Annotated in this window: 45 protein-coding genes (1 of these 45 running past the window's edge); 26 read left to right on the top strand and 19 right to left on the bottom strand. The window is 59.0% G+C overall.

Annotation, left to right across the window (positions count from 1 at the left end; genetic code table 11):
* Positions 1-489: the 3' portion of a TatD family hydrolase gene (locus ACYAR8_RS20180; RefSeq protein ID WP_074886507.1), read on the top strand. It extends 291 nt beyond the left edge of the window; 489 of the gene's 780 nt are visible here — the last part of the coding sequence; its start codon lies off the left edge, out of view; it ends in the stop codon at positions 487-489.
* Positions 490-582: 93 nt separating this feature from the next.
* Positions 583-1,011, top strand: a complete 429-nt coding sequence (locus ACYAR8_RS20175) for a low affinity iron permease family protein (protein WP_463580863.1) — start codon at positions 583-585, stop codon at positions 1,009-1,011.
* 439 nt (positions 1,012-1,450) lie between these two features.
* Here the strand turns inward: ACYAR8_RS20175 and garD are convergent, their stop codons facing one another.
* The 3 genes from garD to kdgD all read right to left on the bottom strand — a co-directional run bounded on the left by garD (position 1,451) and on the right by kdgD (position 5,473).
* Positions 1,451-3,004, bottom strand: a complete 1,554-nt coding sequence (gene garD, locus ACYAR8_RS20170; protein ID WP_108120831.1) for a galactarate dehydratase — start codon at positions 3,002-3,004, stop codon at positions 1,451-1,453.
* A 12-nt stretch (positions 3,005-3,016) separates the two neighbouring features.
* Positions 3,017-4,387 (bottom strand): MFS transporter, encoded by a 1,371-nt coding sequence (locus ACYAR8_RS20165; protein WP_074886513.1) that lies wholly within the window; start codon positions 4,385-4,387, stop codon positions 3,017-3,019.
* A gap of 174 nt (positions 4,388-4,561) precedes the next feature.
* The gene (gene kdgD / locus ACYAR8_RS20160; protein ID WP_074886516.1) at positions 4,562-5,473 is read right to left on the bottom strand and encodes a 5-dehydro-4-deoxyglucarate dehydratase; all 912 of its coding nucleotides are present in this window, start codon (positions 5,471-5,473) and stop codon (positions 4,562-4,564) included.
* 675 nt (positions 5,474-6,148) lie between these two features.
* Here kdgD and ACYAR8_RS20155 point away from each other — a divergent pair.
* From ACYAR8_RS20155 to ACYAR8_RS20145, 3 genes are read left to right on the top strand one after another with little or no spacing between them, the layout of a single operon-like run.
* Complete coding sequence (locus ACYAR8_RS20155; protein ID WP_065990148.1) at positions 6,149-6,649, top strand: Hcp family type VI secretion system effector; 501 nt, start codon at positions 6,149-6,151, stop codon at positions 6,647-6,649.
* A 26-nt stretch (positions 6,650-6,675) separates the two neighbouring features.
* The gene (locus ACYAR8_RS20150; RefSeq protein ID WP_463580862.1) at positions 6,676-7,206 is read left to right on the top strand and encodes a DUF2778 domain-containing protein; all 531 of its coding nucleotides are present in this window, start codon (positions 6,676-6,678) and stop codon (positions 7,204-7,206) included.
* Positions 7,203-7,502 carry a hypothetical protein gene (locus ACYAR8_RS20145; RefSeq protein WP_074886525.1) on the top strand — a complete coding sequence of 100 codons (300 nt, stop codon included), beginning with the start codon at positions 7,203-7,205 and terminating at the stop codon, positions 7,500-7,502. The genes ACYAR8_RS20150 and ACYAR8_RS20145 overlap by 4 nt, the downstream gene beginning before the upstream one ends.
* Positions 7,503-7,567: 65 nt before the next feature.
* Here ACYAR8_RS20145 and ACYAR8_RS20140 read toward each other — a convergent pair whose 3' ends face one another.
* From ACYAR8_RS20140 to ACYAR8_RS20125, 4 genes are all read right to left on the bottom strand, one after another.
* Positions 7,568-8,317 carry a FadR/GntR family transcriptional regulator gene (locus tag ACYAR8_RS20140; RefSeq protein WP_463580950.1) on the bottom strand — a complete coding sequence of 250 codons (750 nt, stop codon included), beginning with the start codon at positions 8,315-8,317 and terminating at the stop codon, positions 7,568-7,570.
* Positions 8,318-8,422: 105 nt separating this feature from the next.
* Entirely contained in the window at positions 8,423-10,159 is a 1,737-nt protein-coding gene (locus ACYAR8_RS20135) for an ABC transporter ATP-binding protein/permease (RefSeq protein ID WP_463580861.1), read from the bottom strand.
* 101 nt (positions 10,160-10,260) lie between these two features.
* Positions 10,261-10,821 carry a response regulator transcription factor gene (locus ACYAR8_RS20130; RefSeq protein ID WP_463580860.1) on the bottom strand — a complete coding sequence of 187 codons (561 nt, stop codon included), beginning with the start codon at positions 10,819-10,821 and terminating at the stop codon, positions 10,261-10,263.
* Positions 10,818-12,074, bottom strand: coding sequence for an ATP-binding protein (locus tag ACYAR8_RS20125; protein ID WP_463580859.1), 1,257 nt, complete (start codon positions 12,072-12,074; stop codon positions 10,818-10,820). Before ACYAR8_RS20125 ends, ACYAR8_RS20130 begins: the two co-directional genes overlap by 4 nt.
* A gap of 207 nt (positions 12,075-12,281) precedes the next feature.
* On the opposite strand from ACYAR8_RS20125, the gene ACYAR8_RS20120 reads away from it, so the two are divergent.
* The 11 genes from ACYAR8_RS20120 (at position 12,282) to ACYAR8_RS20070 (ending at position 28,200) form a co-directional block, all read left to right on the top strand.
* Positions 12,282-12,998: an SIMPL domain-containing protein gene (locus ACYAR8_RS20120; protein ID WP_074886537.1), complete on the top strand. Its 717-nt coding sequence runs from the start codon at positions 12,282-12,284 to the stop codon at positions 12,996-12,998.
* A gap of 250 nt (positions 12,999-13,248) precedes the next feature.
* Positions 13,249-15,426 carry an HET-C-related protein gene (locus tag ACYAR8_RS20115; protein WP_463580858.1) on the top strand — a complete coding sequence of 726 codons (2,178 nt, stop codon included), beginning with the start codon at positions 13,249-13,251 and terminating at the stop codon, positions 15,424-15,426.
* Between the two features lie 112 nt (positions 15,427-15,538).
* Positions 15,539-17,137, top strand: coding sequence for an ABC transporter substrate-binding protein (locus ACYAR8_RS20110; RefSeq protein ID WP_074886653.1), 1,599 nt, complete (start codon positions 15,539-15,541; stop codon positions 17,135-17,137).
* 283 nt (positions 17,138-17,420) lie between these two features.
* Entirely contained in the window at positions 17,421-19,049 is a 1,629-nt protein-coding gene (locus tag ACYAR8_RS20105; RefSeq protein ID WP_265387077.1) for an ABC transporter substrate-binding protein, read from the top strand.
* 351 nt (positions 19,050-19,400) lie between these two features.
* Complete coding sequence (locus ACYAR8_RS20100) at positions 19,401-21,002, top strand: ABC transporter substrate-binding protein (protein WP_108120825.1); 1,602 nt, start codon at positions 19,401-19,403, stop codon at positions 21,000-21,002.
* Between the two features lie 158 nt (positions 21,003-21,160).
* Entirely contained in the window at positions 21,161-22,546 is a 1,386-nt protein-coding gene (locus tag ACYAR8_RS20095) for an OprD family porin (protein ID WP_463580857.1), read from the top strand.
* Between the two features lie 95 nt (positions 22,547-22,641).
* Positions 22,642-24,249 (top strand): ABC transporter substrate-binding protein, encoded by a 1,608-nt coding sequence (locus ACYAR8_RS20090; protein ID WP_074886551.1) that lies wholly within the window; start codon positions 22,642-22,644, stop codon positions 24,247-24,249.
* 64 nt (positions 24,250-24,313) lie between these two features.
* Positions 24,314-25,324, top strand: a complete 1,011-nt coding sequence (locus ACYAR8_RS20085) for an ABC transporter permease subunit (RefSeq protein WP_065990182.1) — start codon at positions 24,314-24,316, stop codon at positions 25,322-25,324.
* 11 nt (positions 25,325-25,335) lie between these two features.
* Positions 25,336-26,247 carry an ABC transporter permease subunit gene (locus tag ACYAR8_RS20080; RefSeq protein ID WP_074886554.1) on the top strand — a complete coding sequence of 304 codons (912 nt, stop codon included), beginning with the start codon at positions 25,336-25,338 and terminating at the stop codon, positions 26,245-26,247.
* Positions 26,248-26,257: 10 nt separating this feature from the next.
* The gene (locus tag ACYAR8_RS20075) at positions 26,258-27,226 is read left to right on the top strand and encodes an ABC transporter ATP-binding protein (protein ID WP_065990186.1); all 969 of its coding nucleotides are present in this window, start codon (positions 26,258-26,260) and stop codon (positions 27,224-27,226) included.
* Complete coding sequence (locus ACYAR8_RS20070) at positions 27,226-28,200, top strand: peptide ABC transporter ATP-binding protein (RefSeq protein WP_065990188.1); 975 nt, start codon at positions 27,226-27,228, stop codon at positions 28,198-28,200. The genes ACYAR8_RS20075 and ACYAR8_RS20070 overlap by 1 nt, the downstream gene beginning before the upstream one ends.
* 235 nt (positions 28,201-28,435) lie before the next feature.
* Here ACYAR8_RS20070 and ACYAR8_RS20065 read toward each other — a convergent pair whose 3' ends face one another.
* Positions 28,436-30,988: a PepSY domain-containing protein gene (locus tag ACYAR8_RS20065; protein WP_463580949.1), complete on the bottom strand. Its 2,553-nt coding sequence runs from the start codon at positions 30,986-30,988 to the stop codon at positions 28,436-28,438.
* A 488-nt stretch (positions 30,989-31,476) separates the two neighbouring features.
* Complete coding sequence (locus tag ACYAR8_RS20060; RefSeq protein WP_463580856.1) at positions 31,477-33,726, bottom strand: TonB-dependent receptor; 2,250 nt, start codon at positions 33,724-33,726, stop codon at positions 31,477-31,479.
* 195 nt (positions 33,727-33,921) lie between these two features.
* On the opposite strand from ACYAR8_RS20060, the gene ACYAR8_RS20055 reads away from it, so the two are divergent.
* From ACYAR8_RS20055 to ACYAR8_RS20030, 6 genes are all read left to right on the top strand, one after another.
* Positions 33,922-34,602 carry a Fe2+-dependent dioxygenase gene (locus ACYAR8_RS20055; RefSeq protein ID WP_463580855.1) on the top strand — a complete coding sequence of 227 codons (681 nt, stop codon included), beginning with the start codon at positions 33,922-33,924 and terminating at the stop codon, positions 34,600-34,602.
* Between the two features lie 3 nt (positions 34,603-34,605).
* A complete protein-coding gene (locus ACYAR8_RS20050; protein WP_463580854.1) occupies positions 34,606-35,400 on the top strand; it encodes a tetratricopeptide repeat protein in 795 nt (264 codons plus the stop codon).
* A gap of 256 nt (positions 35,401-35,656) precedes the next feature.
* Positions 35,657-36,844, top strand: coding sequence for an alpha-xenorhabdolysin family binary toxin subunit A (locus ACYAR8_RS20045; RefSeq protein ID WP_463580853.1), 1,188 nt, complete (start codon positions 35,657-35,659; stop codon positions 36,842-36,844).
* 1 nt (position 36,845) lies between these two features.
* The gene (locus tag ACYAR8_RS20040; protein ID WP_074886569.1) at positions 36,846-37,844 is read left to right on the top strand and encodes an alpha-xenorhabdolysin family binary toxin subunit B; all 999 of its coding nucleotides are present in this window, start codon (positions 36,846-36,848) and stop codon (positions 37,842-37,844) included.
* Between the two features lie 129 nt (positions 37,845-37,973).
* Complete coding sequence (locus ACYAR8_RS20035) at positions 37,974-38,921, top strand: alpha-xenorhabdolysin family binary toxin subunit A (RefSeq protein WP_463580852.1); 948 nt, start codon at positions 37,974-37,976, stop codon at positions 38,919-38,921.
* 295 nt (positions 38,922-39,216) lie between these two features.
* Positions 39,217-39,993 (top strand): hypothetical protein, encoded by a 777-nt coding sequence (locus ACYAR8_RS20030; protein WP_265387088.1) that lies wholly within the window; start codon positions 39,217-39,219, stop codon positions 39,991-39,993.
* Positions 39,994-40,048: 55 nt separating this feature from the next.
* Here the strand turns inward: ACYAR8_RS20030 and ACYAR8_RS20025 are convergent, their stop codons facing one another.
* From ACYAR8_RS20025 to ACYAR8_RS20005, 5 genes are all read right to left on the bottom strand, one after another.
* Complete coding sequence (locus tag ACYAR8_RS20025) at positions 40,049-41,212, bottom strand: type III PLP-dependent enzyme (protein ID WP_108120815.1); 1,164 nt, start codon at positions 41,210-41,212, stop codon at positions 40,049-40,051.
* Positions 41,213-41,692: 480 nt separating this feature from the next.
* Entirely contained in the window at positions 41,693-42,862 is a 1,170-nt protein-coding gene (locus ACYAR8_RS20020) for an osmoprotectant ABC transporter ATP-binding protein OsmV (RefSeq protein WP_463580948.1), read from the bottom strand.
* Between the two features lie 11 nt (positions 42,863-42,873).
* On the bottom strand, positions 42,874-43,527 hold the full coding sequence (locus ACYAR8_RS20015; RefSeq protein WP_108120811.1) for an ABC transporter permease: 654 nt from the start codon (positions 43,525-43,527) through the stop codon (positions 42,874-42,876).
* Complete coding sequence (locus ACYAR8_RS20010) at positions 43,524-44,492, bottom strand: glycine betaine ABC transporter substrate-binding protein (protein WP_083398737.1); 969 nt, start codon at positions 44,490-44,492, stop codon at positions 43,524-43,526. The genes ACYAR8_RS20015 and ACYAR8_RS20010 overlap by 4 nt, the downstream gene beginning before the upstream one ends.
* 28 nt (positions 44,493-44,520) lie before the next feature.
* Positions 44,521-45,234: an ABC transporter permease gene (locus ACYAR8_RS20005; protein WP_074886589.1), complete on the bottom strand. Its 714-nt coding sequence runs from the start codon at positions 45,232-45,234 to the stop codon at positions 44,521-44,523.
* 334 nt (positions 45,235-45,568) lie between these two features.
* Between ACYAR8_RS20005 and ACYAR8_RS20000 the strand changes: the two genes are divergently transcribed.
* On the top strand, positions 45,569-47,152 hold the full coding sequence (locus ACYAR8_RS20000; protein ID WP_074886592.1) for a peptide chain release factor 3: 1,584 nt from the start codon (positions 45,569-45,571) through the stop codon (positions 47,150-47,152).
* 143 nt (positions 47,153-47,295) lie between these two features.
* Here ACYAR8_RS20000 and ggt read toward each other — a convergent pair whose 3' ends face one another.
* On the bottom strand, positions 47,296-48,963 hold the full coding sequence (ggt, locus tag ACYAR8_RS19995; protein WP_463580851.1) for a gamma-glutamyltransferase: 1,668 nt from the start codon (positions 48,961-48,963) through the stop codon (positions 47,296-47,298).
* Between the two features lie 354 nt (positions 48,964-49,317).
* Here ggt and ACYAR8_RS19990 point away from each other — a divergent pair, with 354 nt between their 5' ends.
* Positions 49,318-50,631 (top strand): M12 family metallo-peptidase, encoded by a 1,314-nt coding sequence (locus ACYAR8_RS19990; RefSeq protein WP_463580850.1) that lies wholly within the window; start codon positions 49,318-49,320, stop codon positions 50,629-50,631.
* Positions 50,632-50,678: 47 nt separating this feature from the next.
* Here the strand turns inward: ACYAR8_RS19990 and ACYAR8_RS19985 are convergent, their stop codons facing one another.
* A complete protein-coding gene (locus tag ACYAR8_RS19985; RefSeq protein ID WP_463580947.1) occupies positions 50,679-51,581 on the bottom strand; it encodes a DMT family transporter in 903 nt (300 codons plus the stop codon).
* Between the two features lie 155 nt (positions 51,582-51,736).
* Between ACYAR8_RS19985 and ACYAR8_RS19980 the strand changes: the two genes are divergently transcribed.
* Positions 51,737-52,615, top strand: coding sequence for a LysR family transcriptional regulator (locus tag ACYAR8_RS19980; RefSeq protein WP_463580849.1), 879 nt, complete (start codon positions 51,737-51,739; stop codon positions 52,613-52,615).
* A gap of 258 nt (positions 52,616-52,873) precedes the next feature.
* On the opposite strand, the gene ACYAR8_RS19975 is transcribed toward ACYAR8_RS19980, so the two are convergent.
* From ACYAR8_RS19975 to ACYAR8_RS19965, 3 genes are all read right to left on the bottom strand, one after another.
* Positions 52,874-53,770, bottom strand: a complete 897-nt coding sequence (locus tag ACYAR8_RS19975; RefSeq protein ID WP_463580848.1) for a LysR substrate-binding domain-containing protein — start codon at positions 53,768-53,770, stop codon at positions 52,874-52,876.
* A gap of 185 nt (positions 53,771-53,955) precedes the next feature.
* On the bottom strand, positions 53,956-54,540 hold the full coding sequence (mdaB, locus tag ACYAR8_RS19970; RefSeq protein WP_463580847.1) for an NADPH:quinone oxidoreductase MdaB: 585 nt from the start codon (positions 54,538-54,540) through the stop codon (positions 53,956-53,958).
* Between the two features lie 213 nt (positions 54,541-54,753).
* Complete coding sequence (locus tag ACYAR8_RS19965; protein ID WP_463580846.1) at positions 54,754-55,518, bottom strand: sulfite exporter TauE/SafE family protein; 765 nt, start codon at positions 55,516-55,518, stop codon at positions 54,754-54,756.
* A gap of 259 nt (positions 55,519-55,777) precedes the next feature.
* Between ACYAR8_RS19965 and argH the strand changes: the two genes are divergently transcribed.
* Entirely contained in the window at positions 55,778-57,205 is a 1,428-nt protein-coding gene (gene argH, locus ACYAR8_RS19960) for an argininosuccinate lyase (protein ID WP_463580845.1), read from the top strand.
* Positions 57,206-57,671: the final 466 nt, after the last annotated feature.

The raw sequence follows: 57,671 nt of genomic DNA, 5'->3' as shown, positions 1-57,671 counted from the left end.
ATCGGCCTGGATTACTACATCGAATCCCTCGACCGCCCGCAACAACAGACCTTGCTCGACCAACAACTGCAAATGGCCGCCGACTTCAACCTCCCGGTCCTGCTCCACGTGCGCCGCAGCCACGCCGACACCATCGCTGCGCTCAAGCGTTTCAGGCTCAAGCGCTGTGGCATCGTTCACGCCTTCGCCGGCAGCCGCGAGGAAGCGCGCGAGTACATCAAGCTGGGTTACAAGCTGGGGCTGGGGGGTGCAGCGACGTGGCCGCAGGCTTTGCGCATGCATCGGGTGATCGCCGACCTGCCGCTGGAGAGCGTGGTGCTGGAAACCGATGCACCGGACATGGCGCCAGCGATGTTTCCAGGCATGCGCAACAGCCCAGAGCATCTTCCCGATATCTGCGCGGCCATCGCCGAACTCATGAACATACCTGCCGACACGCTGGCCGCGGCGAGCACCAGCAACGCGCGGGATGTGTTCGGCTGGGACTGAAACCTGTCGCCAATTTCATGTTGTAAGAAGAAATTTCAAAGACTTAGCGTGGTCCCTTGGGTATCTCTCTTGGTCAACGAAGGAAACCCGTTAATGAAATTCTCGAAGTTCGCGCAGGCTCTGTCGCAGTGGTCCGGCAGCCCACGAACCTTCCTCGTGGCGATTGCGCTGATCTGTGTGTGGGCTGTGACCGGGCCGTTATTCCACTACAACGACACTTGGCAGCTGATCATCAACACGTCCACGACCATCATCACCTTTTTGATGGTTTTTCTGATTCAGAACACCCAGAACCGCGACACCGATCAGATGCATATCAAGATCGACGAAATGCTGCGCGTGACTAAAGACGCGCAGAACGCCGTGCTGAGCCTCGATAACCTCAACCAGCGGGAATTGCACGCGCTTCGCAAGAAGTACATGGCAATGGGCGAAGGCGTGGAGTTTGATCACACCGAGGCGTTTCCGGAGCCGGAGCCTGAGGCGGGTGAGGAGAAGGGAGAGTTGGTGACGAGCCGCTGATGCGCCAGGGCTCACATACTGTGGGAGCCGCTTGCTCGCGAATGGGTTGGTCAACAATATTTGCGTTGTATGGTTTGACGCGTTCGCCAGCAAGCCGGTGGGTCAGCGATGGCAGTGTTGCCTGAGCCTGCGCATTCGCGGGAAAGCGCGCTATTACAGTGGATCGGCATCAAACCTGGAGTCTGAGTTGTATGAAGATCCGTAGGAGCCGGCTTGCTGGCGAAGGCGGTGGGTCAGCGATGGCAGTGTTGCCTGAGCCTGCGCATTCGCGGGCAAGCGCGCTCCTACAGTGGGTCGGCATCAAACCTGGCGTCTGAGTTGTATGAAGATCCGTAGGAGCCGGCTTGCTGGCGAAGGCCGTGGGTCAGCAACGAAAGTGTCGTCTGACCCTATGCGTTCGCCAGCACGCCGGTTCCCTCGGCGTTGTAGCGCGGATTGCTTAGGTAATCGGCGCCGGGTTGAACAGGGTGATGTCGTTGTGCAGACGGTAGTGCTCGGTCCAGGTCTTTTTCTTGCCGCTGGCCACGTCCAGATAGAAGTGGAACAGCTCCCATCCCAAGTCCTCGATGCTTGCGCGCCCGGTCGCAATGCGCCCGGCATCGATGTCGATCAGGTCGGGCCAGCGCTGGGCCAGCTCGGTGCGGGTCGACACTTTCACCACAGGTGACATCGCCAGACCATACGGCGTACCGCGTCCAGTGGTGAACACGTGCAGGTTCATCCCGGCCGCCAGCTGCAACGTCCCGCAGACAAAATCGCTCGCCGGCGTTGCGCAGAAGATCAGGCCTTTGCGGGTCACCCGTTCGCCAGGGCCAAGTACCCCGTTGATCGCGCTGCTGCCGGACTTGACGATCGACCCAAGGGACTTCTCCACAATGTTCGACAACCCGCCCTTCTTGTTCCCCGGCGTGGTGTTGGCGCTGCGGTCCGCTTCGCCCTTGGCCAGGTAACGGTCGTACCAGTCCATTTCGCGAACCAGGCCCTCAGCCACTTCCATGTTTTCGGCACGTGAAGTCAGCAGGTAGATGGCGTCACGCACCTCGGTTACTTCCGAGAACATCACGGTCGCGCCCGCGCGCAGCAGCAAGTCCGAGGCATAACCCAATGCGGGGTTGGCGGTGATGCCGGAAAACGCATCGCTGCCGCCGCACTGCATGCCCAGAATCAATTCCGACGCCGGCACGGTTTCGCGACGGCGCTGGTCGAGCTTCTTCAGGCGCGTCTCGGCCAATTCCATGATCTGCTCGATCATTTCGTTGAAGCCGTGCTTGGAATCCTGCAAGCGATACAGCCAGGGTTCGCTCAGATCGACCGAGGCGTCGTCGCTGTGCATGACCTGATCGGCCTGCAACTTCTCGCAGCCCAGGCTGATCACCAGCGCCTCGCCACCCAGGTTCGGGTTGCGCGCCAGATTACGCACGGTGCGGATCGGGATGTACGCGTCCTTGGCAGTGATGGCGACGCCACAGCCGTAGCTGTGGGTCAGCGCCACCACGTCATCGACGTTCGGGTATTTGGGCAGCAGCTCTTCGCGGATACGCTTGACGGCGAAATCCAGAACCCCGGTGACGCACTGTACGGTCGTGGTAATGCCCAGGATGTTGCGCGTGCCGACGGTGCCGTCGGCGTTGCGGTAACCCTCGAAGGTGAAGCCTTCCAGCGGCTCACCCCTGACCGGCACAGCATCGGACATCGGCAGGCTGTCCAGCGCCGGCGCCGATGGCATGCGCAGCTGATCTTCCTTGACCCAACTGCCCTTCGGGATCGGCTGCAGCGCATAGCCGATGGTGTGGCCGTAACGAATGATCGGCTCCCCTTCGGCGATGTCCACGGTGTTCACCTTGTGGCTCTGCGGCACGTTGTCGACGGTCACCAGACCGTTATCGAATTCAGTCCCCGCGGGAACGCCCTGGTCATTGACCACGACGACGACGTTATCAAGCGCATGCAGGCGGATGTAACGCGGCGAGTCGGCATGCTGGATCAAGTTCATCACGGTTTTTCCTCAGAGTTTCGCTTGAGAAAGCTCGGCTTCACTGGCCGGCAAGGCACCCTTCTTTGGGGTTTCCTTGAGTTCTACACGTTTGATTTCACCGACGATGAAGATGTAGCTGATCACCGCCACCAGCGCGTTGGCGCCGACGAACACCAGGGCCCATTTGAACGAACCGGTGGTGCTGATGATGTAGCCGATGACGATCGGGGTGGTGATGGAAGCGATGTTACCGAACATGTTGAACAGACCGCCGCTCAAACCGGCGATTTGTTTCGGCGATGCGTCGGACATGACCGCCCAGCCCAGTGCGCCCACGCCCTTGCCGAAGAAGGCCAGTGCCATGAAGCCCACCACGACCCATTCGATGTCGACGTAGTTGCAGGTCACGATCGAGGTCGACAGCAGCAAGCCACCAATGATCGGTGCCTTGCGTGCGAAGGTCAGCGAGTGGCCCTTGCGCAGCAGGTAATCGGAGATGATCCCGCCCAGCACGCCGCCGATGAACCCGCAGATGGCCGGCAGCGAGGCGATGAAACCCGCCTTGAGGATGGTCATGCCGCGTTCTTGAACCAGGTAAACCGGGAACCAGGTCAGGAAGAAGTAGGTGATACCGTTGATGCAGTATTGAGCCAGATAGATGCCGAGCATCATGCGGTTGGTCAGCAACTGACGCACGTAGTCCCATTTCGGACCGCTGGCGGAGCCTTTGCCCTTGTCCTGATCCATGTCGACCATGCCGCCGTTGTTGGCAATGTGATCGAACTCTTCCTTGTTGATTTTCGGGTGGTTGCGCGGGCTGTGGATAACTTTCAGCCAGATCAGCGAGAACAGGATGCCGATGCTGCCCATCACGATGAACACGTGCTGCCAGCCGAAGGTGTAAACGATCCAGCCCATGATCGGGGCGAACAGCACGGTGGCGAAGTACTGCGCCGAGTTGAAGATCGCCGAGGCCGTGCCGCGTTCAGACGTCGGGAACCAGGCCGCCACGATACGGGCGTTGCCGGGGAACGACGGTGCTTCGGCGAGGCCGACCATGAAGCGCAGGGCGAACAACAGGAAGATGGCGGTCGAGAGACCGAACTCACCGACGTAGCCTTGCAGCACGGTGAACAGTGACCAGGTGAAGATGCTCAGTGCATAGACTTTCTTTGAACCGTAGCGGTCCAGAAGCCAGCCGCCGGGGATCTGGCCAGCGACGTACGCCCAACCAAATGCGGAGAAGATAAAACCGAGGGTAACGGCGTCGATGCCGAGGCTTTTTTGCAGGCTGGAGCCCGCAATGGCGATGGTTGCACGGTCGGCGTAGTTGATCGTGGTCACCAGAAACAGCATGAGCAAGATCAAATAGCGGACGTGCGTCGGCTTGGTTTTCTGCATGTTCGAAACTCCCACTAATTATTTTTTTGTGCGGGTAAACGATCTTATGTGTGTGCTGCTCGCCCCTGCCCCTAAAACAGATGCGATTTGAAGCGGTGCTGCCAGGTATCCGTTAGCGAAACCCCGAGGGCAAAAAACCGCTGATCACTCAGCGGTTTTGCGGCGACTGGGCGGTTACTGCTTGCCCTGCTTGTCCATCAGTGCAGCCAGCATGTCCACTTCGTCCGACGTCAGATCAGTCAGCGGAGCGCGGACCGGACCTGCGTCGTAACCGGCAAGCTTGGCGCCGGCCTTGACGATGCTCACGGCATAGCCGTGTTTGCGGTTACGGATGTCGAGGTACGGCAGGAAGAAATCGTCGATCAGCTTGCCGACGGTCTCGTGATCGTCTTTGGCGATGGCGCGGTAGAAGTCCATCGCCATCTTCGGCAGGAAGTTGAACACCGCCGAGGAGTAGACCGGCACGCCCAGCGCCTTGTAGGCGGCGGCGTAGACTTCTGCGGTGGGCAGACCACCCAGGTACGAGAAGCGGTCGCCGAGACGACGGCGGATCGAAACCATCAGTTCGATATCACCCAGGCCGTCTTTGTAGCCGATCAGGTTAGGGCAACGCTCGGCCAGTTGCTCCAGCAGCGAAGGCGTAAGGCGGCAGACGTTACGGTTGTAGACGACGACGCCGATCTTGACCGATTTGCAGACCGCTTCAACGTGGAGGGCAACGCCGTCCTGGCTGGCTTCAGTCAGGTAATGAGGCAACAGCAGCAGGCCCTTGGCACCCAGACGCTCGGCTTCTTGAGCCATCTGAATGGCCTGGCGAGTCGGGCCACCGACGCCCGCCAGGATTGGCACGCTGGTTTCGCAGGTGTCGACGGCAGTCTTGATGATTTCGGAGTATTCGTCGCCGGTCAGGGAGAAGAACTCACCTGTGCCGCCCGCGGCGAAGAGAGCGGAGGCGCCGTAAGGAGCGAGCCATTCCAGACGCTTGATGTAGCCAGCGCGGTGGAAGTCGCCCTGGGCATTGAAATCGGTAACCGGAAAGGACAGCAGACCGTGAGAGAGGATGGACTTCAGTTCTTGTGGATTCATTATTCGAACACCCTGGGGAGCTATTTTTGTGGATGAAGCACCAGTCCTGTGCTGATGTCGTAAGTCATCGTACAACTGGTAGGGAGATCACTCAATAGCGTTTTGAAATATTTATGACGGGCGAGGATGAGTGGTGCCTGGCTGATGTGGCCATGGGCAGCGGCGCCTGCTTATCACATGCCGCATTCGCCCCAAGGGCTGCGCTAAATGGCGCTATTTGCAGGAGTGAGCTTGCTCGCGAACGCATTTCTCCAGACACCGCTGCGCTGAATGACACGCCGCATTCGCGGGCAAGCGCGCTCCTGCATTTGATCAGCGTCGCCTGAGGATCCGCGACTCGTCGCAGGTTGTAGGAGTGAGCTTGCTCGCGATCTGGCGCGAAGCGGCAGCATCCTTGTGAATGCGGCATGTCGGAAAGAACCGCAGCTTCAGCTTTACGACTGCTGCGCAGCCGATCGCGAGCGAGCTCACTCCTACGGCATATGGCCAAAATCAAACGCTTTCACCGCCCTCTCGGATTATTCCGTAGTCCAGTGATCCAGACGTTGTAGTCCTTCTCTGAAACTGCTCGCGCACCTGCCTGGAAAACCTTCTGCAGGGCACAGCACGTCGATAAAGTCGTTGCGGTTCAAATTCAAATTCTTAATCACCGCGAACCGCAAGGAACGAAACGAAATGGCAATTGATGCATTTTTGAAAATGGCTGACATCCCGGGTGAGTCACTGGATGCCCAGTTCAAAGACTGGATTGAGATGGAAGACTTTGATGTCGGCGCCAGCCAGTCAGCCTCCGCAACCACGACGAGCTCGGGCGGGGCCAGCAGTGGCCGCGCGAAAATGAGTGATTTGTACTTCCGAAAAGCTGTCGATAAAGCAACACCTAAGCTGCACGAAGCCTGCTGCAGTGGCAGGCACTTCAAAGAAGTGACCATCGCGTTAAATCGGGCGGGCAACGACAAGATCAAGTACTTGGAAATAAAGCTTGAGGAAGTGATTGTTTCGTCAGTCTCGCTGAATGGCAACGGCAGCAAAGAAACCGGTTTCCCCACTGAAACAGTCCGTTTGAATTACGCACGGATCAAGATGACCTACATACAGCAGAAGCGCTCCGATGGATCAGGCGGCGGCCAGATAGTCGGGGGCTGGGATGGTGTTGCGAACAAGGTATACGCGTAACGCCGACCCGTTGGAGGATAGCTGACATGGCTGGTAAAAATGAGCGGAACCCGAATATTGCTTACTGCACCTATGTACTCAACGGCGAGCCGTTGAGTGAGTTGACGTGTGAGGGAAGAAGTTACGAAGCGTTTTCCGGAGATGTTGCGACGTACGTTAATAATGCACGCTATCAGGATGTAGTTAAGGAGGGGCCTTTGCCCCTCGGCAGGTATTACATATTAGACCGAGAATCTGGTGGCATGCTGGGCTGGATCAGACAACCAGTTAAAGACGTATTTGCAGGAAGTGACAGGAGCGAGTGGTTCAGCCTTTACCGAGACGACGGCGAAGTGGACGACCAGACGGCTATCAACAACATTCAGCGAAGCGCGTTCCGGATTCATCCGGTTGGACCACAGGGAATTAGCCAGGGCTGCGTGACCATGACATCGAAGTTGGCATTCGATGAGCTACGTCGATCCTTGAGAAATCTGCCAGGGGAAATCTTGCCTAGCACAGGAATCAAATACTTCGGAGTGTTGGATGTGCTGGAAAACTCTCAGGGGGCCAAATGATTAGAATGCTGGCGATATTCCTGCAAATCATCTTCACACTTACGCTTTCGATATTCCTCGAACGCTGGGTGATGATTGGCGGACCGATGAAATGGATACTTCACACTGAAACCGGGATGAATGCTTATGTATGGCTACTAACGCTCTTCAATTTGGAGGGTCTGGAAGACGGCGAAGACATGCTCATTCTCTTGACGCTCAGCGTGACGCTTATCGCTTCAACGCTGACATGCGTAGCGCTCACCAAGGCCCTGCGAAAATGGAGACGCGCACCGATCGATCCAAACGTCGAATAACCCAGCCATAAGCTTGTTCGATCAAGGGCACCGCAGCAATGCGATCCCCTATCAATCAATCCACCTCAAGCCCGCTGCGATTCAGCCTCTTCATGGGCATGGCGCAGGCGTTCGCGGCTGTTGGTCAGGTGCAGGCGCATGGCGGCGCGGGCGGCATCGGAGTCCTGGCGCGCGATGGCGTCGTAGATTTCCTCGTGCTCGCGGCTCAGGCGGCTCATGTAGTGCTGGTTGTCGTCGTGGGCCAGGCGCGCTGAGTTCAGACGGGTGCGGGGAATGATGCTGGTGCCCAGGTGATTCATGATGTCGGTGAAGTAGCGGTTGCCGGTCGACAGGGCGATTGCCATGTGGAACTGGAAATCAGCACCCACGGCATCGCTGGCATGGGCCGCGCTTTCGTTGAGCGCATCGAGGGCGGCGCGCATGTCGGCCAGTTGTTCGGAGGATCGGCGCTGAGCGGCAAGGCCGGCCGACTCGACTTCCAGGCTGATGCGCAGCTCAAGAATCGCCAGAACATCACGCAGTGTCACGATGGTCGCGGGATCGATACGGAAACCGCTCGGGCTGGGCGTGTCGAGGACGAAGGTACCGATACCGTGCCGGGTTTCCACCAGCCCGGACGCCTGCAGACGCGAGATGGCTTCGCGTACGACGGTACGGCTGACGCCCTGCTCTTCCATGATGGCAGACTCGGTGGGCAACTTATCGCCGCGCTTGAGTCCGCCACTACGGATGCGCTCGGAGAGTTCGGTGACCAATTCCTGCGCAAGACTGCGGTGCTTTCGGCGGGCGCGAGGCGGAGCGCTCTGATTTTCCATATCCAACATGCATCTCTAAATACGCTGAACGCTGATGATAGCTCACCGGGTTGTGTGATCACACAACAACCCCGATGAGGCGCCGGGTTTTACGGCACTTTACGCTTAAAGTGCCGTTTCAGTCAGCGGCTGCTCATGCAGCTGACCGCCGTCGATGCGCAGGTGCCGACGATGGAAGCGCTTGAGGCTGCTGCGATGGCCGATACTGAGCAAGGTCACACCCGGCAACTCGTCCAGCAACGCCTGATACAGCGCGGCTTCATCTTCTTCATCCATCGCTGAAGTCGCTTCATCCAGGTACAGCCAGTCCGGCGCGAACAGCAGGGCGCGGGAGAACGCGACGCGTTGTTGCTCACCCGGTGACAGCATGCGCTGCCAATGTTCGCTCTCGTCCAGTCGAGGGATCAAATGACCGAGGCGGCAAGTTTCCAGCACTTGCGCAAAGCGTTCGGCAGGATAGACTTCGGGCGCCTGGGGATAACTCAGCGCCTCGCGCAGCGTGCCAATGGGCAGATACGGTTTTTGCGGCAGGAAGAACGCACGCCTGGACGGTAATTTCACCGCACCGTGGCCTTCTTTCCACAACCCGCCCATCGCCCGCAGCAGCGTACTTTTGCCACTGCCGGAGCGGCCGCTGAGCATGACCTTCTCGCCTGCTGCAATGCTGATGTTGGCGTTTTGCAGCAACTGGCGACCGCCTGCAAGGGACAGCGCCAGGCCTTGGAGCTGCAAGGCGTCGCTGTCATGACTGACCTTGATGGCCGGTACGCGCGCTTCGTTTTCGTCCATGGCCTGACGGAAGCTGAGCAAACGATCACAGGTGGCGCGCCACGACGCCAGCTGGGTGTACGCGTCGATGAACCAGCTGAAATTCTCCTGCACGTTGCCGAACGCCGAGTTGATCTGCATCAGCTCGCCCAGTTCGATCTTGCCGGCAAAATAACGCGGCGCGGCCACGACGAAGGCGAAGACGATTGCGATCTGCGAGTAACCGGCGGTAAAGAACGTCAGGCGCTTCTGCACCTTCATGATCGTCCGGAAGTTGCTCCAGACCATGCCGAAGCGCGCGCTCAGGCGCTGATTTTCGTTGGCCTCGCCGTCGGACAGGGCGATGCTTTCGGCGTTTTCGCGAACGCGCACCAGCGAGAAACGCATGTCGGCTTCGTAACGCTGTTGCTGGTTGCTCAGGACGATCAGGCGTTTGCCGATCAGGTGGGTCAGCAAGCTGCCGACCGCTGCATAAATAAGCGCGGCCCAGAACATGTAGCCGGGAATGGTGATGCCAAACAGCTCGATGCTGCCGGACACGCCCCACAGAATCACCGAGAACGACACCAGACTGACGACCGTACGCAGCAGGCCCAGGCTCAGGCTGAGGGTGTCGGACGTGAAGTTGTTGAGGTCTTCGGACAGACGCTGGTCAGGGTTATCGGTGTAACCGCCCTGCTCCAAGCGGTAGTAGTTCTTGTGCGCGAGCCATTTGGCGAAATGCTGCTCGGTCAACCAGCGACGCCAGCGGATGGTCAGCATCTGGGTCAGATAGAGGCGATACACCGCGCCGAGAATGGCGATGGCGGCAATGCCGCAGAAGTACAGGATCAGGTGCGTGAAGGCCCCAAGATCCTTGTTCTGCAGCGCGTTGTAGAAGTCGCGGTACCAGCTGTTGACGAGTACCGAGATGAACACGCTGAACAGCGAGAGCACGATCACTGCGATCAGCAGCACCCAGGCCATGCCTTTTTCTTCGCTGCGCCAGTAGGGCGTCACCAGCTTCCAGACCCGGGAAAAGAAATTCCCGTTTACAGCGTCATTGACCCTGGATTCGTCTACATCAAAATTCATGGCAAAAAGCTCGGCAGCGGGCAGTTATAGGCGTTTGGCGCCAATGTGCCAGACGCCACAGACGATCTTCCATGAATAAATCTTTAAGAAGCAGTCCCTGCTTAACGACGGACCGGGCGCTTCTGCAACTTGCGCTGCAACGTGCGCCGATGCATGCCCAAGGCACGCGCCGTGGCGGAGATATTGCCCTCGTGCTCGGTCAGCACGCGCTGAATGTGCTCCCACTGCAAGCGGTCCACCGACATCGGGTTTTCCGGCACCAGTGTGTCCAGGTCGGCATGCTCGGAGAGCAGCGCTGCCAGCACGTCATCGGCATCGGCGGGTTTGCACAGGTAGTTGCAGGCGCCACGCTTGATCGCTTCGACCGCCGTGGCGATGCTCGAATAACCGGTCAGGATCAGCACGCGTATTTCCGGGTCCAGTTCCAGCAACTTGGGCAACAGCACCAGCCCTGAGTCGCCTTCCATTTTCAGATCGACGGCGGCGTAGTCCGGAATGTCCTGCTGCGCGAGGGCCAGGCCCTCGTCGGCGGAACCGGCGGTGCTCACGCGAAAGCCACGGCGCGCCATGGCCCGTGCCATCACGCGGGTAAAAGTGGCGTCGTCGTCCACCAGCAGCAGGTGCGGCAATTCTTCGCCTTCAACCTGGATTTCGTCAGTCATGCTTCATCTCCTCGTGCGTCACGGGGCAGGCGCAGCTCGGTAAGCGTGCCGCCTTCCTCGTGAGGATAGAGTTTCACCGAGCCGCCCGCGCGGGTCACGCTGGCCTTACTCAAGAACAGGCCAAGGCCGAAGCCTTTGCCCTTGGTGGTAAAAAAGGGTTTGCCGATCTGCTCGGCAATGGCCAACGGGACGCCGGCGCCATGATCGCGGATGCTGAGGCGAATCTCGGTGGCGGTCCAGTCCAGATTCACCTCGAGCCCTTCGGCGCAGGCATCGGCGGCGTTATTGAGCAGGTTCAGCAGTGCCTGGGTCAGGTCCGGCGGCGGCGCCAGCTTAGGCACATCGCCTTGCCCCAGACGCTGAAAGCGGTAAGTAGCTTCCGGGCGCATCAGGTGCCAGCGATTGAGCGCCTGATCGAGCCAGTGTGTGACGGTCTGTTCCTGGACCGAAAGCCGACGATTCGCTTCGGCGGCACGCACTAGTTGCTGCAACGTCTCTTTGCACAGCTTGACCTGATCCTGCAGCACCGAGAGGTCTTCCTGCAACGCAGGGTCCTTGTGGTCCTGCTGCATTTCCTTGAGCAGCACGCTCATGGTCGCCAGCGGCGTGCCAAGTTCATGGGCGGCGCCGGCGGCTTCGGTCGCCACCGCCAGCAATTGCTGATCGCGGGCGCCTTCTTCGCGGCGCAAGGCACGCATGTGTTCCTGACGGCGCAGCTCTTCGGCCATGCGCGCAGCAAAAAAAGTGATGACCCCGGCCGCCAGCGCGAAGCTAAGCCACATGCCGTAGATCTGCATGTTCTCGCGGGCCACGAAGGCATTCAGCGGAAAGAACTTGGCCAGCATCAGGGTATACAAGGCCAGCGCGATGCCCGACAGGATCAGCGAGTAACGCCAAGGCAGCGTCACGGCGGCGATGGTCAGCGGCACCAGGTAATAGGAAACGAACGGGTTGGTCGAGCCGCCGGAGAAGTACAGCAGCGCGCTGTGGATAAAAAGGTCGAACGCCAGTTGCACCGCGTATTCGAGCTCGGTCACCGGCCACGAGGTGCGCAATCGAATGGCCGTCAGCAGGCAGACGATCGCCGAGAAACCCAATGTGATGTCCAGCTGCAGCCAGGGCAGCGGCAGCAGATCGAACAGATAGGCGAAGCCTACCGAGCCGGCCTGGGCACCCAGCACCAGAATGCGGATGAACGTCAGGCGCCAGAGGTTCTGACGGGTAGCGGAAAGCAGTTGCAAGGGGGCGAGCATGAGCTCTCCTGATGAGCGCTCCAGGCGAATCGGAGCGAGTATAACCAATGGGACAACAGTTGCCGTCAAAGTGCGTCAAAGCGCCACATCCATTTGAGGTCCGCAGGCGTATTCAGGAACAAGCCTCCGGGTTCACAGTCTCATGGGCATCCGTCGGCCAAGGGATTGCAATACGCCCCGCGACGGTTCGCCAAACAAGGAGTTTTTATGTTCAGCCTTCGCCCTACTGCCACATTGTTCACCCTCGGCGCACTCGCGCTGGCCAGCACCCCCGCCCTCGCCGACGACGTTCACTACAACCAGGTTTCGGTCCGCGCCGAGGTCAGCCAGGAGGTGCAGCGCGACCTGATGACCGTCACCCTCTACACCGAAGCGCAGAACACCGACCCCGCCAAACTGGCGGCCGGCGTTACTGAAACCCTGAACAAGGCCCTGGGCGAAGCGCGTCAGGTCAAGGACATCAACATTCGTCAGGGCAGCCGCAACAGCTACCCGATCTACGACGACAAGGGCCAGAAGATCACCGGCTGGCGTGAGCATGCCGAAATCCGCCTGGAAAGCGCCGACTTTGCTGCACTGTCGAAGCTGACCGGTGACCTGCTGGGTGGCGACATGAAGATGGGCGGCATGGACTTCTCCATTTCCAACCCTGCGCGCAAGACCAGCGAGGACACGCTGCTCAAGGATGCCGTCACCGCGTTCCGCGCCCGCGCGAAACTGGTCACCGACGCCTTGGGTGGCACTGGCTACAAATTGGTCAACCTGAACCTCAACACCTCAGGCTTCCCGCAGCCTTACCTGCGAGCGCCGGTCATGATGATGAAGGCCGAGCGTGCCGACGCCGCGCCGACTCCGGATGTCGAGGCTGGCACCAGTCAGGTCAGCGTGGCAGCCGACGGCGTCATCGAAGTCGCTATCCCTTGATGTACACGGCGGCAGCCGATGGCTGCCGCTCTCTCCCTCCCCTCCCCCCGCTTTTTTCCGGCGATCCCGTCGCCCCTTCCCCATCAGCGCGGCACCCTTCTCCTACGGCTCAGGGCGATTCGCCCGATTTTCACGCTGGCCGGAATAAATAGAATTGTCTCCGGAAACACACACTTAACGCGCACTCAAGGCCGCCTGTACTTTAAGTGCACGGCCGTGCGCAGCTAATGATTCAAGGAAGAATCCAATCATGCCTTTTCAAGCACAACCCGTAATGCCGGTCGATATGACCGCCCGCACCCTATGCAGTACCTTCGCGCTGGACCTGCTGACCCAAGTGGCCGAAAACCTTGCCCCAGACGCTTTTGCCCTGGAAATGAGCAACGTCTTCGGCAACGACATCCCACCTCACCTCTACCTGAAACTGCAGGACAAGCTGCAGGCCGGTGAAGTGGTCAACCCTGAGGTACTGCTGGCATGGGAGCTGGGCTTCGAAGCCGACTATGACAACCGCGAGCGGGTCATCCGCGTCGATTGGGCATTTTTCGCACGCATGACCGTCGATCCGCAGCACTACTGGTGGTTGGCGACCGCGCTGGTCCACGAGTTCGGCCACCACATCGATAATGTCCTGCGTCGAGAACTGAGCAAAGAGCAACCGTCCGCCGCAACCGACGCGCCCTTCGAAGAAGGCCACCTGTTCACCTTGTGGCTCACCGAAGCTGCCCGCCCGAGCCAGGACGATCTGACCTTCGCGACCTATTCCGAAGTGACCTCTACAGGCCCGGTCAATGATTACGCGATTTCCTGGCAGCAAGCCTGCCAAGCCATTCGCGATTATCTGGCCTCGACCGATCTGCGCTTCGAGCCATCCCACAGCCATTGCGATCGTGAAGCCTTCGAAGCCGGCAACGCAGAGGCAAAGGGCAGCACTCACCAGACGATTGAATGGGTCCTTCGGGATTTCAACTTCAGTCAGAACGAGATAGACGCGGTTTACTTCGGCAACTGGCTGCGGGACTACTCCCAGGTCGTCGATCCCAAGATCACCCGCGCAGCGGACATGCCAAAAGAATTTCCCGCGACCCTGTCCCGCGAGAGCTGGACCGACCTCGTCGATGTGCTGGCCGCTAAAAAATTCTTCGACCTGCGGATGCGCTATCCGAACGAAATGAAGGTCACGCCGCACAAGCTTGGTGTTTATCGTCCGGCGGAGCACATCGACAATCCGTTGGCCATCGACCCGCCTTTCCCGGACCCGAAAGTGCGCGACCCGGACTTCGAAGCCTGGGTGCTTCCCGGCGACCCATCCCTGGGTGCGGACCGAGACACGTCGATGAAGCGTTACATCGGCAACGCAGTGGGCTACATGGAAAAGGAGCTGCGTCTTGCCATGAAGCAGGGCCGTTCCCTTGACGGACTGCGCAGCTTCGGCGCCGCGCTGCATGTGCTCGAAGACCTGTTCGCCCATTCAAACTTTGCAGAGCTGAGCCTGATAAAAGCCGGGCATGTCAGGGTTCTGCCCTGGACAACGCCTACACACGTCAAATGGAATCTGCCGCTGGTCACGGGCACGTTCGGGGCCACCGACGTGATCGCCAGTCTGGCGGGACCGCTGGGCAAAATCCTCTTTTCCACCCGGGAGCTGGAGTTCGAGCTCACTCAGCCAGGCTATCGTTCGGACCGGGATAAAGTAATGCTGGTGTTACTCAGCGAACATCCTGATCAGGATTACTTCACTGCGTTCAACGCGCTGCTGACGGCCAGGGACGGCCTGGTGACGCTTGCGAAGAAAATGGGCGTAGACACCCTCAAGTTCTATCGCTGGCTGATCAATACCCCGGCGGGCATTCTGCTGAACGCCTACAACAGTGCGGCGCAAGGTGTTCTGACCTGGATCGGCAACAGTGTCGACGACGCGCAAACGCTGCTGGGCAGTGACCCGAACGTCGATGCGGACCTTGAACCGAGCCATTCGCAACTTTCCAAAGATCACGCCGAACACCCGCTTCACGATCTGGCGGCGCTGCTCGCTACCGAGGCCGTGCGCAAGGTTGCCCAGTCCACGGTCGATTACTGGGCTGGCAAACCCGGGGCCGATCCGGTGGCCGTCGCGTCGGCATTCTTCTGCCATCCCGCCGACAGCGAATGGCAGTACCCGATCGTCACGGCATGGGCGGACAGCAATCCGGCGGAAATCGCCCGCAGTGAATCGAAGAGCGAGCTGGACAAGACCCAGCAGGAGGCGATCGACGAACTTCGCGCCATCCAGACCACACTCTTCAAGGACAGTCAGCGTTATCTGGACTACGTTTTTAACAGCAAGGATCCGCAGCCGTCAGACTTTCAGGGCTATCTTGAGCAAGCATTCATTAAGCTGGTTGCCAACACACCCTGGTGGAAAGAGCTGCAAACGCTCATCAAGTAATAAGCTTATGAATTTCCGTGGCTTGTTGCCCAAGTGAGCTGTGCGGCATTCTTGGCGGTCTATCATCCCGACGATGAATTCAGGCATGAGTGCCGCACTTTATGAGGTTCACATGGACACAACCTTCAAACCCCTGCTCCTGGCGGCCGCAATGGCGCTGTGCGTTCCCTCGGTGCAGGCGGCCAGCACCCTTGTCTACTGCTCGGAAGCCAGCCCTGCCGGTTTCGATCCCAGCCAGTACACCAGCGGCACCGAGTTCGATGCGTCAGCAGAGACCGTCTTCAATCGCCTGACTCAGTTCAAGCGCGGCGGCACGGACGTCGAGCCCGGCCTTGCAACCAAATGGGACGTGTCCGACGACGGTTTGACCTACACCTTTCACTTGCGGCCAGGCGTGAAATTCCACACCACGGACTATTTCAAACCGACCCGCGACTTCAACGCCGATGACGTGCTGTTCACCTTCAACCGCCTGCTGAACCCGGACGACCCGTTCCGCCAGGCGTACCCGTCGGAGTCGCCGTACTTCACCGACATGGGCATGAACACCACCATCAAGCAGGTCGAAAAGGTCGACGATCAGACCGTCCGCTTCAAGCTGAACAACATCGATGCCGCGTTCATCCAGAATCTGGCGATGAGCTTCGCCTCGATTCAATCGGCTGAATACGCCGCGCAACTGATCAAGCAGGGCAAGGCCGGCGACATCAACCTGAAGCCGATCGGTACCGGGCCCTTCGTGTTCAAGCGCTATCAGAAAGACGCGCAGATTCGTTACGTCGGCAACACGCAATACTGGAAGCCGGAGGACGTGAAGCTCGACAACCTGATCTTCTCGATCAACACCGACGCCGCCACCCGCCTGCAGAAGCTCAAGACCGGCGAATGCCAGATCAGCGGATACCCGCGCCCGCAGGACATCGAAGAAGCGCAGAAGGACCCGAACCTCAAGGTGCTGAGCCAGGCCGGTTTCAACCTGGGGTTTCTCGCTTACAACGTGACCCATCCACCCCTCGATCAGTTGAAGGTGCGTCAGGCGCTGGACATGGCCATCGACAAGCCGGCCATCATCAAGGCGGTTTATCAGGGCGCCGGGCAGCTGGCACAAAACGCTCTGCCACCGGCGCAATGGAGCTTTGATCCGAACATCAAGGACGCGCCCCACGATCCAGCGAAGGCAAAGCAGCTGCTCAAGGAAGCGGGCGTTGCACCAGGTACTCAGATCAACCTCTGGGCGATGACCGTGCAGCGAGCCTCCAACCCGAATGCGCGCATGTCGGCGCAGATGATCCAGGCGGACTGGGCGAAGATCGGCATCAAGGCGAACATCGTCAGCTATGAATGGGGCGAGTACATCAAGCGCGCCAAGGCCGGCGAGCATGACGTGATGATCTACGGCTGGACCGGTGACAATGGCGACCCCGACAACTGGCTCGGCGTGCTGTACAGCTGTGGGGCGGTGAAGGGCAGCAACTACGCGAAGTGGTGTAACCCGGCCTACGACAAGCTGGTGACCCAGGCCAAGCTGACCAGCAACCGCGATGAGCGCATCAAGCTGTACAAGCAGGCGCAAAACATTCTGAAAAACGACGTGCCGATCACCCCGATCGCCAATTCCAAAGTGTTTCAGCCGATGCGCAAAGAGGTTCAGGATTTCAAACTCAGCCCGTTTGGCCTGACCCCCTTCTACGGCGTGAGCCTTTCCAAATAATCAGCTCAAACCAACAGCGAAGTAACACTTGTTGACCGAAGCGGGTGCAATCGTCACGTTGCGATGCACCCTTTTGGTGCTGCAAAGATATCGATATGCGACACGCAAACGTTCAACAGCGTCAGAAATTACACTTATGCGACATTCGTGTACGTTCGTGCCACTGTTTGTCGCCTTGCTGGCGCCAACATCTTGCTTTGGGTATGGCGCCTGCATAAGTATCCGTGGGACAGGCCCAAAAGGCCGTACCCTCAATCAAAAAATGACAACAACTGAGGCCACCATGCTCAAAAAAGCGGTCATTCCGTTTCTACTCGGCGCAGGTTTGATCGCCAGCGCTCCCTTCGCCCATGCAGCATCGAATCTGGTGTTCTGCTCCGAAGGCAGCCCTGCTGGTTTCGATCCAGGTCAATACACCACCGGTACCGACTTCGATGCTTCGGCCGAGACCGTTTTCAACCGTTTGAGCCAGTTCGAACGTGGCGGCACTGCTGTCATTCCAGGCCTTGCCACCAGCTGGGACGTTGCTCCGGATGGCCTGACCTACACCTTCCACCTGCGTGAAGGTGTGAAATTCCACACCACCCCTTACTTCAAGCCGACGCGTACCTTCAATGCCGATGACGTGCTGTTCACGTTCAACCGCATGATCAACAAGGACGACCCGTTCCGTAAGGCGTACCCGACCGAATTCCCGTACTTCACCGACATGGCGATGGACACCAACATCACCAAGATCGAGAAGGTCGACGATCACACCGTCAAGATGACCCTCGGCACCGTTGATGCTGCGTTCATCCAGAACCTGGCGATGAGCTTCGCGTCCATTCAGTCCGCTGAATACGCTGCGCAGTTGCTCAAAGAAGGCAAGCCGGAAGACATCAACCAGAAGCCGATCGGCACTGGCCCGTTCGTGTTCAAGAGCTACCAGAAAGACTCCAACATCCGCTTCACCGGGAACAAGGACTACTGGAAGCCTGAAGACGTCAAAGTCGACAACCTGATTTTCGCCATCACCACTGACGCCTCGGTTCGAGTGCAGAAGCTGAAGAAGGGCGAATGCCAGATCACTGCTTATCCGCGTCCGGCTGACCTCGCTACGCTGAAAGCCGACCCTGCGTTGAAAATGCCTGATCAGGCCGGCTTCAACCTGGGTTACATCGCCTACAACGTGATGCCGAAGATCAAGGGTGAAGACAAGCCGAACCCACTGGCTGACCTGAAAGTACGTCAGGCGCTGGACATGGCTGTCGACAAGAAAGCCATCATCGACGCCGTGTACCAGGGCGCAGGCCAACTGGCAGTCAATGCCATGCCTCCGACCCAATGGTCTTATGACACCACGATCAAAGATGCACCGTTCGACATCACCAAGGCCAAGGAGCTGCTCAAACAGGCAGGCGTGAAGGAAGGCACCGAGATCACCCTGTGGGCGATGCCGGTTCAGCGTCCTTACAACCCGAACGCCAAGCTGATGGCCGAGATGCTCCAGAACGACTGGAAGAAGATCGGCATCAACGCCAAGATCGTTTCCTACGAGTGGGGGGAGTACATCAAGCGCGCCAAGGCCGGCGAAAACGGCGCAATGCTGATTGGCTGGAGCGGCGACAACGGTGACCCGGACAACTGGCTGGGTACTCTGTTTGGCTGCGACGCCCTCAACGGCAACAACTTCGCCAAATGGTGTGACAAGCCGTTCGATACCTTGATCCACCAGGCTAAGGAAACCACCGATCAGGCCAAGCGCACCGAGCTGTACAAGCAGGCCCAACACCTGCTCAAAGATGCCGTGCCTATGACTCCAATTGCCCACTCGACTGTTTATCAGCCGATGCGCAAGGAAGTTCAGGACTTCAAGATCAGCCCGTTCGGTCTGAACTCGTTCTACGGCGTCAGCGTCAGCGGCAAGTAATACTTCCAGATGAACATTCGGTCGCGTTGCCCAAGGGCGACGCGATCGCGTTGTCATGTGCTCGATCGTTAAATGAAATTGACTATCGTTAGATGCGTAGCGACTGGCCGTTAGCGCCCGTCTGAAAGTCTCTGCCTACTAACGATAAGCACTTTTCCTACAAACTTTGAAGCACGCGTAACTATGGACTGTGCGGCGCCAGAGACATTCCTTCTGACAAGCCACAAATACAGTCCGTTGTTTATCTTGAACAGTGAGATGTATCAGGCGTTGACTCTCCATTTGCGCAAACGATTGCCATGGATTGCGCAGGCAGTCGCATTTAATGCGCTTCTCACGATAAGGAATATCATGCGTTCGAATATCGTTGTGCCATCGCTTATCGCCGTCAGCCTTCTGGCGATGACGCCCGTTGTTCAGGCCGACAGTAAAAGTCTGGTCTTTTGTTCAGAAGGCAGCCCGGCCGGGTTTGATATCGGTCAGTACACCTCCGGCACTGACAACGATGCCGCCGAGCCGATCTACAACCGTCTCGCCGAGTTCGCACGGGGTGAGACCAGCGTGGTGCCTGCTCTCGCAACGAGCTGGGACATCTCCCCTGACAACCTGACGTACACGTTCCATCTGCGCGAAGGCGTCAAATTCCACAGCAACAAGCTCTTCACGCCCACGCGCGATTTCAATGCCGACGACGTGCTGTTCACGTTCAATCGCATGCTGCACAAGGACCACCCTTTCCGCGTTGCTTATCCGACGGAGTTTCCGTTCTTCACCAGCATGGGTCTGGACAAGAACATCAAGTCGGTGGAAAAAACCGACCCGATGACCGTGGTGTTCACCCTCAACAACGTTGATGCGGCGTTCATCCAGAATGTTTCCATGAACTTCGCGTCCATCCTGTCCGCTGAATACGCTGACAAACTGATGGCCTCGGGCGACGTGCGCGATATTAATCAGGCGCCCATCGGCACCGGCCCGTTCGTCTTTCAGCGTTATCAAAAAGACTCGCAAATTCGCTACGTAAAAAACAAACAGTTCTGGGACCCGAGTCGGGTCAAGATTGATCAGTTGATCTTTGCGATCAATACAGACGCGTCGGTGCGCGTTCAAAAACTCAAAAAGAATGAGTGTCAGGTCACCTTGAATCCGCGCCCTGCGGACGTTGAGTCGATCAAGGCGGACAAAAACCTGCGGGTCATCGAGAAGCCCGGTTTCAACCTCGGTTATATCAGTTACAACGTACGCCACGCCCCGCTGGACAACTTGCAGGTTCGCCAGGCGCTGGACATGGCGGTGGATAAAAAAGCGATCATCGCCGCGGTGTATCAAGGCGCCGGGCAACTGGCCCAGAACTCCATGCCGCCCACGCAGTGGTCCTATGACGACACGGTCAAGGACGCACCCTACAACCCGGAAAAAGCCCGCGAGTTGCTGCGCGCCGCCGGCGTCAAGGAAGGCACCGAGCTGACCCTCTGGGCCATGCCGGTCCAGCGCCCCTACAATCCCAACGCCAAGCTGATGGCCCAGATGCTTCAGGCCGACTGGGCCAAAGTGGGCATCAAGGCGACCATCGTCAGCTATGAATGGGGCGAGTACCTCAAACGCAGCAAGAATGGCGAACATGACATTTCGCTGATCGGCTGGACCGGTGACAACGGCGATCCGGACAACTGGATGGGCACGCTGTACAGCTGCGCTTCCATCGGCGGCAATAACTACTCGATGTGGTGCGACGAAAAATACGACGCACTGGTCAAGGCCGCCGTCTCGAACACCAACAAGGACCAGCGCATTGCGCTGTACAAACAAGCTCAGCATTACCTGAAAGAACAGGTACCCATTACGCCGATTGCCCACTCGACGGTGATCCAGCCGATGCGTAAGGAAGTGCAAGGTTTTCTTGTGAGTCCGTTCAACCGCAACAACTTCTCGGGCGTCAGCATCGCCGACTGATTCAAAAACATGCCTGGGGGCGCAACCACGCCCTTTGGCATTGCTTTATCCGCGTTTCGCCGGATAGGCAAGAAACTGGCCCATGGGGCCGCACCACCGAGCGGGCTACACCATAAAAAGCCCGCCTCTAAAAAAGCAGCAATCGGGAGCTTCAAAACGTGAAAAAAGCCAGCACCGCTGTATTCGCCTTATCCGTCCTCGCCATCAGCGTCGCGGCCCAGGCAGAGCCGACCAGTCAGGAATTCGTTCCGACCACACTGGCCACCACCAACCTTCAGGGCGAAGCCAAGGGCTTTCTGGAAGACTCGAAACTGACCGGTTCGACCAAGAACTGGTACGCCAACGAACTGTTGCGTCGTGGCGGCGAGTTCACCCGCAAAGAGAACGGCGTCGTGGTCGACAGCGACCCGCGCCGGATCAACTGGGTTCAGGGCACCATCGTTGACTACAGCTCGGGCTTCACCCAGGGCACTGTCGGTTTTGCCACGCAAATGGCGGTCTACAACGCCGTTGCGCTGGACCGTGACAAAGACGACCTGATGGGCGGCGCCAACCGTACGCTGACCGAGAACAACGGCGACCCTGTCGGGCAGTGGAGCAAGATGGGCCTGGCCAACATCAAGGCGCGCGTTTCCAACACGACCTTGACCGCCGGCCGCCAGTCGATGAACACCCCGGTGCTGGCTTACATCGGCAACCGTGCGCTGCCTTCGAGCTTCGAAGGTGTGAGCATTCTGAGCGAAGAGTTCAACAACATCTCTTTCCAGGCCGGCAGCTTTGATCGCGTGTCGCCACGTACCGAGCAGAGCCTGACCAAGTTCCGCTCCGAGTACACCAACAACACCGCCACCGCTGACCGCGTTGACATCGCAGGTGTGGATTACAAACCGTTCAAAAGCCTGACCACCAGCTTCTACGGCTCCAATGTCCAGGACTTCTGGCATCAGTACTACTTCTCGGCTTTGCACGAAATAGGCGATACCGACGTACTGGGCCTGAGCACCAACCTGAACTACTACAAGACCAAGGATTCCGGTCAGGCCAAAATGGGCAAGATCGACAACGACACGTACAGTCTGTCGCTGACCGCAACGCACAAAGCCCACAGCTTCAGCGTGGCGTACCAGCAAGTCTTCGGCGACACGTATTTCGATTACCTGCACGACACCAACGCCATCTTCCTGTCCAACTCCCTTCTGTCGGACTTCAACGGACCTAACGAGAAGTCGGTGCAATTGGGCTACCTGTTGAACATGGCGGACTACGGCGTGCCGGGCCTGAAATTCAACATCTATCAGGCCCGCGGTTTTGGTATCGACGGTTCGGGTTACAAAGGCACTGCCTACAACGAAACCGGTCTGGACGGCACTGTTGCCCACTATGAATACGGCATAGGTACGTCTTACACCCTGCAGTCCGGCCCGCTGAAGGCCTCGACCATGCGTGCGACCTACACCACTCACCGCGCAAACTCTGACGCGCAAATTGACGGCAACATCAACGAGTTCCGCGTGGTCACTACCATTCCATTCAACATTATGTAATCAGCACGATCGATCGGGCCTCAACGTGCGGTTTACCGAACTTCGTGGCCCGATACCGACTCATTAATGGCTTCATCTCTTGCGGAGTGCGTTACTTGAAATCGACATTCAAACTCGCAACATTGCGCAGCGCGATCGCACTGGCGGTATTCAGCGTTGCGGTCGGCGTATCGGCCAAGCCTCTGGTGGTCTGCACCGAAGCCAGCCCGGAAGGTTTCGACACGGCGCTCTACACCACCGCCGTGACCGCCGATGCGTCGGCGGAAACCATTTACAACCGTCTGGTGGATTTCAAGCCGGGCACCACAGACATCGTTCCGGCGCTGGCTGAGACGTGGGAGATCAGCGATGACGGACTGACCTACACGTTCCATCTGCGCAAAGGCGTAAAGTTTCACACCACCGAATACTTCAAACCGACCCGTGACATGAATGCCGATGACGTGGTCTGGAGCTTCCAGCGTCAACTGGACCCCAACCACCCTTGGCACAAACAATCGATGGTCGGCTATCCGTACTTCGAGAGCATGGGTTTCAAAGAGCTGCTCAAGAACGTCGAGAAAGTCGACGACAGCACCGTCAAGTTCACCCTGACTCGCCGCGAAGCGCCATTCCTGGCGGACGTCGCCATGGCTTTCGCCTCGGTGTACTCGGCGGAATACGCCGATCAGTTGCTCAAGGCCAACAAGACCGACAACCTCAACAGCCAGCCCATCGGCACTGGTCCGTTCGTCTTCCAGCGCTATGCCAAGGACGCTCAGGTTCGCTTCAAGGCCAACCCGGATTATTTCCGTGGCAAGCCGCCGGCTGACACCCTGATCTTCGCAATCGCCACGGACAACAACGTGCGCCTGCAGAAGCTAAAGGCCAACGAGTGTCAGATCGCCCTGTATCCAAAGCCGGACGACATCCCGAGCATCAAGAAAGACACCAACCTCAAGGTTGATGAGCTGAACGCGATGACCACCGCGTACATCGCCATGAACACCACGCACAAATACATGAGCGACGTGCGGGTGCGTAAGGCGATCGAGATCGCGTTTGACAAAGAAGCCTACGTCAACGCGCTATTCGGCAAAGGCAACGCCACCGTCGCGGTGAACCCGTACCCGGACACCCTGCTGGGTTACAACAAAGACCTGAAAAACCCTGCCCATGATCTGGACAAGGCCCGCGCCTTGCTCAAGGAAGCCGGCGTTCCGGAAGGCACCGTGCTGACGCTGTTCACACGCAACGGCGGCGGTCCGACCAACCCGAACCCGATGCTCGGCGCACAAATGATGCAGGCCGACCTGGCCAAAGTCGGCATTAAGTTAGATATACGCGTCATGGAATGGGGCGAAATGCTCAAACGTGCCAAAAACGGCGAACACGACATGGTGTCGGCCGGCTGGGCAGGTGACAATGGCGACCCTGATAACTTCCTGACCCCGAACCTCAGTTGCGAGGCCGCCAAAAACGGCGAAAACTACGCGCGCTGGTGTAATCAGAAGTTCCAGACGTTGATCGATCAGGCTCGGGAAAAAACCGACCCGGCCGAACGCGCGTCGCTCTACGAGCAGGCTCAAGTGATCTTCAATCAGGACCTGCCGTGGATCAGCATGGCCCATACCAAGATGTTCACCGCAATGCGCAACAACGTGGAGGGTTACCACATCAGCCCTCTCACCACTAATAACTTCGCTACCACCCAAGTGAAGTAGAAGAAGAATCCGGCGGGCTCTGCTACCCAGAGACCCGCCGGTACCTGATGAGGTACACGAGAAGATGTTTAGTTTTATCGCTCGCCGAGTGGGGTTGCTCATACCCACCTTCTTCGGCATCACCTTGCTGACCTTCGCCCTGATTCGCCTGATTCCTGGCGACCCTGTCGAAGTCATGATGGGTGAACGCCGGGTCGATCCGGAAATGCACGCCCAAGCCATGGAACGTCTTGGCCTGAACAAACCCCTTTATGCGCAATACATCGATTACGTCGGCAAGCTCGCCCATGGCGACCTGGGCGAATCGCTGCGTACGCGCACGAGCGTGTGGTCCGAATTCACTTCGCTGTTCCCGGCAACCCTGGAACTGTCGATTGCGGCGCTGATCTTCGCAGGCATCCTCGGGCTGCTGGCCGGTGTCATCGCGGCATTGAAGCGAGGGTCCCTGTTCGACCATGGGGTCATGGGTATCTCCCTTGCGGGGTACTCGATGCCGATCTTCTGGTGGGGCCTGATCCTGATCATGTTCTTCTCGGTATCGCTGGGCTGGACCCCGGTATCGGGTCGTATCGATCTGCTCTACGACATTCCCCCCAAAACCGGTTTCATGCTCATCGACACGCTGCTCAGCGATGAAGAAGGTTCGTTCATGGACGCTCTGCGTCACCTGATTCTGCCGGCCATCGTGCTGGGCACCATCCCGCTGGCGGTCATCGCCCGGATGACCCGCTCCTCGATGCTCGAAGTCCTGCGTGAAGACTACGTGCGCACCGCCCGTGCCAAAGGCCTGTCGCCGGCTCGCGTGGTGTTCGTTCACGGCCTGCGCAACGCGCTGATCCCGGTACTGACGGTGTTTGGTCTGCAAGTGGGCACGCTGCTGGCCGGTGCGGTTCTGACCGAAACGATCTTCTCCTGGCCGGGCATCGGCAAGTGGCTGATCGAAGCCATCGGCGCCCGTGACTACCCTGTCGTGCAGAACGGCATCCTGCTAATCGCCTGCCTGGTGATTCTGGTCAACTTCGTGGTGGACATCCTCTACGGCTTTGCCAACCCACGCATTCGTCATCAGCGCTGAGATCCCTTTTTATGAGCACACCTACTCCCGTAGTAGCAGTCGATCCAAGCCTGCTCTACCCGTCCGTTTACAAAGAGTTCTGGCAGCACTTCGCCAAGAACAAAGGCGCCGTCGCAGGCCTGGCCTTCATGCTGGTGATCGTGTTCTGCGCCCTGTTCGCGCCGTGGGTAGCCCCCCATGACCCGAGCGAGCAATACCGCGATTTCCTGCTGACCCCGCCGGTCTGGCTTGAAGGCGGTCAATGGCAGTTCCTGCTCGGCACCGATGAACTGGGCCGCGACCTGCTGTCGCGTCTGATCCAGGGTTCGCGCCTGTCGCTGCTGATCGGTTTGTCGTCCGTAGTGATGTCGCTGATTCCGGGGATCCTCATGGGTCTGCTGGCCGGTTTCTTCCCGAAAATCCTCGGCCCGACCATCATGCGTCTGATGGACATCATGCTGGCGCTGCCGTCGCTGCTGCTGGCTGTTGCCATCGTCGCGATCCTCGGCCCTGGCCTGATCAACACCGTCATCGCCATCGCCATCGTTTCCCTGCCGTCGTATGTGCGTCTGACCCGTGCAGCGGTCATGGGCGAACTGAACCGTGACTACGTGACCGCCGCGCGTCTGGCCGGCGCAACGCTGCCGCGCCTGATGTTCATCACCGTGCTGCCCAACTGCATGGCGCCGCTGATCGTTCAGGCCACCTTGAGTTTCTCCTCGGCGATCCTCGATGCTGCGGCGTTGGGCTTCCTGGGTTTGGGTGTACAACCGCCGACGCCTGAGTGGGGCACCATGCTCGCTTCGGCCCGCGACTACATCGAACGCGCCTGGTGGGTGGTGAGCCTCCCGGGTCTGACCATTTTGCTCAGCGTGCTGGCAATCAACCTGATGGGCGACGGTCTGCGCGATGCGCTGGACCCGAAACTCAAGAACGCCGCCTGAGGACGTCCGAATGTCTCTGTTAAACATCAAGAACCTCAACGTGCGCTTTGGCGACGCCACGGCCACCCCAGTGGTAGACGGCCTGGATCTGGCCGTCGACAAGGGCGAAGTCCTGGCCATCGTGGGAGAATCGGGGTCGGGTAAATCCGTGACCATGATGGCGCTCATGGGCCTGATCGAGCACCCCGGCATCGTCACCGCCGACGCCCTGGTCTTCGACGGCAAGGACATGCTGACGCTCAATGCGCGCCAGCGTCGCAAGATCGTCGGCAAAGACATGTCGATGGTCTTCCAGGACCCGATGACCGCGCTGAACCCGAGCTACACCGTGGGCTTCCAGATCAAGGAAGTGCTCAAGCAGCACTTGGGCCTGTCCGGCCGTGCTGCCCATCAGCGCGCACTGGAGCTGTTGCAGAAGGTGGAGATTCCGGGCGCTGCACAGCGTCTGGACGCCTACCCGCATCAGCTCTCGGGCGGCATGAGCCAGCGTGTTGCGATCGCCATGGCCATCGCCGGCGAGCCGAAGCTGCTGATCGCTGACGAACCGACCACTGCGCTGGACGTGACCATTCAGGCGCAGATCATGGATCTGCTGCTGGCCCTGCAAAAAGAGCAGGACATGGCGCTGGTGCTCATTACTCACGACCTTGCGGTGGTGGCTGAAACCGCCCAGCGCGTCTGCGTGATGTACGCCGGCCAAGCCGTGGAAGTGGGTCAGGTGCCGGGGCTGTTCGACGTCCCGGCGCACCCGTACAGCGAAGCACTGCTGGCGGCGATTCCCGAGCACAGCATGGGCGCCGCGCGCCTGTCGACGCTGCCGGGCATCGTTCCGGGTCGCTACGACCGCCCAAGTGGTTGCCTGCTGTCGCCGCGCTGCCCTTACGTCCAGGACAAATGCCGCCAGCAACGCCCAGGCCTCGACCCGAAAGCCCATAGTCTGGCGCGTTGCTTCTTTCCGCTGAATCAGGAGGTGGCGTGATGAGCGAAATCGTACTGACCGCTCGTGACCTTACTCGTCACTACGATGTGTCCCGTGGGCTATTCAAGCCCCATGCAACCGTGCGCGCGCTCAATGGCGTGTCGTTCGAACTCGAAGCTGGCAAAACGCTGGCGGTGGTCGGTGAGTCCGGCTGCGGCAAGTCGACGCTGGCCCGCGCGCTGACGCTGATCGAAGAGCCTTCTTCGGGATCGCTGAAAATCGCCGGTCAGGAAGTCACCGGCGCGACCAAAGCGCAACGCAAGCAGCTGCGCAAAGACGTGCAGATGGTGTTTCAGAGCCCGTATGCGTCGCTCAATCCACGGCAGAAAGTCGGCGATCAACTGGGCGAGCCCCTGCTGATCAACACCAGCCTCTCCGCCGCCGAACGTCGCGAGAAAGTGCAGGCGATGATGGCTCAGGTCGGTCTGCGTCCCGAGCACTATCAGCGCTACCCGCACATGTTCTCCGGCGGTCAGCGTCAACGTATCGCGCTGGCCCGGGCGATGATGCTGCAGCCTAAAGTGCTGGTGGCGGACGAACCGACTTCTGCCCTCGACGTGTCGATTCAGGCTCAGGTACTGAACCTGTTCATGGATTTGCAGCAAGAGTTCAACACCGGTTACGTGTTCATCTCCCACAACCTGGCGGTGGTGCGTCACGTCGCCGACACGGTGTTGGTGATGTACCTCGGTCGCCCGGCCGAAATGGGTCCCAAGGACGAGATCTACAACCGCCCGCTGCACCCGTACACCCAGGCGCTGCTGTCGGCGACTCCGACGATCCACCCTGACCCGTCGAAGCCGAAGATCAAAATCGTCGGCGAGCTGCCCAACCCGCTGAACCCGCCGTCGGGCTGCGCGTTCCACAAGCGCTGCCCGTACGCAACCGAACGCTGCGCCGCCGAAGTGCCGGAGCTGCGCTGGGTCGACAACCGTCAGGTTGCCTGTCATTACGCGGAACAGTTTGTGGCGTGATGGTTGATTCATAAAAAAGGCCGTTGCGTGAGAGCGCAACGGCCTTTTTTTGTGGCTTGATTTTGTGGCATCTGAACCACTGCTTCGCGATAACGGATGAGTTTAAGCGCCGGCGTGTTTCCCGGCTGAAGCCGGTCCTACTGAATGCACGCGATTTAATTGTAGGGGATCGAGTGCATTCAGCGGGACCGCCTTTAGCCGGGAATGAAACGGTTTCATCGTAGAAAGAGCCACCTCAATAAACATCCCGCCGATACCGGCCCTGCTCGATCAAATCCCGTACCGCGTCCTCACCCAACAACGCGTTCAGCGTCGCATCCACCCCGGCTGCCATGCCTTCCAGGCTGCCGCAGATGTAGATCACAGCACCCTCGGCCAGCCAGCGACGCAGCTCGTCAGCCGCCTCACGCAAGCGGTCCTGCACATAGATTTTTTCAGCCTGATCCCGGGAAAACGCCAGGTCCAGACGCGCCAGATCGCCACTCGCCAGCCATCCTTTGAGCTCATCGGCGCAGTGGAAATCGTGGGCACTGTTGCGCTCGCCAAACAGCAACCAGTTGCGCGGCTCACCTGCTGCGACGCGCGCCTTGAGCAAGCTGCGCAGGCCTGCCAATCCGGTGCCGTTGCCGATCAAAATCATCGGCACCGACTCGGTCGGCAGGTGGAAACCACTGTTGCGACGCACCCGCAGACTGATCGCCCCGCCCACCGCGACATGCTCGGTCAACCAGCCCGAACACAGCCCAAGGCTGCCATCGGGGTGCAACTCCTGACGCACGATCAGTTGCAGCACACCGTCCTCGAGAATCGACGCGATCGAATATTCGCGCATCGCCAGCGGCACCAGCGCATCGATCAGCGCTTGCGCGTGCAAGCCCACCAGATGACTCCGATTGACCGGCAACTGACGCGTCGACAAGGCTTGGCCGAGTGTCTCGCTCAAGCCATCGACGGTGACCTGGGTGTCAGCAGCAATGCCCAGACCGGACAGGAGCTGCTCGACCGCAGAGGCCGGGTTGCGCGGCAACACCTCCACCAGATCGCCGGCCTCCCAACGGATTGCCGAATCGCACGTCAGCCCAAGCAAGAACACCTTCGATCCTGCGCTTCCGGGGTTCAGCCATTCCCGGGCCACCAGCGTCCAGTTCTGATACTCCGGCGCTTGCCAGAACGTTGCTGGCGTCGAGCCCGTCAACTGGCCCAGTTGCTGTTGCCAGTGTTGCAGCGCCGCACCGTCGCCGCTGTCCACTTCCACCGGTGCGAACAGCGTGCGTCCGCCGCGCTCGGCCAGCCAGCCGTGCAACCGCTGAGCGAAACCGCAGAACTGCTGATACTGACGATCGCCCAGCCCAAGCACCGCGTAGTTGAGATTGTCCAGCACCAGCGGCCGGCCCAGCACTTTGCGCTCGAAGCCTCGGGCGCTGTCAGGCGCCTCGCCGTCGCCGAAGGTGCTGACAACAAACAACGCGTTGCGGCTCTGATGCAGGTCGTGTTCGGTGATGTCGCCCAGACGCTGCACCTTCACCGGCACACCGGCAGTTTGCAGCTGGCCGGCGGTTTGCCAGGCCAGTTGCTCGGCGAACCCGCTCTGGCTGGCGAAGCCGATCAACCAAGCCGCGCCCTGCTCGCCGGTCGTTGCTGACACTTCACCGCGAGCGTTGCGAATCTCGCGCTTCTTGCGACGACGGTCCAGGTACAGCAACCAGCCGGTGATGAAAAACAGCGGCATCAGCAGCGCGGCAACGGTCACGACGATGCGCCCGACGAGGCCAAAATAGCTCCCGGTGTGCAGCGCGTAGTTGCTGACCAACAACTGCGCGCCGAAGCTTTTCTCGGAATAGCGCGACACCGCCTTGAGCGCGCCGTCGGCCGGATCGAGAGTCATCTGGTTCAACGCGCGGGGGTGCGGCCCTGTTTTAAGGAGGTAAAACACCGTCGCCATCTGGCCCGGGGCCTGGGGCATGCGCAGGTTGTAGGCCTTGAGATCCGGGCCGGCAGCGCTCTGGATGGTCTGCCAGATGGCGTCATAGTCCGGCGCCGAGGCCGTGATTACCTTGGGTGCCTCTTCCACGGCCGGGCCAGGACGCGGCCCTGCGCCACGGCGCTGCTCGCCCGCCACGGGGGGATCGCCAATCAGCTTGGTCATGCCGTTGCTGAACCAGTCGTAGGACCACATCAGCCCGGTGATCGCCAGCAGCAAATAGATGATCAGGCACCAGGTGCCGAACACCGAATGCAGGTCCCAATTGAAACTGCGTCCCTTCTTCGCCCAGTCCATGGTCAGCCAGACGCGCCAGTTCAGCGGCTTGCGCGGCCAGCGCAGATACAGCCCGGACAGGCAGAAGAACACGAGGATCAGTGTGCAGGCGGCGGTGACTTGCTTGCCGTATTCACCTGCGGCAAGGAATCGGTGCAGGTTGAGGATGAAGCCGAAGAAGTCCTGACCGACGGCGTCCTCGGTGAACGCGCCGGTGTAGGGATTGAAGTTGTGCATCTCGCCGCGACGCTGGCCGGGCGGCGGTGTAAACCATACCTGGGCGATCCGGTCGCCGCCGACATCGATGCGGAACATCGCTACCTTGTCTTTGCCCTGGGCTTCAACCTTGCTGACCATTTCCGCCAGTGACAGTTGACGGCCTTGGGGCTGCACGAACAGCACATCGGGGTTGAGCACGTCGAGTATTTCGTCCTCGAAGGAATACAGCGCGCCCGTGATCCCCATCAGGGCAAGCACGAGACCGGCCGTGATTCCGAAGAACCAGTGCACTTGAAACAGGACTTTCTTCAACACCCTCGACACCTCACTCACCCGCTACGGCGCGCATTATGCGCACAAACGGCATACATTCTCATCTGTGGCTGATTCTTAATGCAAAATCCGTGGGAGCGACCGGGATGGCGCTCCACCTTGCTCGAAGAGGTTGGTACATCCACTGGATATCCAGCGGCCGAGCGTCCGCCTTCGCGAGCAAGCTCACTCCTACAGGTACTGACACGCCACCACTGTGCGGCCAGCGAAAATTCTGCAGGAGTGACGTGCCGCATCCGGATCAGAAGTGAAAGCTGGCACTCATCAGCGCTCTTGGCGTGCTGACACCACCCGGTCGCTTGTCCAACGAAAATTCTGTAGGAGTGAGCTTGCTCGCGAAGAGGCCGGGACAGTCGCTGAAATCTTCGGCGACTGAACTCAGGCCTTCGCGAGCAAGCTCGCTCCCACAAGATAGCGGGCTGACTCGATATTTCGGATCGTTCGCCGGACTTGTGGGAGTGACAGGATCAGAAATGGAAGCTGGCACTCATCAGCGCGGTGCGCCCGGCGGCCATGTGCGCGTAGTGGGTGGTGAAGACTTGGTCGTAGTAACGCTTGTCGGTCAGGTTCTGCACGTTCAACTGCAGGTCGACGTTCTTGGTCAGCGCGTACGTGGCCATGGCGTCGTAGCGCCAGTAGGACGGCACTTCCACCGAGTTGGCTTCGTTGCCGAAACGCGAGTCGACGAAGGTCGCGCCGCCGCCCACGGTCAGCTTCGGCATCAGTTCGTAGGTCGACCAGAAGTTGAAGCTGTTACGCGGCGTGTTCGGCATGTGATTGCCCTCGTCCGCCTTGCTGGTCGCGCTGACGATCTCGCTCTCCATGTAGGTGTAGCCGCCGTAGACTTTCCATTTGCCGGTGATGTTGCCTCTGTAGGTCAGCTCCAGGCCATCGACACGCTGCTCGCCGTCCAGCACCTGGAACGTCGCGTTGTCAGGATCGGTCACCCGTGCGTTGGTCTTCTCGGTGCGGAACAGCGCAGCCGTCAGCGACAGGTTGTCGTCGAAGAAGTCCCACTTGGTGCCCAGTTCATAGTTGCGGTTCTTCTCCGGATCGAGGTTGGCGTTGTTCGCCGCGATTTCCAGACCGCCATTGCCGCTGGTTTCACCCGACGGGTTGCTGGACGTCGACCACGCCGCGTAGATGCTGCCGTTCGGCAGCGGCTTGTAGGTCACGCCGACCTGGTAGTTCCACAGCTGACTGGTGTTCTCACGCTTGAAGCTGCCCGCGACCGATCCCCGGCCGCCGGTGCTGTAACCGCTGGAACGCACATCGTAATCGTCATAACGCAGGCCCAGGTTCAACGACCACTGCTCGTTGAATTTCAGCGTGTCGAACACATACGCCGCACTGGTCTTGGTGTCGGTATCGGTGTACGCCAGGCTGTCGGTGATGGTGCCGTTCCAGTCGTCTTTCGGCGAGGGGTTGGACAGGCTGGTGCAGTCACCCGACGCCAGCAGCGCTGCATTACAGGTCGATCCGATGGTCCCGCCGCTGGCGCTGAGCACGTTGTAGCCGCGGTTGTGGGTGTCCTGATAGGAAAACTCGAGACCCGTCACCAGGCTGTGCTGAACGAAACCGGTATCGAATTTCGCCTGCAGGTCGGTCTGGTTGACGAAGCCGCTGGAGGTGGAATTGCGGCTCTTCGCCGAGCGCGAGACCAGGCCCCTGGCGACGTTGCCGCGGCTGTCGTCCGGGTTGGTGACGATGTAGTCCAGCGTCGAGCGTGACATGCGGAAGCTGTTGGAGATCGTCAGGTTATCGTTGAGGTCGTGTTCGAGGCGGATCGTGCCGCTGTCGTTGACGCTCTTGCGGTAGTCACGGTCGGTCAGGCCGTAAAAGTTGTTTTCGTTGACGTGGGCCGGCTTGTCGACCACGTACTTGCTGCGACCGGGGGTGCTGGTCAGCGGGATGCCATAGTCGGGCATGTCGTCCGTGGACAAATGGTAGTAATCGACTTTGAGCCGCGTGTCGGTGCCCAGACCGAATGCGAACGAAGGCGCAACGCCCCAGCGGCTGTTGTCGACATCGTTGCGGCCAGCGACATTGGAATCATGCTTCATCAGGTTCAGGCGGAACGCCGAGGTGTCGGTCATCTGCTTATTGACGTCGAGGGTGTAGCGCTGGGTCTGGTCCGAACCGAAGGTGTAGCCGCCGTTGAAGTCATCGCCCAGATGGGCGCCTTTGGTGACGAGGTTCAAGCTACCACCCGTGGAGCCTGCGCCGGTGAACGCCGAACCCGGGCCCTTGCTGACCTCGACCGATTCGACGTTGAAAATCTCCCGGCTCTGCGCCGCCACGTCGCGCATGCCGTCGATGAACACGTCGCTCTCTGCGTTGAAGCCGCGAATGATCGGGCGATCCGCATTCGGGTTACCGCCCTCGCCCGCGCCAAAGGTAATGCCGGGGGTGGTGCGCAACGCGTCCGCCAGGCTCGTCGCGGCGGTGTCACGGATGACTTGCTGCGGGATCACGGTAACGCTCTTCGGCGTCTCGCGCAGGGGCGCGGTGTACTTTTTCGAGGCAGACTCTTCGGTCTTGTAAGCCGTGTCGGCCCGCTCTCCGTCAATGTTGGTGGCCCCCAGATTCAGAGCATCCGATGCAGGTTCCGCAGCCTGCGCCACATGGGCGGCTGACATCGCGGCAAGGGCGACGCTGACTGCGCCGACGATGGAGCGCTGTGAATGGGCGGTAACCGGTTGTGCTTGGCGCGACATTTTCCTTCCCCAAGGAAACAATAAGGCGGCGGAATATAGTTGAGACTGTTTCGCATTCGCAGAAAACTTACATTCTTTACACTTTCCCATTACTCAATTTTCACATCCACCCATTCACGCGCGCGGGTGGTGTTTTACACGATCAATAAGAATCACTATCATCCGCCGCCTCATTCTTCTCGCAGGTCGCGATTCATGCTCCTACATATCCCCGGTCTGTTTTCACCCGAGGAGGTGCGACGCATCCGTCAGGCGCTGGAAGAAACTGAATGGGCTGACGGTAAGATCACCGCCGGGCACCAGTCGGCGAAAGCCAAGCACAACCTCCAATTGCCGGAAGGCCATCCGCTTGCCGTGGAGATTGGCGCGGCGATGCTCGAACGCTTGTGGCAGAACCCGCTGTTCATGTCCGCCGCCCTGCCCCACAAAGTCTTCCCGCCCTTGGTGAATTGCTACACCGGCGGGGGAAGTTTCGACTTCCACATCGACAACGCCGTCCGTCAGGCCAAGGGCAGCGCCGAGCGTGTGCGCACCGATCTGTCATCGACGCTGTTCTTCAGCGATCCAGAGGATTACGACGGTGGCGAACTGATGATCCAGGACACCTTCGGCACACGTCAGGTCAAGCTGCCGGCGGGTGACATGCTGCTGTATCCGGCCAGCAGCGTGCACAAGGTCAACCCCGTGACACGGGGCGCGCGGTACGCCTCGTTCTTCTGGACCCAGAGCCTGGTGCGTGACGATGGCCACCGCACGCTGCTGTTCGAAATGGACGCGGCCATCCAGCAACTCGGCCGCGATGTGCCTGATCACCCCTCGCTGCTTCAGCTGACCGGCACCTATCACAACCTGCTGCGGCAGTGGGTCGAGGTCTGAGTCATGACCTGGAATCTGCGACGTGAAGAGGTGCTCGATGGCGACCAGTTGCGCGCCATGCTTGAAGACAGCCCGGCCAGTGCCGCACGGGCGATTCTGATTGCGGCGCAGGCCAATATCGTCGACGCCCAGGCGCTGCTCGGACAGATATTGCTCGACGGTAGCGGCATCGAATGCGATCCGGCGCTGGCGCTGGTCTGGTTTCAGATTGCGGCCCGTCGCGGGCACGCCATGGCGCAGAACATGGCAGGCCGTTGCCATGAGCATGGGTGGGGCTGTGAGCCGGATGCCGCAAAGGCTGCCAAGCATTATCGCCTCGCCGCCGAGGATGGTCTGGATTGGGGCTTTTATAACTACGGCAATCTTCTGGCGACCGGCCGTGGCGTCAATAAAGACCAGGCTCGCGCGCTGGCGTGCTATCGCAAGGCGGCAGAACTGGGCCATGCCAAGTCGATGAACCTGGTGGGGCGTTATCTGGAAGAGGGTCTTTGCTGCGATCAGGATCTGGCTGGCGCTTACGACTGGTACCAGCGTTCGGCCGAAGGCGGAGACTTTCGCGGGCAGTTCAGTTACGCCGCAGTCTTGGCAGAACAAGGTCGTATCCAGGAGGCCGTCAAATGGCTCCAAACCGCGTTGAGCATTGGCAATCTTAAATTCCTGCGTGTCACTCGCCAGGTCCTCTTGCACGCAGTCCACCCGGAAATTCACAGGTTGGCGCTGGATTACCATGCCAAAGCGGCACACCTTGGGGACGAAACGGACGCTGCGACCTATCGTGACCTCTTGAACGCTCTTTAATGGGCAATTGTAAGTTCTGCTTTCTAATACAGCCCAATGAAACCCTCGCAACGCTTCGAACGTGCTGGTTTCAGGGAGTTAGTCAGTAGTAACCTGTGAGCCGCTGGAATCTTCCTACAGATTCAAACTACTTTTCCACTTTGACCTCCCCAAGAGCACAACTTACTCTCTTCTTCGTGCAGGTAACTTACCCGCCTGCATCCGGAGTGCAAGAAGCCCCGGAACAGTAACGCGACATCATTAAAGGAATAATGATATGTCTCAATCAGAACAAGACCTTATCACCGTCGCAGCGACGGCGCCTGAGGCACTTTTCAGTTCATCCGTTGCAACACCTGAAACCGATACTCGGGACACCGGTCTGATCTTGACCAAAGATCAGATCAAAAGTCTCAAGAAATATGAAATCGCCGGACTGGCCCTCCCGACCGAACTAAAAGACGTCATCGCCTATCTGGGCTATGAAAGCGGTGCTGGTAAGGGCCTTGAGGCCACGGACTTTCAGAAGACGTTCCAACTCGTCAATGGTCACGCCAGACTGTGGAATCCATTGCGCACGGATATGCTGACCGTCAACACCAAACTGGCGGTGTTCGCCGAATCAGTTGGAACCTATCACGAGGCCATGGAGGACGTTTTCAAAAGCATAAAGGCATTGGAACTGGTCGACGAACACGGTATCAACACACTTGAAGATCTGCGCAAATTCGAAATCAACTCGGGGATAACATTCCCCGATATCGAAGCACTAGACCGCAGTGATCTCGGTTATTACCTGGATCAAATACTTGAAAAAATAAAGGAGCAGGCGATCGAAGCAACTCGAATCAAAGAGCGCCTGAAAACATTCGGCGAGGCATTAGACGGGCAAGTGCTCGTTGGCATCAAGCAAAAACTGTCTCTCATGGACAACCATTCCGTGGGCAGCGAAATCAAAGCGCTGCAGGTAAAAATTGATGAACGCTCAACGGCCATCGACGAGAAGAACAAAGAATACAAAGAACTTGTGATGCAAGCCGTCGGCTCTGTCTTCGGCAATTTGGCCATGCTGATCTACTCCAGCGTCGAGGCTGAGAAAATCCGAAAGGAACGTAACAGGCTCTCCAATGAACAGGAGAAGGACATCGCGCTGATGGACCAGAAAAACAGGATTCTGGCGTCGCTGGGTCGTGTACGAATGGACTTTCAAAACCTGGATCTGGTTGTGATCGATGCCGACATCGCCACCAAAAACCTGATCACCGTCTGGAACTCGCTTCACACATTCATCGCTGCTTCCGCCACCGAAATCAAGGGTATCCACGATGGGCTCTCCATGCGCAGATTCCGTAACCAATTCAACCTGGTGGTCAAACCTTGGGAAACCATCAAAGTCGATGCCAAAAAATTAGAAGACGTGTTTGCAGCAGCCGACCGCGAATTCAAAGAAGAATACGGAGTTTAAAATGAACACTATTGCTCAATTCCCAGGCAGCATCGAATACCCAATGCTGAACCCGCAAGCGTTTCGACAGGCGAAAGCCAAGGCCAATGATGCAACCATTGAAGTTAAAAGGTTGTTCATTCAGACACAGTACCTCCCGTCTTTGCACAGCCGAATCTCTGGCCAGGACCAGGCGCTGCGGACTGCTGATTTCCAGCTGCGTGAGACCGTCAACTCACTGGAAAGCGAAACAAACAGGCAGGTTGATGCGCTTCGATACCTGCAATCCGAGTTACGCAACCCACCTGAGTCCGACCATGGAGACATCATCGAAGACATTGGTCAACGGGTCCAGACCATCATAGGGTACGTAAGCGAAAAAGAGCGGGTACTCAAAAGCTTGATTCCTGCCATGGCCGCCCCGATTGATCGCACGGCCACGGACAAATACATCACTCAGTTCGAAGCGGATCTGGCACGCCTGCCGACAGAAGTACTTGAAATCACAGAACGTCAGAACGCGCTGGACGCAAAACGCAAGGCGCTGACGGAAGCGATGGCGCTGATCGAAGCCAAAGGCTTCACCCAGATCGCCAAAGATACAGCGCTGAGCGCTCAGGAAATCACCAAACTGGGAATGGCCACGCCCGAAGTGATGGCGGTAGAGGCGGCTATTAATGTGGCTTTGCAGGTATTGGAAAGGGCCGAGAGCCTGATCAATTATGTGGGCATGATTGAAGCTCGTGACAGGCTGCGCAAACAGATCAATGACCTGATCGAGCGCGCGCTTGCGAAGGAAGAAGAGCTGCGTCTGGTCTCGTGGAAAAAAGATCTGGTGACCGAATCCCATCGTTTCGACGACCACCGAGCGCAGTACGTTGCCGAATACGAAAAGTGCGTCACGGCTTCCCGCTCCTTCCTGAGTACCCATAGCAACGTCAATGGCGCCGATCAGGACGGGGTCGCTCAATTTGCCGCGGACGTACTGTCGCTGGCGAAACATTTGAAGGTCATGGCCTGATTTCATCCCCGATAATGCGCAACACTGCGGCCGGGAGGTTCAAGGATGTTCATCCCGGCCTCATGCCCGGAGTGTGCTGGTCATAACAGCGCTCTCCGGCGCACCTCATTTCTTTAAAGGATTAACGACATGAAATCATCCGAACCACTGGATAACGCCCCCATTCGCGATGAGAGACTTGACTTGGCAGAGCGGCTGCCCGGCACGTTGATTTCCGCTGCAGCGGGCACGTCAGAAGGCACCGTTCGTGCGCCTGGGCTCATTCTCACGAAAGAGCAATTGATTGATTTGAAGCGTTATGAAAGCCGCGGTCTCGCACTTCCAACGGCGCTCAACGATGTCATTTTTTACCTTGGCTACGAGACCGGCGCGGGCCCGCATCTGGAAGCCCGGGACTTCCAGACGACTTTCAATCGTATTCATCAACATGCGTTGCAATGGAACCCGCTTCGCACCGATCTGATGAATGTCGGCAGCGAACTCTGGGTTTTCGCCGATCAGATGCTGGTGTACGCAAACGGAGTACGACACCTCTATAACGAGATCAAGGACAAGTCGTCTGAAAAGCTTGATCCGGAAGATCAGGCGGAGTTTCTGCAGTACATCCTGCAGGTCGCATCGCTCGTTCTGCAGCGTCGAAATGTAACCGAGTTACTCAAGCGCCGGCTCAATGCCTTCGCTCAAGAATTGTCGGCCGAAGTGATGCCCGAGGTACGGCTCAAACTACGGAGCATCGACACCAGTCAGTTGCCAACCGACATTAAAGCGCTGATAGACGTCGTCGATAGACGGAGTGCTGACATTGAAGAGAAGCAGCGTGAATACACGGCGCTGGTCCAAAAGTCCGCCGGTGACAGTATCTCTGTACCCGCATTGGGGCTTTATCGCAGCAGCGAGGCAGATAAAGTGCGCAAACAGATAAGCGCACTGCGTCAGCAACAGGAGGCCAGCGTTATTCTGCTTGAGCAGAAAAACAGGATTCACGGCTCACTTCATCGCGTTCGCAGTGATTGGCATGACTTGACACGGGTCATTCTGGATGCAGACATCGCTACTCAAAACATGGTTGTTGTGTGAAACGGCCTACATACCTACCTGACTCATTCGGTTCAGGAAGCAGGAAGAATCGACAGCGCACTGTCCCTGCGTCGCCTCTTGAATGCTTTCAACCTCGTGGCCCAACCCTGGGCTCAAATAAAACGCGACGCAGACACCTTACTCAAGGTGTTCAAAGAAGCAGACCGTGACTTCCGCAAGAATCATGGACATCAATGACCTAGCGAATTCGAATATTCAGGATCACGCAAAATGCCAAGCCACCTTGCAGTGGCAACGCATCGGGTTCGCGCTGTAACGCCATGGAGGGCGAAAAATGACAACACATCTCATCGAGTACGACGACGTCGCTTATCTGGGCTTCAACATCGGCTATCTGGAAAAGCTTCCCCAACATATTGAAGCCTTCAAAATCAAACTCGGTTTGGTGCCTGAGGCCGAATACGGTAAATACAAAGAGCCCGCGATGGATCAGGTCGTCGCCACCGCGCGGCAAGGCAGCCCGCTGTGGCACAGCAGCGCGAAGCAGATTCGCGCGCTCCATCAGGACACCCAAAAGACACTGGCCGACATGATCGCACTGCTGGACAGCAATCCGTTTGACAGCCGAATTGCGCAGCTCACGCAGGATATGCTGCGCCACGAGGCAGCGTTCAAGCGGCAACAGGCGGAATGCGACCGCATCATCGAATGCGCCACGCAGACCATTCCACGGTTCATGGACTTCATGCACGTGAGGGCCTATGAATACGCGGAACGCAAAGGGCTGCTGGTCAAAGGAACGTCCAGCAACGTACCAGGAACGCTTAACAGCGCGGTGACCGACGAGAGCAGTCTCGCTTCGGCAAGAAGCAGCCTGGAATGGCATCGTCGCGCCTACAACACGGCGATCCTCTCGGCGGGGAATATGGGGGCCTATTGTTCGCGGCTGTCCGGCCTGTTGAACGCCACCGTCCTGGAGATCCGCACGCTGAAGGCCAATCAACCTGCGCGGCGCATGACTGTGTCGTGTCAATCAGCGGCCAGCTCGGCACGCGAGGCCCAGCGCCTGATCGATTACACCTTCGACAACATTCTTCGATTCGTTATTTGAAGCGCAAAAAAAAAGCGGCACCCTACTGGGAGCCGCTCATTGCTACAGCAAACGCTTAAACGTAGAACGATTTCAGCGGCGGGAAACCGTTGAATTCAACAGCGCTGTAACTGGTGGTGTACGCACCGGTGGACAGCCAGTACAGGCGGTCACCGATAGCCAGGTTCAGTGGCAGGCCGTACTTGTAGTTTTCGTACATGATGTCGGCGCTGTCGCAGGTCGGGCCTGCAATGACCACTTCTTCCATTTCGCCTTTCTTCTCGGTCCAGATCGGGAACTTGATGGCTTCGTCCATGGTTTCGATCAGGCCGGAGAACTTGCCCACATCCGTGTACACCCAACGCTCGACGGCAGTGCGGGATTTACGCGACACCAGCACCACTTCGCTGACCAGAATGCCGGCGTTGGAGATCAACGAACGGCCCGGCTCCAGAATGATTTCCGGCAGGTCATCACCGAAGTCTTCTTTCAGGTAGCGAATGATTTCTTCGGCGTAGGTTTCCAGGCTGTTGGTGCGGGTGATGTAGTTGGCCGGGAAGCCGCCACCCATGTTGATCAGCTTGAGAACGATGCCGTCTTCTTCTTTCAGACGCTCGAAGATCACTTTTACTTTGGCGATCGCGGCGTCCCAGACGCTGATGTCACGCTGCTGCGAACCGACGTGGAACGAGATGCCGTAAGGCACCAGGCCCAGTTCGCGGGCGAGGATCAAAAGGTCCATCGCCATGTCGGTCTGGCAGCCGAATTTGCGTGACAGCGGCCAGTCGGCCGTGGTCGAGCCTTCGGTGAGGATACGCACGTAGACTTTCGAACCCGGCGCGGCCTTGGCGATGTTGCGCAGGTCCGCTTCGGAGTCGGTGGAGAACAGACGCACGCCCTTCTCGTAGAAGTAGCGGATGTCCTTGGATTTCTTGATGGTGTTGCCGTAGCTGATGCGATCCGGGCTGACACCGCGATCCATCACTTTATCCAGCTCGTAGATCGAGGCGATGTCGAAGCTCGAACCTTTTTCCTTTAGCAAGTCGATGATCTCGACCGCAGGGTTGGCTTTCACGGCGTAGTAGATGCTGGCAAATTCGAAGCCTGCACGCAGGTCGTCGTAGGCCTTGCTGATCATCGCGGTGTCGATGACCACGAACGGGGTTTCTTGCTTGTCGGCAAACGCCTTCATTTTCTCGAAGGTGCTTTTCTCGAAATAGTCTTCGACCTGGATCGACATGCGGGGACTCCTGTTGGCAAACGGTAAAAAACAATGGGTGTGAGCGCGCGGCTCGTGAACGTCCTCCGTATCCCCACTTTGGTTCGCCTACTTCCCAAGGCTGCTCGGCCGAAAGCAAAAAGGCCATCCGGTGATACACCACGGTTGGCCTTGCTGTCTCGTCGTCAGTACTTGAGCCGGATGGATCGTTTCCAGCATGGACGTTCGGCGCGAACTGTAGGACCTGAGGGGCCGGAGATCAACTAAAAATGTCGCGTTTCTGCCCGTTTTTGCCAGACGGGAATTCCACGCGCGTTCAATCAACCCGTAGTAACCGACCGATGTGACAGGGTGATGTTCCCGGTGATTGCCAATGTCGGAGTTGTCACCCGCCCTTGTAGGAGCGCGCTTGCCCGCGAAGGCAGTGTGTCAGTTGACTCGTCTATCGCTGACACACCCCAATCGGGGGCTAGCGCGATCCTGCTAAGCGCTCGCGCTACCTCAAGCCGAAGCAGCCTGCTCCACCAAATCCGCCGGCGAGACAATGCTGGTCTTCATCCCGCGCGACTGGCCGGAACTCAGATAAGCCGCGATGGACTCCTGCGTCACTTCACCCAGGAACACGTTTTCGGCATCCAGGACCGGCAGCCACGAGCGGTTGAACTCGTACATGCGCGACAGCAGGATGCGCAGGTGTTCGTCGTAGGCGGCGGTGGCGTTGAACGGGCGCAGGTATTGGTCACAGGTGCCGGCCTGACGGTGCAGGTCGCGGCGGCGGACGTAGCCCATCGCCTTGTTTTCGGCATCGGTGACGACCACGTAGCGGCGGTCGTTTTCGTCCATGATTTCCAGCGCATCGGCGACGGGCGTTTCCGGGCTCACGGACGGTGCGTTGTCCGCCGCGTCTTCGGCCTTGACCAGCAGCAGACGCTTGAGCGTGCTGTCCTGGCCCACAAAGTTGCTGACGAAATCATCCGCCGGGTGCGCCAGCAGCGTGTCCGGGTGGTCGATCTGCAGCAGCTTGCCGGCGCGGAAGATGGCAATCTTGTCACCCAGCTTGATGGCTTCGTCGATGTCGTGGCTGACCATGATCACGGTCTTGTTCAGCGCGCGCTGCATCTCGAAAAACTCATTCTGGATCATCTCGCGGTTGATCGGGTCGACCGCACCGAACGGCTCGTCCATCAGCAGCAGCGGCGCGTCTGCGGCCAGCGCACGAATCACGCCGATGCGCTGTTGCTGACCACCCGACAACTCGCGCGGGTAGCGATGCAAATACTGCTTGGGTTCCAGCTTGATCATGCTCATCAGTTCGCGGGCGCGGTCGTGGCATTTCTGCTTGTCCCAACCGAGGAGCTTGGGCACGACCACGATGTTTTCTTCGATGGTCATGTTGGGGAACAGGCCGATCTGCTGAATCACGTAACCGATGTTGCGGCGCAGGGTCACTTCGTCCAGGCCTGTAGTGTCCTCGCCATTGATCAGCACCTTGCCGGAGGTCGGCATGATCAGGCGGTTGATCATCTTCAGCGTCGTACTTTTGCCGCAGCCCGACGGACCCAGGAACACACAGATCTCGCCTTCATTGACGGTCAGGCTCACGGAATCGACGGCCTTCACTTCCTTGCCGTTGCTCTGGAAGGTCTTGGACAGGTTTTGCAGTTCGATCATGGTTTTGACAGTCATTTGAGCAATCCTTTTGGAGTCAGCGAGCGTTGCAGCCATTGCAGAAGCAGGTCGGCGAAGATGGCCAGAATGCTGACCAGTACGGCGCCGACGATCAGCATCGACATATCGCTGCGGCTGATAGAAGCAAGAATAAGTACACCCAGACCACCGGCACCGATGGTCGCGGCGATGGTCATGACACCGATGTTCATGACCACGGCGGTGCGCACACCGGCGAGGATCACCGGCACGGCGATCGGCAGCTCAACCATGCGCAGACGCTGGCCGAAAGTCATGCCGATGCCTTTCGCGGCTTCGCGGATACCAGGATCAACGCCCGTCAGCGCCAGATAGGTGTTACGCATGATCGGCAGCAGCGAGTAGAGAAACACTGCGGTGATTGCCGGCATCGGGCCCAGGCCCTGACCGAACTTCGAATAGAACGGCAGCAGCAAACCAAACAAGGCAATCGACGGAATGGTCAGCAGCACGGTGGCGCTGGCTTGCAACGGCCCGGCAAGGGTCGGAAAGCGCGTCATCAACACGCCCAGTGGAACGCCGACGACAATTGCCAATGTCACTGCGATGCCGACCAGAGTGATGTGTTGCAGGGTCAGGTGCATGACCTGATTCCAGTCCAGATGGGAGAAAGCGCTGAGGAAACTCATGGTTTCTCCTCCTGTTTTGCCGCCGGCGTCGGCGGGACCGGCACGCTGTCGGCGGAAGGGTTGATCGGATGCTCGCGCAGGAATTCAGCCGCCACTACGGTAGGACTTTCGTGGTCGACGTCGATGCGCGCGTTCAGCGTACGCATGGTCTGGTTATCCAGCAGCGCGGCGAGCGGCTTGAGCAAATCGGCCAGTTCCGGGTGCTTGTCCAGGTACTCCTTGCGGATCACCGGCGCAGCGGTGTAGTCCGGGAAGTAGTGCTTGTCGTCCGCCAGCACCTTGAGCTTGAACGCGTTCAAGCGGCCATCGGTGGTGTAAACGAGCCCTGCAAAAACCTGCCCGTTGCGCAGCGCGGTGTAGACCAGGCCCGCGTCCATCTGACGGGTGTTTTCACGCCCCAGGTTCATGCCGTAATGCTTGACCATGCCCACCAGACCGTCGGAACGGTTGGCGAACTCGGTGTCCAGCGCCACGATGTGGCCCTTGTCGGCCTCGGCCTTGAGCACCGTGGTCAGGTCAGACATGGTGTTGACCTGCGGATACTGCTGGGCAATCTTGTCCGGCAGCGCCAGCGCGTAGGTGTTGTTGAACTTGGAGGGGGACAGCCAGACCAGCCCCTTCTTGGCGTCCAGCTCCTTGACGCGCTGATAGGTCTGCTCGCTGTCGAGCTTCTCATCAACATGGTTGTAGGCAACCAGCGACACGCCGGTGTACTCCCACAGCAGATCCAGCTGGCCGCTTTCCTGAGCACTGCGCGCCAGGTTACTGCCAAGGCCGCCGGTGATCTGAACCTGATAGCCCTTGTCGCGCAGGTATTGCGCCGTCAGTTCGGCCAGCATGGTCTGCTCGGTGAACACCCGCGCGCCGATGCGCAGCACCGGCATTTCAGCCGGAGCATCCGCGGCCTGGGCGAAACCGGACAGCAACATCCCGACGCCCATGATTAATGTGCATAACTTCTTCATACCAATTCCTTTCTCAGCGGGGCTCGACTTATCGAGCCAGGCCGCGTTCCAGCCAGAGACGGCTTGCCAGGGTCACGGCGCCATCGAGCAGCAGCGCAAGCAACGCGGTACACGCGGCGCCCAGCACCAGTTGCGGCTGATTGTTCAGGGCGATGCCGGGGAAAATCAGGCTGCCCAGGCTGTTCGCGCCAATGAGGAACGCCAGTGGCGCGGTCCCGACGTTGATCGCCAACGCCACGCGCACACCGCCGATGATGATCGGCACGGCGTTGGGCAATTCGACACGCCAGAGCACCTGACGCGGTGTCATGCCGATGCCGCGCGCGGCTTCTTTAAGGGAACCCTGAACGTTTTTCAGGCCTTCGTAGGTGTTGCGCACGATGGGCAATAACGAAGCGAGGAACAAAGCGAAGATCGCCGGACCGCTGCCGATGCCCAGGATGCCCAGAGCGATGGCCAACACGGCGAGAGGAGGAACGGTGTTACCGATGTTGAAGATCTGCATGAAGCGTTCGGCGCGGCCAACCATGTTAGGTCGGCTGAGGACAATGCCGGTCGGGATCCCGACTACCAGTGCCGCCAGCATCGAAGCCAGCACAAGCCAGACGTGGGCTTGCAGATAAAACAGCAGATCGTCCTGATATTGCCTGATGGTACTGATGCCGATCCATTGGACCAGCAGGGCCAGGAGTGCGATGACAATCACACCTCCCAACAGCCCCTTGCCATAGCGATTTGCCACGGGCGGACTCCTTATTTCAGTCGGCGAACGTCTGGCGTGGAACCGGCCTTTTCAGGCAGCACGCGAACGTTCGCGAAGAGCAGCGGGTGGGTCGCCGGAAAGGTTGATACCTCGGCGAAAACACAAGCCATGAGCGCAGCTTCGTCAAGCTAACTTGCTGATTTTGCAACCCTTGGCATGTAGCGATACCAGGGAATGGACGTCTCCTTAACCGCAAAGGTTCCCACGTGCGATGGTATCTGGCCACCCTTTATTGACTGAACGGTTCGGTTATTGCTCTGGTTTGGGCTATAATCGCCGCCCTTTTTTTGAATCACCTCTCGGGCGATTTCCCATGACCAGACAGGCCGCCGAAGTCGCGAAACGCCGCACTTTCGCCATCATTTCCCACCCCGATGCGGGTAAGACCACCATCACCGAAAAGCTGTTGCTGATGGGCAAGGCCATTTCCGTCGCCGGTACGGTGAAGTCGCGTAAATCCGACCGTCACGCCACTTCCGACTGGATGGAAATGGAGAAGCAACGCGGCATTTCCATCACCACCTCGGTCATGCAGTTCCCGTATCGCGATCACATGATCAACCTGCTCGACACCCCGGGCCACGAAGACTTTTCCGAAGATACCTACCGCACGTTGACCGCTGTCGACTCGGCGCTGATGGTGCTCGATGGCGGTAAAGGCGTTGAGCCCCGCACCATCGCACTGATGGACGTCTGCCGCCTGCGCGACACGCCGATCGTGAGCTTCATCAACAAGCTCGACCGCGACATTCGCGACCCGATCGAGCTGCTCGACGAGATCGAAGCGGTCCTGAAGATCAAGGCCGCACCTATCACCTGGCCGATCGGTTGCTACCGCGACTTCAAGGGCGTTTATCACCTCGCCGACGACTACATCATCGTTTACACCGCCGGTCACGGTCATGAGCGCACCGAGGTAAAAATCATCGAGAAGCTGGACTCCGATGAAGCGCGCGCTCACCTGGGTGATGAGTACGATCGCTTTGTCGATCAGCTGGAACTGGTGCAAGGCGCCTGTCATGAATTCAACCAACAGGAATTCCTCGACGGCCAACTGACGCCAGTGTTCTTCGGTACAGCGCTGGGCAACTTCGGTGTCGACCACGTACTTGATGCGGTGGTGAACTGGGCGCCGGAGCCCCTGGCCCGCGTCGCCAACGAGCGGACGGTGGAGCCGGTCGAGGAGAAATTCACCGGCTTCGTGTTCAAGATCCAGGCGAACATGGACCCCAAGCACCGCGACCGCATCGCATTCATGCGCATCTGTTCGGGCAAGTACGATAAAGGCATGAAGATGCGCCATGTGCGCACCGGCAAGGATGTGCGCATCGGTGACGCGCTGACCTTCTTCTCCAGCGAGCGTGAACAGCTGGAAGAAGCCTACGCCGGCGATATCATCGGTCTGCATAACCACGGCACGATTCAGATCGGCGACACCTTCAGCGAAGGGGAAGCCTTGGGTTTCACAGGCATCCCGCACTTCGCCCCGGAGCTGTTCCGCCGCGTACGCCTGAAGGATCCGCTGAAATCCAAGCAGCTGCGCCAGGGTCTGCAGCAACTGGCCGAGGAAGGCGCCACGCAGGTGTTCTTCCCGCAACGCAGCAACGACATCATCCTCGGCGCCGTCGGTGTGCTGCAGTTCGATGTGGTCGCCAGCCGTTTGAAGGAAGAATACAAAGTGGAATGCGCCTACGAGCCGATCACTGTGTGGTCAGCCCGCTGGATCGACTGCAGCGACAAGAAGAAGCTCGAAGAATTCGAGAACAAGGCGGTGGAAAACCTGGCAGTGGACGGCGGCGGTCACCTGACTTACCTCGCGCCAACCCGGGTCAACCTGGCCTTGATGGAAGAGCGCTGGCCAGACGTGAAATTCCGCGCAACGCGGGAGCATCACTAGGGCTCACTCCTCCGAGTGATCGTTCCCACGCTCTGCGTGGGAACGCCGCTGCTGACGCTCCACGCGATTGGACTGCGGACGCGGAGCGTCCAGAGATGCATTCCCACGCGGAGCGTGGGAACGATCAATCAGCCGTCATGCCCTTACTTCACAACCATCCCCACACCCCGCCCACGCGGATCGGACGCGGTTTCGACTTTCGTGCCGTCGATCTTGATCACCTGCACATTGCCCATAGACCAGCCCTGGTCCTTCAGCGTGTAACCCATGCTGGTCAGCTCGTCAGCCACCGGGGTCGCCAGCGGGGCAAATTTCTCGGTGTAGATCGTGTCTTTCGGCAGCAACTGGTGATGAACCCGCTGCGCGGCAACCGCATCTTTCAGCGGCATGTGGAAGTCATAGATATTGTTCAGCACCTGAAACACCGTGGTGAAAATCCGTGAGCCGCCCGGCGTGCCCAGCACCAGGGTGACCGCACCGTCGCGGGTGACCAGGCTCGGGCTCATCGACGACAACATGCGCTTGCCGGGCTGGATGGCGTTGGCATCCCCGCCCACCACGCCGAACGCGTTGGCAACGCCCGGCTTGGAACTGAAATCATCCATCTCGTCGTTCATCAAAAAGCCTGCGCCCTTCACCACCACGCCGCTGCCGTAATCCCAGTTCAGGGTGTAGGTGTTGCTGACGGCGTTGCCCTTGGCATCGACGATGGAGAAGTGCGTGGTCTGGTGCGATTCAAGCCCGGCCTTCACGTTTTCCGTGGGTGAAATCGCCGTCGGGTTGACCTCATGGGCGCGCTTGGCCAGATAGGCGTTGTCAGTCAGTTGGCTCACCGGCGGCACGGAAAAGTCCGGATCGCCCAGGTAGTTGGCGCGATCGGCGAACACCCGTTTTTCGATTTCTGCCACCAGATGGATATAGCGCGCCGAATTGAGAGGCACGTCCTTGAAGTCATCGGCCAGCTGCTGCTTCATGCCGATCAACTGCGCCAGCGCGATGCCGCCGGAGCTGGGCAGCGGGGCGGTGTAGAGCGTGTTGCCGTTGAAGTTGACGTGCAACGGCTTGCGCCAGATCGCCTTGTAATCCTTCAGATCCTCTTTGGTGATCAGGCCGTTGTCGTGTTGCATCTGCGCCACCAGCAGGTCGGCCGTCTGGCCCTGATAAAACTCGTTGGCGCCTTTGTTGGCGATGCGTTCCAGGGTCTTGGCCAGCTCCGGTTGACGGAAGGTCTCGCCGGTCTTCATGTCGCCGAAGTAATCCGCGAAATTGGTCTTGCCGTTGAGCTGTTTGATCGCTTCAGCGCCATACATGTATTGCTTGTCGGCGACCTTGAAGCCGTTTTTGGCATAACCAATGGCCGGCGTCAGCAGCTCGGCCCACGGCAGCTTGCCGAATTTCTCATGGGCTTCCCACAGCCCCATGACGGTGCCGGGCACCCCCGAGGCACGCGCGCCGACCAGACTCATGCCCGGAATGACCTCGCCCTTGTCGTCCAGGTACATGTTGCGGGTGGCCGCTTTCGGCGCGGCTTCGCGGTAGTCGAGAAAGTAAGGCCGGCCGTTCATGAACAGGGTCATAAAGCCACCGCCGCCGATGTTGCCAGCTTCAGGGTAGGTGACCGCCAGCGTGAACGCCGTGGCGACAGCGGCATCGACGGCGTTGCCGCCCTTCTTGAGAATCTGTGCAGCGACCTGAGCACCGTATTGATCGGGAGACGCGACGGCGCCGCCTTCAAGCACTACCGCATACACCGGCGAACTCGCGGCGAAGATCACCGACAGGGCAAGGGTTTTGAGGATCACTGCACGCATGGGGCTTCCTTGATGACAAATACGACAGCTTGTTACTGATGTGCTGTCTGGAGGCTGAAGAGACTAACGGTCCCGCTGCACATTAATGATGAAACTTGCCGCAAACGCAAACGGCCACACGCGGGTAACCGGCTTGCCCCGTGATGAGTTTGGCCAGTCCTGTGGTGTAACGCCGTTCGTGGTCTGACCTGAAGCACTCGATAACTGATTCAACCTGCCGCACATCATCCCTGCGGTCCGAAATCAATCGCAATAACAGCCCTTGTCTGCATCGCCAACGAATCTAATACAGCGTCTTGAAATACCTACGATCAAGTAAAGCCACTGGGCGTTTAACCAGAACGGAGCACCACCGTGATAAGGATATTGGCCTGGTTAGTATTCCTGATGCCCCTGGCGGCGGGCACACCGGCAACGGCCGCTGAGACGCCATTTCTGAAATCAGGCCGGCCACTTGATGAGCGAGATTTCGACGCATCAGCGACGTTGAAAGCGCAGCATTCATTCCCAGGGACCATCAAGATAAGCGAAGCGCATATCGACGCCAGCCAGATTAAAGATCATTCGACCCTGGCGCTGGAGGTGGATGGAGCAACGCTGTTGGCCACATTCGTTCGCAGTGAACAACTGAACCAGCCTTCCAAAGTGTCTGTTCCGCGTGATGAAGCGCGCGAAAAGGACGTGTCAGACATGACTGTCTGGTATGGAAATCTAGAGCCGCATATCAATATTGAGCCGTTCAACGCAGCACGACAGGATCCTCTCAATTCAATCACGCTGGTTAAGTCGAAGACCGGTGTAACGGGCGTCATTCGTCACGGCGCCAGACTCTTCTGGCTATGGCCTATGAAAAATGGCAAGCACCTCATCGTGGAACTGGACGAGTCGGAAATGCCCCATGAGGTCAATGCACCCATGCCATCTGGATCTGGGGCTGTCCTGGAAAAATCATCACCGACCGAATCGGCGGGTAATGTGGTTATAGACGTATTCACCGTCATCATGCAGAGAGCCGTGGACGCCTATGACGGCGACATGCTCGCCTTGATGCAGCTGGCAGTCGCTCAGGCGAACCAAAGCTATATCAACAGTGATATCGGCATCAGCCTCAGGTTGAGTGCATACCAAGTGACGAACTACAGCTCATCCAACTTTTTGGATTTGGACATGAATCGCCTGATGGATCCCAAGGATGGGTACATGGACGACAGTATGGTCATCAGGGAGGAGTCCTTCAGCGACGTGGTCATGCTGATTGATGATTACGGCCGCGTTATTGAGGGCGATTATCTTTGCGGCCTGGCAAAACAGGTAGGCTCGACTGCCGCTACAGCAGTCGCTGCCGTGAACTATCGATGCATCTTCAACCAGACATTCGCCCATGAGCTGGGTCATTTACAGTCTGCTCGCCACAACCCTGAAAACGACTCAGGACAGGGCCCGTATTCCTATGCCCATGGATATCGCTACACAGTTGACGCTGCACAATGGAGAACACTCATGGCTTATCCCTGCGTGCCATGGTCGAGTGGTTGCCCAGTCCTGAACGCCTGGTCCAATCCCGATCTGCGCTACAACGGCGTCCCTATGGGCGACGCTCAGAACGCTGACAACCGCCGCGTGCTGGAGCTGACTAAGCAGAGCATTTCAAAATACTACAGCCAATAGCGGCACCAGGTTTCAGCCCGAAGCTTCGTACGATCAGCCGGGTACGATCAGCTCGCCACGATCAGCTTTACCCGCTCCCGCCGCAGGTTCAGGGCCAAGACGCTCGCAAGCACCACTATCGACCCGACGATGACCTGCGCGGAAGGCATCTCGCCCAGCATCACCGAGGCAATGGCGATGGCCATCGGTGGTGTCAGGTACAAACTCATCGACGCGCGGCTGACGTCCATGTGCTTTAGAACGTAGGCCCAAGCCAGATACGCCAGTGCGCTGGGGAACAGCCCCAACACACCCACTGCCACATTGACCCTCAGCGGCGCGTTGAAGACTTCCCCAATCAGACCCGGCAAGTAAATCAGCAGGAACACCGTGCCCGCCCAGACCGTATAACAGACCATGGTCAGGCCGTCGTACCGATGGCTGTGACGCTTCTGCAGCGAGAAATAAACGCTCCATGAAAACGCCGCCAGCAGAATCAGCAGCCCGCGCGCGTCCATGTGGCCAATGCCACGATCACCGGTGACGACAATCGCCGCGCCCACCAAACCGAGCGCCACACAGCCCCAACGCCAGGCGCTGACCCGCTCCTTGAACACAAAATGCGCCAGCAGCGCGGTAAACAAAGGCGTCGATTGCACCAGCACACTGGACGCCCCGGCACTCACGCCGGCCTGGCCGAAGTTGAGAGCGATGTGGTGCAGGCTGACGGCGAAGAAACCCAACACCGCGAGCAACGGCAGATCCTTCAGGCGCGGTAACGCGATGCGTTGCGATGAGGCGATTAGCAGCATGAACACCGATGCAATCAGGAAGCGCAGTAGCGCCAGATGCCCCGGATCATAGGCCTGCAAACCGATACGAATGCCGGTGGGCGAAAAGCCCCAGCAGGCGACCACGAAGAACGTGGCGAGGGCAACTTTCATCCCTTGCCACGGCACCGCAGCACTCATCGGTGTATCCGAACTGCAAACAGGTTCAGCCACCACGCTCATTTCGATAACTCCTGCCGACAGGCCCGACGCCTGCCCATGGCTGCGAGTATCGAAACAACTTATGCTCACCACAACCGAACAATAATGACGTAAACACTCACTTTTGGTGATGCATGGAACTGGCCCAGATTCGCATGTTCAAGACCGTGGTCGACACCGGCAGCATTGCCCGCGCCGCGGAGGTGTTGCACTGCGTGCCGTCGAACATCACTGCGCGGATCAAGGCGCTTGAGGCGGAGTTGGGCACCGAGTTGTTCTACCGTCAGGGCCGAGGGTTGCGCATCAGCCCGGCGGGGGAAATCTTCCTGACTTACGCCGGCAAAATGCTCAGTCTGGCCGACGAAGCCAGACGCGCGGTGCATCCCGATGCCGCGCCCTCCGGGCCGTTGCGTATCGGCGCCATTGAATCCTCGGCCACCGCGCGGCTGCCGCGACTGCTGGCGCGCTTTCATGCGCGTTATCCGCAGGTGTCACTGGAGCTGACGACGGGCACCGGCACGCAACTGCTCGACGCGACGCTCAACCAGAAGCTCGATGGCGCCATTGTTGCCATCGACGTCAAACGCCCACGGCTCAAGCGCACATCGATGTACCGGGAGGATCTGGTACTGATTGCCGCCGAGTCGATGGGGCCGATTCGCAGCGCCGCGGATCTGCAGGGCAAATCGATTTTCATGTGGCCCGAAGGCTGCCCTTATCGCGCGGCGCTGGAGCGCTGGTTGCAGCACGACGGCCAGACTCAGCCCATCGTCAGCATTGCCAACTACGGCACCATCGTCGGCTGCGTCAGCGCCGGGGCAGGCGTGGCGCTGGTGCCCAAAGGGGTTTACGAGCAGTACCGGAAAGGCTCGGGCTGGGTCGGTTATGAATTCCCTGAACTGACCTCCATCGATAACCTGTTTTACTGGCACGAGAACGCCGAGCATCACCCGGCGCGGGAGGCGTTTGTGGAGATGTTGCGGGCGGAATTCAGCGGGGTGGCCCAAGATTGACGGCGCACCGAAACCCAATCGACCACGCGCATCCAGCTGGATGAACAAGACGTCGAATGCCTCGGGTGTTTCCGAAATCTTGAAGGTTCACACGACACACTGTAGGAGCGCGCTTGCCCGCGAAGGCGGTGGGTCAGATTGCATTTTCGTCATAGACACACTGCGTTCGCGGGCAAGCGCGCTCCTACAATGGACGTGCGCGAGCAAACTTCTGCGGTAGGAAGTGAGTGCGAAAGATGCAGTGCCAAGTAAGCAGCCTTAAGCCGCGTACACCGCCAGCTTTTTCTGAATGAAATCCAGAAAGCACTGAATCCTCAATGCCAGCTGCGAGTTGCGGTAGTAGACGGCGTGGATCGGCTGGCGATAGCCGCTGTTGGCCTGGGGCAGGATGACGTTGAGGCGGCCCTGGCGGATGTCTTCGTGAGTCATAAAGTGCGACAGGCAAACGATGCCCTCACCCGCCAACGCCAACTGGCGCAACGTCTCGCCGCTGGATGCCGAGACCGTCGGCTGAATGAACAACCGATCCCCGTCGGCGTGGCGCAACGGCCAGTGATTGAGCGTTTCTGTCTGGGTGAAGCCGAGCAGTGAATGTCCGCTCAGCGCCTCCACGGTTTTCGGCGTACCGTGTTTTTTGAGGTATTCCGGGCTGGCGAGGATGTTCAGCGGACTGCTGCCGAGGGGCCGGGCATGCAGGGTGGAATCGGCCAGCACGCCAATGCGGATCGCCACATCGGTGCTCTGTTCCAGCAGATCAATGATCAGATCGTTGCTGTTCAGCTCCAGCTGGATGTCCGGGTACTGCGCACGAAACTCGGCGACGTACGGGACGATGGAATGCAGCATGAAGGGCGAGGCCGCATTGATCCGCAAACGACCGGACGGCGTCTGCTGGCGCACCGACATGCGTTCTTCCAGCTCTTCCATCTGGTCCAGAATCTGCCTGGCCCGCTCGAGAAAATACTTGCCCTCCTCGGTCAGGTCCATGCGTCGGGTGGTGCGGTTGATCAACGTCGTGCCCAGCTTGCCTTCGAGTCGCGACAAGGTGCGGCTGATCGCCGAGGGCGTCTGCCCGACCTGCTCGGCCGCAGCGGAAATCGAGCCGCTTTCGATCACCGTGACAAACACCTGCAACTCATCCGACCTGACTTTCACTGTTGTCTCCCGCTCACAAGAGACCGGATAGTAGCGCGCTTGCTGGCAAGAGCTACAAGCTACAAGCTACAAGCTACAAGCTACAAGCTACAAGCTACAAGCCCTGAGCTGCAGGCCAGGCGCTAAGAGCCGTACGCCGTGAGCTTGCCGCTTGCCGCTTGAAGCTAGTAACTCGCTCCTCGCGCTCAGATTCCGAACACCGAGGCCAGATGCGCCTCATACCGCTTAACGTCCGCCGCCACGTTCGGCATCTTCATCACGTCCACCGCCAGAAAGGTCGGCAGGCCGGTCATGCCCAGGAATTGGTTAGCCTTGTGGAACGGGAAGTACACGGCATCCACGCCCTTGGCTTCGAAGAAATCCGCCGGGTCGTCGAAGGCTTGCTGGGGCGCGTTCCAGGTAGCGGAAATCATGTACTGCTTGCCGTGCAGCAAGCCGCCGCTGCCGTACCGTTGGGAGGCATCGGAACGGGTGCGACCGTCGTTGGCGTACAGGCTGCCGTGCCCTTCGGTGAAGACTTCGTCGACGTACTTTTTCACCGTCCACGGCGCGCCCATCCACCAGCCTGGCATCTGCCAGATGATCACGTCCGCCCAGAGAAACTTCTGCACTTCGTCGGCCACGTCGTAGCCGCCGTCAATGAAGGTCTGCTGCACGTCAAACCCGGCGCGATCCAGAAGCGCCAGGCCGGCTTCATGCAGCGTGGTGTTGTAGCGGCCGTCGGAGTGGGCGAATTGTTTGCCGCCGTTGAGAAACAGTACTTTTTTCATATCAAGCCTCGTCCGTCGTCAATGCAGCCCGCTGTTTAGCGGTGCCGGATTGAGGATCTTCAATTGGAATGGACGGCAGAATATCGATCAGGCGAGAGGGGAATAAGCCGCAGAGGGGCAAAATACATTTGCGCCTGAATCACGAGTCAGGCGGCTATTGATGAATTTACGTTGATTGGCCTAACGCGTGAATGCGGGCCGGACACCGCGTAATCAGCCAGCAATCATCAGGTGCGCGCCCAGCAGCGCCATGCCAATGAAGAACATCCGCTTGAACACAATGGCGCTGATGCGCTGGCGCAGCCACTGCCCGAACATCATCCCCAGCAACGCAGGAACCAGCGCCAGCAACGAGGCGCCCATTTCGGCGCTGCCGACTGCGCCGTTCCAGAACAGACCAGCACCCAGTGCCAGGGTCGAGACAGTAAACGACAGACCCAGCGCCTGCACCAGTTCATTGCGATCCAGCCCCAGGCCCTGAATGTAGGGCACCGCCGGAATCACGAACACGCCGGTGGCCGAGGTGACCAGGCCGGTGATCAATCCGCACAACGGCCCGAGCCAGCGCTCGGCAGCGGGCGGTACTTTGAGCGTCGGCAGAAACAGGCCGCAGAGCGCGTACACAAACAGCGCGCCGCCCAGCGCCTTCGCCATGCCGTGCCCGTTGCCAAGCCCCAGCGCGTAGGAGCCAAGCATTGTGCCGATGACGATGGTCAGCAGCAGCGGCCACAACCGCGCGCACAGGCCCCGCAGATGCCCGCCGGTTGCCAGCTGCCAGAGATTGGTCAGTGTCGAGGGAATCAGCAGCAGCGCCGCCGCCTGGGTCGGCAGCATCATCGCGCCGAGCAAGCCCATCGCCACGGTCGGCAACCCCATGCCGATGACGCCCTTGACCGTCCCCGCCAACAGAAACGTCAGCATCACCAGCACTGACAAGGTCCAGCCGAGGTGTTGATAAAGCGATAGGAAACCATCCATGGGCGCATCCTGCGATAGGTCGACGTGGGGAACATCGGGTTGTGCAATCGGCGCCACTTCACCACATTCAGGCACCTGGGGTAACAGAAAAATAGTCGCTACCACGCTTCTGCTCAGCAGGCCGAACCAGGCAGCTTTCCATTTCTGCCAACCCGACTTGCCATTTGTAACGTTTCAACGGCAGCCGGTTTTTTCTAGGATCCCCTGACGTCGTCGACGCCTGGCTCGCCAGCAATCACGTGTTTGAGGGGGAATGCATATGTCCGATGCAACGGATCGTCTGTGGGGGGCGCGCTTCAAGTCAGCACCGGCTGAACCGATGGCCAACCTGTCACGCTCGCCCGCCGTCTATTTCCGCATGACGCCTTATGACGTCGCAGGGTCCAAGGCCCACGCCCACGAGCTTGAGCGCGCCGGTTTGCTGGATGCCGACGAAACCCGCCGCATCATCGAGGCGCTGCAATCGATCGACGAGGATTTTGCCGCCGGCAGCATTCAGCCCATTCCCGCCGATGAGGACGTGCACACATTCATCGAGCGCCTGCTCACCGAACGCCTCGGCACACTGGGCGGCAAGCTTCGCGCAGGGCGCTCGCGCAACGATCAGACGGCCAATGACATGCGGCTGTTTCTCCGTGACAGGATTCGCGTGCTGACCCTGTCAATTCTCGATCTGCAGCAGGCATTGGTCAGTCAGGCCGAAGCGCATATCGAGACCATCGCGCCCGGCTTTACTCACCTGCAACAGGCGCAGCCGATTGTGTTTGGTCACCATTTGATGGCCCATGCCCAGGCGATTCATCGTGACATCCAGCGCCTGCAGGATTGGGATCAGCGTTTCAATCTATCGCCCCTCGGCGCCGCCGCCATGGCGGGTTCAGCCATCGCCCGCGACCCTCAACGTTCGGCGGCGGAAATGGGTTACGCCGGGCCGTGTGAGAACTCCATCGACGCGGTCGCCAGCCGCGATCACGTGGCCGAATTCCTGTTCTGCGCGAGCATGCTGGGGATCAATGTTTCGCGCATGGCCGAGGAGTTCTGCATCTGGACGTCGCGGCAGTTTCGCTGGGTCGAGCTGGACGATGCCTACGCCACGGGCAGCTCGATCATGCCGCAGAAGAAGAACCCGGACATCGCGGAGCTGGCCCGGGGCAAATCCGGTCGTTTGATCGGTTCGCTGACAGCGATTCTGTCGGTGCTCAAGGCACAGCCGCTGTCGTACAACCGGGATTTGAGCGAAGACAAACACGCCATCTTCGACGCCGTGGACACGCTGAATCTGGTGCTGCCCGCCTTTGCAGGCATGGTCCGCACGATGAAGGTACGCAAGGACGAGTTGCTGCGTCAGGCGCCATTGGGGTTTACCCTGGCGACAGAAATTGCGGACTGGCTGGCCGTTCGCGGTGTGCCGTTCAAGGAAGCCCACGAGATCACCGGGCAGCTGGTTCAGCTGTGTGAGGCGCAGGACATCGGGCTGCCAGAGCTGACGCCGAAGATGCTCGCTGACACCGACCCGCGCCTGACGCCGGAGGTGCTGGAGAGCCTGACGCTGGAAGCTGCACTGGCGGCGCGCAGCGGCTGGGGCGGCACGTCACCGGTGCGGGTGGCCGAGCAAATCGCGCGGTTTAAACAACACTTGGTGGCGCAGGAGCAGTGGGCCAAGGATTACTGCGGCCCGCGGGGTTAATTGCGCGCAGCCAGTCCCACTGACTGACCGCGCGCACATTGTAGGACCGGCTTTAGCCGGGAAGGCGTCGGATGTCACGCCGTGAAATCGCGGGTGTTCGTGCTGGCCTCTTCCCGGCTAAAGCCAGTCCCACTGACTGACCGCGCGCACATTTTGGGACCGGCTTTAGCCGGGAAGGCGTCGGATGCCACGCCGCGAAATTTGGGGTGTTTGTGCTGGCCTCTTTCCGGCTGAAGCCGCTCCCACTGACTGACCGCGTGCACATTGTAGGACCGGCTTTAGCCGGGAAGGCGTCGGATGTCACGCCGTGAAATGGCGGGTGTTCGTGCAGGCCTCTTCCCGGCTGAAGCCAGTCTGCAGTGGTCTAATTTCCCCGGACACCTCGATAAGTGGAAAATACATTTATCGAGGAGTTTTTCATGACCAGAAAACGCAACAGGTTTGATGACAGCTACAAACTGGAAGT

The organism is Pseudomonas sp. HP_01 (assembly GCF_055284355.1).
Note: the sequence above shows the minus strand (reverse complement) of the source record. Positions and strands in the feature narration are given on the sequence as shown.

What these genes read in the sequence shown, in the direction of transcription:
- ACYAR8_RS20080 (WP_074886554.1), top strand. Translation starts at nt 25,336, where the DNA reads ATGAGCACACCTACTCCCGTAGTAGCAGTCGATCCAAGCCTGCTCTAC.
- ACYAR8_RS20045 (WP_463580853.1), top strand. Translation starts at nt 35,657, where the DNA reads ATGTCTCAATCAGAACAAGACCTTATCACCGTCGCAGCGACGGCGCCT.
- ACYAR8_RS20165 (WP_074886513.1), bottom strand. Translation starts at nt 4,387, where the DNA reads ATGCAGAAAACCAAGCCGACGCACGTCCGCTATTTGATCTTGCTCATG.
- ACYAR8_RS20115 (WP_463580858.1), top strand. Translation starts at nt 13,249, where the DNA reads ATGCCTTTTCAAGCACAACCCGTAATGCCGGTCGATATGACCGCCCGC.
- garD (WP_108120831.1), bottom strand. Translation starts at nt 3,004, where the DNA reads ATGAACTTGATCCAGCATGCCGACTCGCCGCGTTACATCCGCCTGCAT.
- ACYAR8_RS19985 (WP_463580947.1), bottom strand. Translation starts at nt 51,581, where the DNA reads ATGAGTGCTGCGGTGCCGTGGCAAGGGATGAAAGTTGCCCTCGCCACG.
- kdgD (WP_074886516.1), bottom strand. Translation starts at nt 5,473, where the DNA reads ATGAATCCACAAGAACTGAAGTCCATCCTCTCTCACGGTCTGCTGTCC.
- ggt (WP_463580851.1), bottom strand. Translation starts at nt 48,963, where the DNA reads ATGCGTGCAGTGATCCTCAAAACCCTTGCCCTGTCGGTGATCTTCGCC.
- ACYAR8_RS20040 (WP_074886569.1), top strand. Translation starts at nt 36,846, where the DNA reads ATGAACACTATTGCTCAATTCCCAGGCAGCATCGAATACCCAATGCTG.
- ACYAR8_RS20070 (WP_065990188.1), top strand. Translation starts at nt 27,226, where the DNA reads ATGAGCGAAATCGTACTGACCGCTCGTGACCTTACTCGTCACTACGAT.
- ACYAR8_RS20145 (WP_074886525.1), top strand. Translation starts at nt 7,203, where the DNA reads ATGATTAGAATGCTGGCGATATTCCTGCAAATCATCTTCACACTTACG.
- ACYAR8_RS20120 (WP_074886537.1), top strand. Translation starts at nt 12,282, where the DNA reads ATGTTCAGCCTTCGCCCTACTGCCACATTGTTCACCCTCGGCGCACTC.
- ACYAR8_RS20155 (WP_065990148.1), top strand. Translation starts at nt 6,149, where the DNA reads ATGGCAATTGATGCATTTTTGAAAATGGCTGACATCCCGGGTGAGTCA.
- ACYAR8_RS20035 (WP_463580852.1), top strand. Translation starts at nt 37,974, where the DNA reads ATGAAATCATCCGAACCACTGGATAACGCCCCCATTCGCGATGAGAGA.
- ACYAR8_RS20010 (WP_083398737.1), bottom strand. Translation starts at nt 44,492, where the DNA reads ATGAAGAAGTTATGCACATTAATCATGGGCGTCGGGATGTTGCTGTCC.
- ACYAR8_RS20105 (WP_265387077.1), top strand. Translation starts at nt 17,421, where the DNA reads ATGCTCAAAAAAGCGGTCATTCCGTTTCTACTCGGCGCAGGTTTGATC.
- ACYAR8_RS20000 (WP_074886592.1), top strand. Translation starts at nt 45,569, where the DNA reads ATGACCAGACAGGCCGCCGAAGTCGCGAAACGCCGCACTTTCGCCATC.
- ACYAR8_RS20140 (WP_463580950.1), bottom strand. Translation starts at nt 8,317, where the DNA reads ATGGAAAATCAGAGCGCTCCGCCTCGCGCCCGCCGAAAGCACCGCAGT.
- ACYAR8_RS20025 (WP_108120815.1), bottom strand. Translation starts at nt 41,212, where the DNA reads ATGTCGATCCAGGTCGAAGACTATTTCGAGAAAAGCACCTTCGAGAAA.
- ACYAR8_RS20125 (WP_463580859.1), bottom strand. Translation starts at nt 12,074, where the DNA reads ATGCTCGCCCCCTTGCAACTGCTTTCCGCTACCCGTCAGAACCTCTGG.
- argH (WP_463580845.1), top strand. Translation starts at nt 55,778, where the DNA reads ATGTCCGATGCAACGGATCGTCTGTGGGGGGCGCGCTTCAAGTCAGCA.
- ACYAR8_RS20085 (WP_065990182.1), top strand. Translation starts at nt 24,314, where the DNA reads ATGTTTAGTTTTATCGCTCGCCGAGTGGGGTTGCTCATACCCACCTTC.
- ACYAR8_RS20150 (WP_463580862.1), top strand. Translation starts at nt 6,676, where the DNA reads ATGGCTGGTAAAAATGAGCGGAACCCGAATATTGCTTACTGCACCTAT.
- ACYAR8_RS20075 (WP_065990186.1), top strand. Translation starts at nt 26,258, where the DNA reads ATGTCTCTGTTAAACATCAAGAACCTCAACGTGCGCTTTGGCGACGCC.
- ACYAR8_RS19965 (WP_463580846.1), bottom strand. Translation starts at nt 55,518, where the DNA reads ATGGATGGTTTCCTATCGCTTTATCAACACCTCGGCTGGACCTTGTCA.
- ACYAR8_RS20060 (WP_463580856.1), bottom strand. Translation starts at nt 33,726, where the DNA reads ATGTCGCGCCAAGCACAACCGGTTACCGCCCATTCACAGCGCTCCATC.
- ACYAR8_RS20030 (WP_265387088.1), top strand. Translation starts at nt 39,217, where the DNA reads ATGACAACACATCTCATCGAGTACGACGACGTCGCTTATCTGGGCTTC.
- ACYAR8_RS20050 (WP_463580854.1), top strand. Translation starts at nt 34,606, where the DNA reads ATGACCTGGAATCTGCGACGTGAAGAGGTGCTCGATGGCGACCAGTTG.
- ACYAR8_RS20135 (WP_463580861.1), bottom strand. Translation starts at nt 10,159, where the DNA reads ATGAATTTTGATGTAGACGAATCCAGGGTCAATGACGCTGTAAACGGG.
- ACYAR8_RS20015 (WP_108120811.1), bottom strand. Translation starts at nt 43,527, where the DNA reads ATGAGTTTCCTCAGCGCTTTCTCCCATCTGGACTGGAATCAGGTCATG.
- ACYAR8_RS20110 (WP_074886653.1), top strand. Translation starts at nt 15,539, where the DNA reads ATGGACACAACCTTCAAACCCCTGCTCCTGGCGGCCGCAATGGCGCTG.
- ACYAR8_RS20100 (WP_108120825.1), top strand. Translation starts at nt 19,401, where the DNA reads ATGCGTTCGAATATCGTTGTGCCATCGCTTATCGCCGTCAGCCTTCTG.
- ACYAR8_RS20130 (WP_463580860.1), bottom strand. Translation starts at nt 10,821, where the DNA reads ATGACTGACGAAATCCAGGTTGAAGGCGAAGAATTGCCGCACCTGCTG.
- mdaB (WP_463580847.1), bottom strand. Translation starts at nt 54,540, where the DNA reads ATGAAAAAAGTACTGTTTCTCAACGGCGGCAAACAATTCGCCCACTCC.
- ACYAR8_RS20020 (WP_463580948.1), bottom strand. Translation starts at nt 42,862, where the DNA reads ATGATCGAACTGCAAAACCTGTCCAAGACCTTCCAGAGCAACGGCAAG.
- ACYAR8_RS20175 (WP_463580863.1), top strand. Translation starts at nt 583, where the DNA reads ATGAAATTCTCGAAGTTCGCGCAGGCTCTGTCGCAGTGGTCCGGCAGC.
- ACYAR8_RS19980 (WP_463580849.1), top strand. Translation starts at nt 51,737, where the DNA reads ATGGAACTGGCCCAGATTCGCATGTTCAAGACCGTGGTCGACACCGGC.
- ACYAR8_RS20055 (WP_463580855.1), top strand. Translation starts at nt 33,922, where the DNA reads ATGCTCCTACATATCCCCGGTCTGTTTTCACCCGAGGAGGTGCGACGC.